The sequence below is a fragment of the Chloroflexota bacterium genome (assembly GCA_026389585.1).
In the GTDB taxonomy this organism is placed as follows: domain Bacteria; phylum Chloroflexota; class Dehalococcoidia; order UBA2247; family RBG-13-53-26; genus JAPLHP01.
The window spans coordinates 1-46,031 of sequence record JAPLHP010000074.1 but is presented as its reverse complement, the minus strand read 5'-3'; the positions used below and the strand labels follow the sequence as shown (position 1 = coordinate 46,031).

45 protein-coding genes, 1 tRNA gene and 1 other RNA gene are annotated in these 46,031 nt (G+C 53.4%); 31 read left to right on the top strand and 16 right to left on the bottom strand.

From position 1 onward, the window contains the following. Positions 1-117 precede the first annotated feature (117 nt). The 6 genes from ffs to NTZ04_06240 all read left to right on the top strand — a co-directional run bounded on the left by ffs (position 118) and on the right by NTZ04_06240 (position 5,638). An RNA gene (gene ffs / locus NTZ04_06265) (signal recognition particle sRNA large type) lies at positions 118-382 on the top strand. Positions 383-415: 33 nt separating this feature from the next. Continuing rightward, positions 416-1,279, top strand: a complete 864-nt coding sequence (gene rsmA, locus NTZ04_06260) for a 16S rRNA (adenine(1518)-N(6)/adenine(1519)-N(6))-dimethyltransferase RsmA (GenBank protein MCX5991915.1) — start codon at positions 416-418, stop codon at positions 1,277-1,279. Next, positions 1,269-2,132 (top strand): 4-(cytidine 5'-diphospho)-2-C-methyl-D-erythritol kinase, encoded by an 864-nt coding sequence (gene ispE, locus NTZ04_06255; GenBank protein ID MCX5991914.1) that lies wholly within the window; start codon positions 1,269-1,271, stop codon positions 2,130-2,132. The genes rsmA and ispE overlap by 11 nt, the downstream gene beginning before the upstream one ends. 2 nt (positions 2,133-2,134) lie before the next feature. After that, the gene (locus tag NTZ04_06250) at positions 2,135-2,785 is read left to right on the top strand and encodes a VTT domain-containing protein (GenBank protein ID MCX5991913.1); all 651 of its coding nucleotides are present in this window, start codon (positions 2,135-2,137) and stop codon (positions 2,783-2,785) included. Positions 2,786-2,826: 41 nt separating this feature from the next. Next, the gene (locus tag NTZ04_06245; GenBank protein MCX5991912.1) at positions 2,827-3,804 is read left to right on the top strand and encodes an exonuclease domain-containing protein; all 978 of its coding nucleotides are present in this window, start codon (positions 2,827-2,829) and stop codon (positions 3,802-3,804) included. Beyond that, on the top strand, positions 3,797-5,638 hold the full coding sequence (locus tag NTZ04_06240) for a hypothetical protein (protein ID MCX5991911.1): 1,842 nt from the start codon (positions 3,797-3,799) through the stop codon (positions 5,636-5,638). Before NTZ04_06245 ends, NTZ04_06240 begins: the two co-directional genes overlap by 8 nt. On the opposite strand, the gene NTZ04_06235 is transcribed toward NTZ04_06240, so the two are convergent. From NTZ04_06235 to NTZ04_06220, 4 genes are read right to left on the bottom strand one after another with little or no spacing between them, the layout of a single operon-like run. Beyond that, positions 5,608-5,844, bottom strand: a complete 237-nt coding sequence (locus NTZ04_06235) for a hypothetical protein (protein MCX5991910.1) — start codon at positions 5,842-5,844, stop codon at positions 5,608-5,610. The genes NTZ04_06240 and NTZ04_06235 overlap by 31 nt on opposite strands. 1 nt (position 5,845) lies before the next feature. Next, a complete protein-coding gene (locus NTZ04_06230; protein MCX5991909.1) occupies positions 5,846-7,114 on the bottom strand; it encodes a CCA tRNA nucleotidyltransferase in 1,269 nt (422 codons plus the stop codon). A gap of 25 nt (positions 7,115-7,139) precedes the next feature. Continuing rightward, positions 7,140-7,613 carry a Mut7-C RNAse domain-containing protein gene (locus tag NTZ04_06225; GenBank protein ID MCX5991908.1) on the bottom strand — a complete coding sequence of 158 codons (474 nt, stop codon included), beginning with the start codon at positions 7,611-7,613 and terminating at the stop codon, positions 7,140-7,142. Between the two features lie 8 nt (positions 7,614-7,621). After that, a complete protein-coding gene (locus tag NTZ04_06220; GenBank protein ID MCX5991907.1) occupies positions 7,622-8,389 on the bottom strand; it encodes an MBL fold metallo-hydrolase in 768 nt (255 codons plus the stop codon). 118 nt (positions 8,390-8,507) lie between these two features. Here NTZ04_06220 and NTZ04_06215 point away from each other — a divergent pair, with 118 nt between their 5' ends. The 15 genes from NTZ04_06215 (at position 8,508) to NTZ04_06145 (ending at position 23,264) form a co-directional block, all read left to right on the top strand. Next, positions 8,508-8,882 carry an NADH-quinone oxidoreductase subunit A gene (locus tag NTZ04_06215; protein ID MCX5991906.1) on the top strand — a complete coding sequence of 125 codons (375 nt, stop codon included), beginning with the start codon at positions 8,508-8,510 and terminating at the stop codon, positions 8,880-8,882. Between the two features lie 89 nt (positions 8,883-8,971). Then, a complete protein-coding gene (locus NTZ04_06210; protein MCX5991905.1) occupies positions 8,972-9,508 on the top strand; it encodes an NADH-quinone oxidoreductase subunit B in 537 nt (178 codons plus the stop codon). Between the two features lie 7 nt (positions 9,509-9,515). Beyond that, positions 9,516-9,953 carry an NADH-quinone oxidoreductase subunit C gene (locus NTZ04_06205; GenBank protein ID MCX5991904.1) on the top strand — a complete coding sequence of 146 codons (438 nt, stop codon included), beginning with the start codon at positions 9,516-9,518 and terminating at the stop codon, positions 9,951-9,953. Beyond that, positions 9,950-11,647: a TIGR04190 family B12-binding domain/radical SAM domain protein gene (locus NTZ04_06200; protein MCX5991903.1), complete on the top strand. Its 1,698-nt coding sequence runs from the start codon at positions 9,950-9,952 to the stop codon at positions 11,645-11,647. Before NTZ04_06205 ends, NTZ04_06200 begins: the two co-directional genes overlap by 4 nt. Continuing rightward, positions 11,644-12,750, top strand: coding sequence for an NADH-quinone oxidoreductase subunit D (locus tag NTZ04_06195; protein MCX5991902.1), 1,107 nt, complete (start codon positions 11,644-11,646; stop codon positions 12,748-12,750). The genes NTZ04_06200 and NTZ04_06195 overlap by 4 nt, the downstream gene beginning before the upstream one ends. Further along, complete coding sequence (gene nuoH / locus NTZ04_06190) at positions 12,750-13,841, top strand: NADH-quinone oxidoreductase subunit NuoH (protein MCX5991901.1); 1,092 nt, start codon at positions 12,750-12,752, stop codon at positions 13,839-13,841. The genes NTZ04_06195 and nuoH overlap by 1 nt, the downstream gene beginning before the upstream one ends. After that, a complete protein-coding gene (locus NTZ04_06185; GenBank protein ID MCX5991900.1) occupies positions 13,825-14,331 on the top strand; it encodes an NADH-quinone oxidoreductase subunit I in 507 nt (168 codons plus the stop codon). The genes nuoH and NTZ04_06185 overlap by 17 nt, the downstream gene beginning before the upstream one ends. Next, positions 14,328-14,816: an NADH-quinone oxidoreductase subunit J gene (locus NTZ04_06180; protein ID MCX5991899.1), complete on the top strand. Its 489-nt coding sequence runs from the start codon at positions 14,328-14,330 to the stop codon at positions 14,814-14,816. Before NTZ04_06185 ends, NTZ04_06180 begins: the two co-directional genes overlap by 4 nt. A 1-nt stretch (position 14,817) precedes the next feature. After that, positions 14,818-15,135: an NADH-quinone oxidoreductase subunit NuoK gene (gene nuoK / locus NTZ04_06175; GenBank protein ID MCX5991898.1), complete on the top strand. Its 318-nt coding sequence runs from the start codon at positions 14,818-14,820 to the stop codon at positions 15,133-15,135. 4 nt (positions 15,136-15,139) lie between these two features. Next, a complete protein-coding gene (locus NTZ04_06170) occupies positions 15,140-15,334 on the top strand; it encodes a hypothetical protein (protein ID MCX5991897.1) in 195 nt (64 codons plus the stop codon). Further along, entirely contained in the window at positions 15,334-17,298 is a 1,965-nt protein-coding gene (nuoL, locus tag NTZ04_06165) for an NADH-quinone oxidoreductase subunit L (protein MCX5991896.1), read from the top strand. The genes NTZ04_06170 and nuoL overlap by 1 nt, the downstream gene beginning before the upstream one ends. A 65-nt stretch (positions 17,299-17,363) precedes the next feature. Continuing rightward, the gene (locus tag NTZ04_06160; protein ID MCX5991895.1) at positions 17,364-18,848 is read left to right on the top strand and encodes an NADH-quinone oxidoreductase subunit M; all 1,485 of its coding nucleotides are present in this window, start codon (positions 17,364-17,366) and stop codon (positions 18,846-18,848) included. A gap of 30 nt (positions 18,849-18,878) precedes the next feature. Further along, the gene (locus tag NTZ04_06155; GenBank protein MCX5991894.1) at positions 18,879-20,345 is read left to right on the top strand and encodes an NADH-quinone oxidoreductase subunit N; all 1,467 of its coding nucleotides are present in this window, start codon (positions 18,879-18,881) and stop codon (positions 20,343-20,345) included. 184 nt (positions 20,346-20,529) lie between these two features. Further along, a complete protein-coding gene (locus NTZ04_06150; GenBank protein ID MCX5991893.1) occupies positions 20,530-21,636 on the top strand; it encodes a trypsin-like peptidase domain-containing protein in 1,107 nt (368 codons plus the stop codon). 182 nt (positions 21,637-21,818) lie between these two features. After that, on the top strand, positions 21,819-23,264 hold the full coding sequence (locus NTZ04_06145; GenBank protein ID MCX5991892.1) for a CoA-binding protein: 1,446 nt from the start codon (positions 21,819-21,821) through the stop codon (positions 23,262-23,264). 168 nt (positions 23,265-23,432) lie between these two features. On the opposite strand, the gene ileS is transcribed toward NTZ04_06145, so the two are convergent. The 3 genes from ileS to NTZ04_06130 all read right to left on the bottom strand — a co-directional run bounded on the left by ileS (position 23,433) and on the right by NTZ04_06130 (position 28,224). Further along, positions 23,433-26,516, bottom strand: coding sequence for an isoleucine--tRNA ligase (ileS, locus tag NTZ04_06140; protein ID MCX5991891.1), 3,084 nt, complete (start codon positions 26,514-26,516; stop codon positions 23,433-23,435). Positions 26,517-26,609: 93 nt separating this feature from the next. Further along, entirely contained in the window at positions 26,610-27,395 is a 786-nt protein-coding gene (locus NTZ04_06135) for an enoyl-CoA hydratase/isomerase family protein (GenBank protein MCX5991890.1), read from the bottom strand. 43 nt (positions 27,396-27,438) lie between these two features. After that, on the bottom strand, positions 27,439-28,224 hold the full coding sequence (locus tag NTZ04_06130; GenBank protein MCX5991889.1) for an enoyl-CoA hydratase/isomerase family protein: 786 nt from the start codon (positions 28,222-28,224) through the stop codon (positions 27,439-27,441). A 197-nt stretch (positions 28,225-28,421) separates the two neighbouring features. Here NTZ04_06130 and NTZ04_06125 point away from each other — a divergent pair. Continuing rightward, positions 28,422-28,496 (top strand) — tRNA-Lys (locus tag NTZ04_06125). Positions 28,497-29,159: 663 nt separating this feature from the next. Here the strand turns inward: NTZ04_06125 and NTZ04_06120 are convergent. Continuing rightward, positions 29,160-29,987 carry a site-specific DNA-methyltransferase gene (locus NTZ04_06120; protein MCX5991888.1) on the bottom strand — a complete coding sequence of 276 codons (828 nt, stop codon included), beginning with the start codon at positions 29,985-29,987 and terminating at the stop codon, positions 29,160-29,162. 314 nt (positions 29,988-30,301) lie between these two features. On the opposite strand from NTZ04_06120, the gene NTZ04_06115 reads away from it, so the two are divergent. From NTZ04_06115 to NTZ04_06100, 4 genes are read left to right on the top strand one after another with little or no spacing between them, the layout of a single operon-like run. After that, a complete protein-coding gene (locus tag NTZ04_06115; protein ID MCX5991887.1) occupies positions 30,302-31,711 on the top strand; it encodes a hypothetical protein in 1,410 nt (469 codons plus the stop codon). Positions 31,712-31,724: 13 nt separating this feature from the next. Next, the gene (locus tag NTZ04_06110) at positions 31,725-33,623 is read left to right on the top strand and encodes a DEAD/DEAH box helicase (protein MCX5991886.1); all 1,899 of its coding nucleotides are present in this window, start codon (positions 31,725-31,727) and stop codon (positions 33,621-33,623) included. Continuing rightward, a complete protein-coding gene (locus NTZ04_06105; protein ID MCX5991885.1) occupies positions 33,623-33,904 on the top strand; it encodes a hypothetical protein in 282 nt (93 codons plus the stop codon). Before NTZ04_06110 ends, NTZ04_06105 begins: the two co-directional genes overlap by 1 nt. 24 nt (positions 33,905-33,928) lie before the next feature. Beyond that, the gene (locus NTZ04_06100; protein ID MCX5991884.1) at positions 33,929-34,639 is read left to right on the top strand and encodes a DUF3883 domain-containing protein; all 711 of its coding nucleotides are present in this window, start codon (positions 33,929-33,931) and stop codon (positions 34,637-34,639) included. A 290-nt stretch (positions 34,640-34,929) separates the two neighbouring features. Here the strand turns inward: NTZ04_06100 and NTZ04_06095 are convergent, their stop codons facing one another. From NTZ04_06095 to NTZ04_06085, 3 genes are all read right to left on the bottom strand, one after another. Beyond that, complete coding sequence (locus tag NTZ04_06095) at positions 34,930-35,490, bottom strand: hypothetical protein (protein MCX5991883.1); 561 nt, start codon at positions 35,488-35,490, stop codon at positions 34,930-34,932. Further along, positions 35,487-36,089, bottom strand: a complete 603-nt coding sequence (locus NTZ04_06090; protein MCX5991882.1) for a ComF family protein — start codon at positions 36,087-36,089, stop codon at positions 35,487-35,489. The genes NTZ04_06095 and NTZ04_06090 overlap by 4 nt, the downstream gene beginning before the upstream one ends. A 241-nt stretch (positions 36,090-36,330) precedes the next feature. Further along, positions 36,331-36,804, bottom strand: a complete 474-nt coding sequence (locus NTZ04_06085; protein MCX5991881.1) for a hypothetical protein — start codon at positions 36,802-36,804, stop codon at positions 36,331-36,333. Between the two features lie 196 nt (positions 36,805-37,000). On the opposite strand from NTZ04_06085, the gene NTZ04_06080 reads away from it, so the two are divergent. Beyond that, positions 37,001-37,936 carry an NAD(P)-dependent oxidoreductase gene (locus NTZ04_06080; GenBank protein ID MCX5991880.1) on the top strand — a complete coding sequence of 312 codons (936 nt, stop codon included), beginning with the start codon at positions 37,001-37,003 and terminating at the stop codon, positions 37,934-37,936. Positions 37,937-37,962: 26 nt separating this feature from the next. On the opposite strand, the gene NTZ04_06075 is transcribed toward NTZ04_06080, so the two are convergent. Then, on the bottom strand, positions 37,963-38,589 hold the full coding sequence (locus NTZ04_06075; protein MCX5991879.1) for a YiiX/YebB-like N1pC/P60 family cysteine hydrolase: 627 nt from the start codon (positions 38,587-38,589) through the stop codon (positions 37,963-37,965). A 202-nt stretch (positions 38,590-38,791) separates the two neighbouring features. Here NTZ04_06075 and NTZ04_06070 point away from each other — a divergent pair, with 202 nt between their 5' ends. Next, the gene (locus NTZ04_06070; GenBank protein ID MCX5991878.1) at positions 38,792-40,096 is read left to right on the top strand and encodes a B12-binding domain-containing radical SAM protein; all 1,305 of its coding nucleotides are present in this window, start codon (positions 38,792-38,794) and stop codon (positions 40,094-40,096) included. Positions 40,097-40,210: 114 nt separating this feature from the next. Here the strand turns inward: NTZ04_06070 and NTZ04_06065 are convergent, their stop codons facing one another. From NTZ04_06065 to NTZ04_06055, 3 genes are read right to left on the bottom strand one after another with little or no spacing between them, the layout of a single operon-like run. Then, a complete protein-coding gene (locus NTZ04_06065) occupies positions 40,211-41,302 on the bottom strand; it encodes a 6-phosphofructokinase (protein MCX5991877.1) in 1,092 nt (363 codons plus the stop codon). A gap of 19 nt (positions 41,303-41,321) precedes the next feature. After that, entirely contained in the window at positions 41,322-42,062 is a 741-nt protein-coding gene (locus NTZ04_06060) for an ABC transporter permease (GenBank protein MCX5991876.1), read from the bottom strand. A gap of 15 nt (positions 42,063-42,077) precedes the next feature. Next, positions 42,078-42,986, bottom strand: a complete 909-nt coding sequence (locus NTZ04_06055; protein ID MCX5991875.1) for an ABC transporter ATP-binding protein — start codon at positions 42,984-42,986, stop codon at positions 42,078-42,080. Positions 42,987-43,122: 136 nt separating this feature from the next. Between NTZ04_06055 and NTZ04_06050 the strand changes: the two genes are divergently transcribed. Beyond that, positions 43,123-43,596, top strand: a complete 474-nt coding sequence (locus NTZ04_06050) for an N-acetyltransferase (GenBank protein ID MCX5991874.1) — start codon at positions 43,123-43,125, stop codon at positions 43,594-43,596. 69 nt (positions 43,597-43,665) lie between these two features. On the opposite strand, the gene NTZ04_06045 is transcribed toward NTZ04_06050, so the two are convergent. Next, positions 43,666-44,493: an enoyl-CoA hydratase-related protein gene (locus tag NTZ04_06045; protein ID MCX5991873.1), complete on the bottom strand. Its 828-nt coding sequence runs from the start codon at positions 44,491-44,493 to the stop codon at positions 43,666-43,668. Positions 44,494-44,776: 283 nt separating this feature from the next. Between NTZ04_06045 and NTZ04_06040 the strand changes: the two genes are divergently transcribed. Together NTZ04_06040 and NTZ04_06035 are read left to right on the top strand one after the other, a co-directional pair. Beyond that, positions 44,777-44,959 carry a hypothetical protein gene (locus NTZ04_06040; protein MCX5991872.1) on the top strand — a complete coding sequence of 61 codons (183 nt, stop codon included), beginning with the start codon at positions 44,777-44,779 and terminating at the stop codon, positions 44,957-44,959. 468 nt (positions 44,960-45,427) lie between these two features. Then, positions 45,428-45,883, top strand: a complete 456-nt coding sequence (locus NTZ04_06035; protein ID MCX5991871.1) for a transcriptional repressor — start codon at positions 45,428-45,430, stop codon at positions 45,881-45,883. Positions 45,884-46,031 lie beyond the last annotated feature (148 nt).

The window sequence follows — 46,031 nt, the reverse complement described above, 5'->3', positions numbered from 1 at the left end:
GACAAATTCGCTGAACAATTAGGGTGACATTTTCGCTGGACAACAACATGTGATGTTGTGCTTTTGTGATGTTGTGCTTTGACAAGAGCCGCGGGGGAGACTAACATTGGCTTTGGGTCGTGCTAGGTGGGGAGTTAGCGGTGCCCTGTACCCGAAATCCGCTATAGCGGGGCTGAATTCCTACTCCCGGCCTGTTGTCTTGTGGGACTGACTCAATTGAGCGGTATTGAAGACTGGGCCCTGTGCGGCAGGACACTACGAAGTCCGTCAGGTCCGGAAGGAAGCAGCGGTAAGTAGCCCGTTCTGGGTGCCACAGGTTCTCCTGGTTGGAGCCGTCCAAGTGATGGAAAGCCATAGGGCGAGGCCAAAAGTGGGTGCACGACCCTTTTTGATTTACAGGATATCGTGATCTGAGATGGCAAGGTCGCCGACTGCAGAGGTAAAGGGCTTACTGGGTCATTTCGGCCTCCGGGCGAGGAAGAGCCTGGGCCAGCATTTCCTTGTTGATAGACAGGTGCTGCACCGTATAGTCTCGGCGGCAGATCTGACTCCCGAGGATGTGGTGATCGAGGTTGGCCCGGGATTGGGTGTCTTGACCAAAGAGCTGGCTATGCATGCGGGCAGAGTCATTGCTGTTGAGGCAGATAATGCCATGGCATCTGCGCTGAGCGAAATTGTGGCCGGGATACCTAATATCACTATCGTCACCTCGGATGTGCTCCGGACTGATCCGGGGTTGCTTCTGGCCGGGGTTGGGGTGGAGGGTGACTCGCCCGGCTACAAGGTGGTGGCCGATATCCCTTATTACATTACCTCTCCCATCCTCAGGCATTTTCTGGAAGCGTCTCTCAAGCCTTCCATTATGGTGATCATGGTCCAGAAGGAGGTGGGGAAAGCGATTGTAGCGCAGCCCGGTGACATGAGCATACTCGCCGTGAGCGTCCAGTTCTACGGCAAGCCGACTATCGCCGGTCATGCGCCATCTAAAAGCTTCTACCCTCCGCCCAAGGTGGACTCTGTCATACTCCGCGTCGAGCTTTATAAACAGCCTCCGGTCGCGGTGTCCCGGACCAGCGACTTTTTTGATGTGGTTCGGGCCGGCTTCAGCGCACCGCGGAAGCAACTGCGGAATTCATTATCCCAGGGCCTGGGCATATTGCCCCGGGACGCTGCCGAGTTGCTGGAGAAGGCAAAGATAGACCCAAAACGCCGGGCAGAGACCCTCAATCTCCAGGAGTGGGCGGAGATACTCGAGGAGATGCACCATCATGAAGAGTAAGTCTGCAGTCAAGCCCCGTAAGGCTTACGCCAAGATCAACCTCACCTTCGAGGTTCTGGGCCAGCGTGAGGATGGTTATCATGAGATTGCCAGCGTCATGCAGGCCATTGACCTTGCCGATGTCCTTACCTTTGAACCGCATGAGCATATCTTTATAACCTGCAACGTTCCGGAGCTGGCTTCCCCGACCAACCTGGTCTTCAGGGCAGCCAGATTGGTGCAGGCTGTCGCCGGTCCGGACCACGGCGTGGCAATACATTTGGAGAAGTCTATTCCGCTGGCCGGTGGACTCGGCGGTGGCAGTAGCGATGCTGCGGCGACCCTGCAAAGCCTTAATGAAATCTGGGGTCTGAAGCTGGCCCCGGGGAAGCTGCAGGGGATAGCGGCAGGTTTGGGTTCTGACGTATCTTTCTTTGTTTCCGGCGGTACTACAGCCCTGGTACGGGGGAGAGGCGACAGGGTAGTGACGTTGCCTTCTCTGTCCAAGACCTGGGTTGTCTTAATCAGGCCCCCTGTCAATGTAAGCGGCAAGACACAGAAAATGTATGCCCGGCTGGACCCTTCCCGGTTCACCCGCGGACAACACACCCGGAGGATGGCCAGGTTGATAGAGGAAGGTGAAAGGGCTACCACCCGTGTCTGTTATAATGTATTCGACTATGTGGCCCCATCGTTCTTTCCGGGGCTTGATGGGTATTGGCAGCGCTTTCTGGCTGCCGGAGCGACCGAGGTACACGTGGCCGGCGCGGGGCCTGTCCTTTTCACGTTGGTGAATGACAGGGCTGAGGGTGAGGAAATCTGTAAACGCCTGAAGAAGGAGAGGGTGGAAGCCTATCTGGCCGGGACCCTTTGAAAATGAAAGCCGGCGAATTCATAGTTGAAATACAAGAGGCAGTTCCTCAGATCACCCCCAGGAGGGTGAAAGCCCTTCTGGCCTTGATCGGCATTTCCTTTGCCTTTCTTGCCCTTCTGGTGGTGTTGGTTCATTTCCTCCCGCCGATACAATTGACGGAGCTCAGGAGATATGGCTACCTCGGTGTCTTCCTGGCAAACCTGCTGCCCTCTCTGAGCGTTGTCGTGCCTGTCCATTTCTTTTTCCCGGGGCAGGCGCTGAATGTGGTTGTCGCTGCGGTTGGCAATCCGCTCCTGGTGGCGTTGGTAGCCGCTGTGGGCAGCACGCTGGGAGAAGTGACCAGCTATTACGTGGGCTACGGGGGGCGGCGTCTATTCCATTTGGAGCGTTTTCAGAGATACAGGGCGGCGGAGGGCTGGATGAAGCGTCATGGTTGGCTTAGTGTTGTCACCTTTGCCTTTCTGCCCCTTTTCGTTTTTGACTTCGTTGGGATTGCTGCCGGATCGCTGAAATTGTCGCTGACCAAGTTCCTTTTCTTCACCTTCGTGGGCCGGCTGCCCCGCGCCATTATCGAGATCTATTTCTACACCTGGATTTTTGAGAATCTCCTCTCGCATTTGCCTCGCTGGGTAGGCTCCCCATTTTCGGGCTAGGCCTATATCTAATTGAAGAATGATGAGATGTTCGGGGGCCTATGATTAGCCAGACATGTGTCTCGCTCGACCTGGAGACTACCGGGCTTGATCCGGAAAAGGACCGCATCATTGAGATAGGTGCGGTCAAGTTTAAGGGTGAGAAGGTGCTGGAGATCTTCCACACCATGGTCAATCCTCAGTGCCCGCTTCCCTACCGCATCCGTCTGCTCACGGGCATTACCGCGGAGGAACTGGAACCCGCCCCTTCCTTTCCAGCAGTATCGGATGGGCTGCTCTCTTTTATCGGAGACTGTCCCATTGTAGGGCAGAGTATCCAGTTTGACCTGAACTTCCTTCGTGCTCAAGGGCTGAGCTTCTCCAACACGACCTTTGATATTCTCGATGTGGCGAACATCCTTCTCCCCCAGCTCACGGACTACAGTCTGATCGCATTGGCCAAGCAACTGGAGAGGCCTTACCCTGTGCAGCACCGTGCCCTGGCCGATGCTGTGATGGGCAAAGAGGTGTTCCTGTCGCTGTTGGATAAGGCTTCTCAACTGGACCTCCCTCTGGTTGCGGAGATCAATCGCCTGACCATGGCTGCCAACTGGCCGTGGCGCTCCATATTCCTGGACCTGGAGAGGAGCAAAGTAGGTGAAGTTTCCCTGTGGGACAGAGAGTCCTGGGTAGCGGACTTCAACCCGCAGGCCCTGGATCTGCCGGAGAGGAAACCACTGGTACCTGACAGCGTCCTCAAACCGCTGGACCTGGACCGGCTGACCGCTTTTCTAAGCGAAGGGGGTCCGCTGGCAGAGGCTTTCCCGGGCTTTGAGTACCGTCCGGGTCAGGTCTCCATGATGCAGGAAGTGGCCAAAGCCTTGAACAACGGGCAGCACCTTGTCGTAGAAGCAGGCACTGGCATTGGTAAGTCCGTTGCCTATCTGCTGCCGGCGATCTTCTTTGCGCTGGACAACAATAGCCCTGTGGTCATTTTTCCCTACACGACGCTCTTATCTCCAGGAACAGCTAATGAATAAAGACATCCCCGATTTGCTCCAGGCTCTGGTCAAGGCCGTGGATGGGGAGGTGAACTCCAACCTTCAGGTAGCCCTGCTCAAGGGCCGCAGTAATTACCTCTGCCTCAGGCGATGGCACTCCTGGCGCAAGACCCCCGGATTAGCGTGGGAAGAGGCCAGATTTCTGCTTCGCCTTTTGCTCTGGATTTACTCAACACCCAGCGGTGATCGCGCCGAGATCAACCTCAATTTAAGTGAATCCGCCCTGTGGAGCAGGATTTGTGCCTCGGAAGAAAACTGTGTTGCTGAGCGTTGCCCGCACTATCCGGACGGTTGTTTCCTTTACCGGGGCAGGCAGAGGACGGAAGGGGCTCATCTGATAGTGGTTAATCATGCCCTCCTGCTGTCTGACCTGGTGAAGGGGGGAATATTACCCGAATACAGTTGTTTGATCATTGACGAAGCGCATCACCTGGAGGAAGAGGCCACTGAGCAACTGGGGTTCCAGATTTCTGATCAAGACCTCTATGAGTGCCTGGACCGGTTTGGCGACAGGGGAGGGTTTCTGTTTCAACTCCGCACTTATCTGCGTACCACCTCGGTAGCTTCATCGAGGCGAAAGGAAGTAGGGAACAAGGTTGAAGGCCTGCAGGGCAAAGGCAAGATGGCCCGTACCCGGGTGGCTGAGCTTTTTGATGTTTTGACTCATTTCCTGAATTTTCACCATCCTGAAGAAGCCGGGGACTATGAGCGGCGCCTGAAGATTACTGGAGAACTCCGCCGTCAGCCGGCGTGGGCGGAAGTAGAGCTATCCTGGGAGAATCTTGATTTTGATCTTGGGAGTATCGAGACCGGCTTAAGTGAACTCTACGCCATGATGGAGGACTTGCCCGATAGGAGAAATCCGGACTTGAACAGTTCGCTGGCAGAGATATCCTTCACGCGGCAGCAGGTCCGCGGGTTACGGCTTCAGGCAGACTCCATCATAGCCAAACCGGAGCCGCATGATATTTATTGGGCTTCCCTCAAGGTGTCGGGAGGTCTATGTCTGAATGCTGCCCCATTGCATGTGGGGCGGGTATTGGAGGAATCCTTGTTCTCCAAGAAGGACTGTGTTGTACTGACCAGCGCTACCCTGAGCATCGATGGCAGCTTTGAGTATATCAAAGGCTCTCTGGGGTTGGGAGAGGCTGGTGAGCTGGCAATAGATCCCCCCTTTGATTATGTGAAGTCCACTATGATCTATCTCCCTCAGGATATCCCGGAGCCGGAGAAGCCTGGCTACCAGCGGGGGGTGGCGGAATCGCTGGTGGAACTCTGCCGGGCGACACGGGGTCGCACCCTGGTTCTGTTTACCTCTCATGCTGCCCTTCGTAATTGTTACAGTGCTATCCAGCCTACTCTTGATGAAGAAGGCATTCTGGTTCTGGGGCAGGGGATTGACGGCAGTCCCAAGAAGCTTCTGGGTAGGTTCAAGGATAATCCGCAGTCCTTGCTGATGGGCACGGCTGCCTTCTGGGAGGGGGTTGATGTGGTGGGGAAAGCGCTGAGTGTTCTGGTGATAGCCCGCTTGCCCTTCGGCGTTCCCAATGATCCCATCTTTTCTGCCCGTGCCGAGCTGTTTGATAATCCCTTCAATCAATATATGGTTCCCCAGGCGATACTCAAGTTCAAACAGGGTTTTGGCCGTCTTATCCGTAGCTGGAGCGACCGCGGGGTAGTGGTTGTCCTGGATCGGCGTTTGCAGACAAAGCCTTATGGCAGGGTCTTTCTGAACTCCTTACCCAGGTGCACTATGAAAAGCGGATTGCTGCGGCACATGCCTCATGAAGTAGTCAAGTGGTTGGGTGATTGATTCTCCCTGGCAGGCTGGAGTCCTTCCTCACAACGGCTGCAGATAAAGGCGAGCCCGCATTGCTGCTTATTGACCCGGTAGTGTCCGCATTCCTTCACGCTGACCCTGGTTGACCAGGCCATGTGGAAGTCCCCACCGCAGAGGTTACACCGGGAGACATTGTCACTGTCCAGCGGTTCGCTGCAGACACAGCATCTCTGTTCCATTCTAGATCTCCTGTGCTAACCAGAGTTGCACCATCTCTATCTCCTGCTCTCTTGTGTTCACCCTGCCGTCCAGCTTTGCCTCATGTAATAGCCTCAGCATCTGGCCCAACTGGGGGCCTTGTGGTATTCCCATGTGCTGTAGAGCTACTCCGTCCAATGATGTCTTCACGTGACGCCAGTTGTTCAGGTACAGGTGAAGCCGTTGCTGAACCAAAGCTGAATCCGAGGCAATGGTGCAGGCCAGGATCGATGTCGGGGAGTATTCTTGAAGGAGACGATACACGGCACTGGGTGATAGCCCGGGGCCAGCCAGGGAGGGCAGCTTTGACTTCAGGTGAAGGGTATCTCTTATTGCCCTTGCTGTTAATCCGGGCATCTTCAGGCGGACAACAAAATCCTCGGCCTTCCCCTGGCTGAGGGGATATGTCAGAAGGGCGAAATAGAGTGCCGGCGGGGTAGGATGAGCGATGGAACGGGCTTGCTGAAATTTATCCTTCAACCAGCCATTGCCTTTGAGGGAGGGGTGCACTTTATCAAGCAGGCCCAGCTCTCCGGCTCGCCCCAGAGGCTTCTCGGGCAACTCCTCCTTCAATATCAGTTCCAACTCGTGGCGTATCCTGTCGCCGGATATGGTGTCCAGCATGGATAGGTGCTGTCGGAGCAGTAGTTCCGTGGATTTCTCAATGTGGAAGCCGAACCTCTGCTCATAACGTATGGCCCGCAGCATACGTGTGGCGTCATCAATGAAGCTTTTGCCATGAAGGATACGAATGAGTTTGCTTTTAAGGTCCTTCTTTCCCTCGAAGGGATCAACCAGCTTGCCGAAGCTGTCTGGATTGAGATGGATGGCCATAGCATTGATGGTGAAATCACGCCGCTTCAGGTCATCCTTGATTGAGCCCGGGCGCACTGTGGGCAAAGCACCGGGGCGGGCATAGCTTTCTGACCTCGCAGTGGCAAGGTCGATAGTCTGGCCCCCGCTGCGCAGCTTGGCAGTACCGAAGCGGCGGTGGATCAGTACCTTCCCCCTGGTTTTCTGTGCCACCAGGATGGCCAGTTTTGGGGCATCCCCTTCCACCACTAGGTCAAGGTCGAAGTTGGCCCTTCCCAGGAGAAGGTCTCGCACTGCCCCGCCTACCAGATACAAGCCCACCTTTTCTTCTGCTGCGAGCTCGCCGATCATGCTGATCAGGTTCAGCGATTCGGAGGGCAGGTGATTCTCCAGTTGAATGACCGGATTCTCGCTTGAGTGCTTCTTTATGTCCGACATGTGTTGTCTCTTCTGGGAGAAGTCCTTAATCTGCTGAAATTTCTTCGAGGGCCTTCTTCATCCTTTGCCAGTGGGTACCCTGCCAGTAGATTCTGAGGCAGGAAGGGCACTGCATATACTGGGTCTGGGTGCGGAAAACGTGGGGAGGCACGAGGTCCTTTACCTCCTCCTTGCTTTTAGAAACCAGGAGATGGTTGCACTCGAGGCAGCGGGTGAACTGTCTGAGGCGGCAGTCCAGATTCAATTCCTTCATCACCTGGCGCAATTGTTCCTTCGGGTCATCGTCTTGCGCCAGGATAACCTTCAGTTGGCCTTTGGTGGCAACACGCCTTCTCATGATCTGGGTATCTCTGGTCAGCACTACCCTTCCCTCTTTCAGGGCAATATCCACCAGATGACTGTCTTCAATATCGTTGAAGGAGAGGGTATCATAGCCCATCATCCTCAGCCACCTGGCCAGCTTGCCGGCATTGGCATCAACGATGAAGCTGATCTCCATGGCAGCCCTTACAGGGTGATTTTCATTCCTTCTCGTCCCAGAGTGATGCTGGCTCCGAGTTCCCGGGTTATCTCGGCCACCTCCGCTGCAATATCGTTTTCAAGCAGGGGGTTCAGGTGAATCAGGATCACAGGAGGGATATGGCCTTTCATTTTGCGGAACTCCGATAGTTCTGCTTTCAGTATTTGTGGAGTGAGGTGCCCGCTTCTTATAGCCCATTCCTCCATTTTCTGTGGCATGGTGAGCTCGGTGATGAGCAGGTCCGGAGAAACATACTTCCAGCAGGCCGATAGGCCTTCGCCCGTGTCTGCGGTGTAGAACAGCCGCTTTCCCCCAGGAGAGGTGATCTGGAAGCCTACAGTGGGCACACTGTGGCATACTGGAACAGCCAGGACACTGTAGCCGTCTATATTCATGGGCTGATGTGGCTCCAGGGTAATGAATTTTATGGCCGGCTGCTGTTGTGGCCATTCCCGGAAGTCGGGGTACATTTTGCCATCGAGTAGGTGGGTGGAAAGGATTTCGAGTGTGGTGGCGGTGGAGTAGATGTTGAGGCTTCCCTGGTAGGCGATATTCATGGCTATGAGAGGGATATCTCTCACGTGGTCATAGTGGTAGTGGCTGAGTAGGATAGCTCGCAGCTTCTTCTGGGCAGAGTGGGTTAAGCTGGAGCAGAGGCTGCCGGCATCGAGGGCCAGGACTTCATCAATAACCAGCGCTGTAGATTTCGCGCTGGCTATTTCCGTCGCATGCGCCCCCAGAATTTGAATCTTCATGGGCTTCAAAATATCATAGGAGCAAGCTGGAAGCAAGTTGAGCTGGCGTTTTCCCGAGAGGTTTGCTCAGAGATATTTGGTATAATAGGCTAATCGTCGAGCGGGAGGGAGGGGGTATTTGTTAGCTGATTATGGGCTTCTGGCTTTATTCCTTGTTATAGCTGTTCTCTTCACTGTTGCTCTGCCTCTGGTACCCGTTGCCCTCCGTTTCCTGGGTGTTGCCGCCCGCAGGAAACCTAATCCGGATAAGGATGCTACGTACGAGTGCGGGGTGCAGACCACAGGAAAGACCCGGGTTCAATTCAACTTCCGCTATTATTTCTATGCCGTAGTGTTCGTTGCCTTCGACATCTTGACCATCTTTCTCTATCCCTGGGCCACTGATATCAAGAATCTGGCCCAGTTCGGTCTGGTGGCGGTGGCTATTTTTGTTGGTATCATCCTGACTGCTTACCTTTATGTCTGGAAGAAGGGGCTTCTGGAGTGGAAGTAGATAGGATCGAGCCCGGCTACTCTCTGGCGGACATTGATAGGAATGAGGGCCGGCAGATTGAAGCGCTCATCGTTCGCTCTCAGCAGCCTATTGCAGACCCGGATGAATGGCTGGACAGAGAGCTGCGCCGCAACGTGCTGATAACCTCGGTTGATAAGGCAGTCAACTGGGGACGGCGCTACTCATTGTGGCCGCTGGCCAGTGGGCTTGCCTGCTGCGCCATGGAGATGGTGGCCACGGCTGCCTCCCGTTTTGATATCTCTCGGTTTGGCATGGAGATCTTTCGGGCTTCGCCACGCCAGGCTGACTTGATGATCGTAGCGGGTACATTGACCTGGAAAATGGCACCGGCGGTGAGAAGGCTCTATGACCAGATGGCTGAGCCGAAATGGGTGATAGCCATGGGCGCCTGCGCTATCAGCGGGGGCACCTTCGCGCATTCCTACAGCGTGGTGCCGGGTGTCAACCGTATTATTCCGGTGGATGTCTATGTCCCCGGCTGCCCTCCCCGCCCCGAGGCTTTGCTCTATGGCATCATGATGCTGCATAAGAAGATCGACAGGATGAGTCTCAAGCAAGATCAGAGCCCGGATAAGCTGACGTCTGTGAAGGCCGAGTCGAAGTAAATTAAGTATGACGAAATTGCTTCTGGGTCAGGATGTTGCCAGACAGATAATCGAGCATTGGCCGCAGTCTATTGTTGAGTCCAATCCGGAGTGGATCGTTATCAGCCCCGAATCGCTTTTCCAGGTAGCCCAGTTTCTTAAGACCGCCCCCGGGCTTGAATTTGATTACCTTACCTGCATCACCGGTGTGGACTACCTGGATTACCTTGAGGTGGTTTATCATCTGACCTCGATAATGCATAACCATAGTGCAGTCCTCAAGGTGAAGTGCAGTCGTGATAATCCTCAGGTGCCCTCTGTCGTCAGCCTGTGGCGCGGCGCTGACTACCAGGAAAGAGAGATCTACGATCTACTGGGCATCATCTTCGTGGGGCATCCTAACCTGAAGCGCATCTTCCTCTGGGAAGGATTTCAGGGGCATCCTCTGAGGCGGGATTACCTATGAGCAAGCCTGAACTGATACTGTTGCATGCCCCGAGCAACTATGATTTCAGGGAACGTTCCGTAGTATACGGCCCCATAAGCGATGTCATCCCCTCGACCCCCATCTTTGAGATGTACCCCATAGGCTTCATCAGCATCGCCGCCTATCTGGAGAAGGCAGGGATATCTACCAGGGTGGTGAACATCGCCAACCGTATGCTGACAGAACCGCGCTTCAATGTGGAGCATTTCCTGAGCAAGCTTCATCCGCTGGCGTTTGGCATTGACCTTCATTGGTTACCCCATGCGCAGGGCAGCCTGGAATTGGCCCGGCTGGTTAAGAAGCTCCATCCCTCGATCCCGGTTATCTTCGGTGGTTTATCGTCCACTTACTTTTATGAGGAACTGATCGCGTATCCTCAGGTTGATTTTGTGGTGCGTGGCGATTCCACCGAAGAGCCTGTGCTTCGGCTCATGCGGCGCATAAAGTCCGGGGCTCCGGTCGATGATGTGCCTAATTTGAGCTGGAAGGATAGGGAGGGCAAAGCGCATCATAATGCGCTCTCCTGGGTCCCGACTAATCTGGATGATCTCCCTCTAGACTATGCCTACCCGGTTAAATCGGTGATCAAGTATCGCTCCCTGGCGGGCATGCTCCCCTTCGTTAACTGGCTGGACTACCCGATTACCGCGGTATTCACCTGTAGGGGCTGCACCTTGAACTGCCGCTCCTGTGGTGGGTCGCACTTCGCCTTCAAGGGCATGTGCCATAGAGAAGGGGTGGCTTACCGCAGTCCTCTCCTGGTGACCGAGGATATCTGCAGCATCCAGCGCTACCTGCGTGGGCCGGTGTTTATCATCGGAGATATCCGCCAGGCCGGGGATGACTATGCTGATGAACTTCTCAACACTATGAGCCGGAAGGGGGTAAAAGGGCCGATAGTATTGGAGCTCTTCGGACCGGCGGGGAAGGATTTTTTTCAAAAGGTCAGCAAAGCCATTCCTAATTTCAATATACAGATGTCTCCCGAGTCGCATGATGAAGGAGTACGGCATGCCTTTGGGAAGGGCTGGCGGAATGCTGACATTGAGGAGACGATGAGGGCGGCGGTGGAGAACAACTGCCGGAGGTTTGACCTTTTCTATATGATCGGGTTGCCGAAACAGGACTGCGCCTCGGTGATGGCTACGGTAGATTACCTTGGGGGACTGCTCAAGGAGTTCGGTGGCAAAGGAGTGGTGCATCCGCACATATCGCCGCTGGCCCCATTCATCGACCCGGGGAGTCAGGTGTTCGATCGGCCGGAGGAGTATGGCTATCGGTTGTTCTACCGGACCCTGGAAGAGCATCGCCAGGCGCTTCTTTCTCCTACCTGGAGCTACATGCTGAGCTATGAGACGGAGTGGCTCAGCCGTCAGGAAATAGTTGATGTCACCTATGAAGCGGCGCTAGGATTCAACCGCATAAAAAGGGATTACGGGGTTATAACTGCCACAGTAGCTGAGCAGGTGGAGACCAGGATTAAGAGGGACATGCAATTGATTCATGCTATCGATCGTCGGGTTCCAGGGCATGGCACGATGCTGGGAGAGCAGGGGGAAAAGGAACTGGCTCTGGCAGCGACTTGCCTAAAACGCGAGCTTCAGTGGCCCGCGCGGTCCTTCCTTCGCAGCATGCCCAGGATACTCTGGGGCCTTTGCAGGCTAGGCCTATGAGAACAATCACTGAACCGATCATCGTCAATATAGGGCCGCAGCACCCCTCCACCCATGGTATCTTCCGGATGAGGGTTGTCCTTGATGGAGAGGTAGTTGTCGATCTGGAGCCGATTTTCGGTTACCTGCATCGGGGAATAGAGAAACTGGCCGAAACGAGGACCTACACCCAGGTTATCCCTCTCACCGACAGGTTACTCTACTTGAGCGCCATGGCCTGTAATCATGCGTATGTTCTTGCAGTGGAGAAGCTGGCCGGTATTCGTGTTCCTGAGAGAGCTGAATATATCAGGGTTATTATGGATGAGTTGATGCGCATCTCCAGCCATCTTATGGCGGTGGGCTTCTTCTTCAATGATATGGGCTGTTCCGTGTATACACCGCTCCTGTATATGTACCGGGAGAGGGAGAAAATCCTGGACTTATTCGAGATGGTCTGCGGGCAGCGCCTGACCTACAACTATATGCGCATCGGTGGGGTGAGCCAGGATGTGCCGGAGGAGTTCATACCTGCTTTGAAGAGGTTTGTGGCTGAGATGCCTGGTTTTATTAACGAGTATGAACAGCTTCTGACTGAAAACGAGATCGTTCTATTTCGCAGCAAGGGGGTGGGTATTCTGCCGAAAGAGCTGGCTATCAACTCATCAGCCAGTGGCCCGGTATTGCGTGCCAGCGGCGTGAAGTGGGACATCCGGCGAGCGGATCCATATTCTGTGTACGATCACTTTGAATTTGAAATCCCCACCGGTGAAGCAGGTGACAACTACGATCGCTATCGGGTGAGAATTCTGGAGATGCGGCAGAGCGTGCGTATCCTGGAGCAAGCCATAAAACAATTGCCTGGCGGAGAGGTGTGCTCCAAAGTGCCGCACCTGTTGCACCCACCTGTGGGGGAAACCTATGGACACATCGAAACCCCTCAGGGTGAGATGGGTTTCTATATAGTTTCGGACAATTCCATTGCTCCGTATCGCCTTCATATCCGGCCGGCTACGCTGATCAATCTTACGGCGCTTAAGGACATGGTTGTGGGCTGGAAATTAGCTGATGCCATTATCACGTTCGGCAGTATAGATGTCTGTATGGCTGAGGTGGATCGCTGATGACGCTTTGGCCTGCCGGCAACTACTGGGCTCATTTTGGCGTATTTGCCGCCATTATTATTGCCTTTGTGCTGCTTACGGTGATGGCTTTTATCTGGTTCGAGCGCCGGGCATTCGGGACATTCCAGCTGCGGTGGGGCCCAAACCGCGCCGGTCCTTTTGGTTTTTTTCAGCCGGTAGCTGATGCCATCAAGGTACTACTGAAAGAGGATATTGTACCTGCCGCAGCAGATAAACTGATCCATTGGCTGGCTCCGGTCATTGTCTTCCTCCCGGTATTGCTGATATTTGCGGTGATACCTCTCTACAAGGGCCACGGGCTTGTCCCTGATTTGAACACCGGTATTCTCTATGTAGTGGCTATCAGCACCATGAGTGTGGTGGGGGTATTCATGGCCGGATGGGCCTCAAACAATAAGTACTCACTTCTTGGTGGCATGCGTGCCATAGCCCAGATGGTAAGCTATGAGATACCGCTGGTAATCTCGATTATCAGCATTGTATTGCTGTCGGGCTCTCTGTCCATGTATGCCATTGTGGGATCGCAGGATATCCCCTTTTTTCTGGTGACGCCTCTGGGGTTCCTGATTTTCTTGCTCAGTGCCATGGCTGAGATCAATAGAGGCCCCTTTGATCTTCTGGAGGCAGACTCGGAGATTGTGGCCGGTTTTCATACGGAATACTCCGGAATGAAGTTTGCCATGTTTTATCTTGCCGAGTACGGCCATGCCCTGGCTATGTCGGCGATTGCAGCCACCCTGTTTCTCGGTGGCTGGCGGGGTCCGGGGGATGGCTATGCTGCTATTGGCGTTATGTGGTTACTGGCGAAGGTCTTCTTCATCTTCTTTCTGCTCATCTGGATGAGGGTTACCTTCCCCCGACTGCGGGTAGATCAGTTGATGGGTTTTGGCTGGAAATTCCTGTTTCCCCTGGCGTTGATCAACCTGTTCATTGTTGCCGCCGAGGTGGTCTATTGGGGAGATATCACCTGGTGGATGATCCTCGTGAATTTTGGGGCTGCCGGCGTTTTGATACTGGTATGGTCCAGGCTCTTCAAATTAGGAGGAGGCAGGGTTGAAATTGAAGCTTGACAGGTATGGCCTGGGGTTGGTCAAGGGAATGGGGGTGACTCTCAGGCATTTCTTCCGCCGGCCCATCACCACCAGGTATCCGGAGAGAAGGCTCACGCTCTCGAAGCGGTTTCGCGGCTATACTCTGGTCTGGGACAGGGAAAGGTGCACGGGTTGTGCTACCTGTGCCAAGAGTTGCCTGCAGGGTAATATCGAGATTGTGACTTCCAAGGGGACGGAGAATAACTACGTAGTGGAGAAGTTCGAACTGGATAGCGGCCGCTGTATCTTCTGTGGTTTATGTGTTGAGTCATGCCCCTTCGAGGCGCTCTTTCTGGGGATGGAATACGAGCGATCTGCTTATCGCAGAGAGGAACTGGTGCTGTCCAAGGAACAACTGAAGCTGGTGCCGGGCATGCAGCGCAGCGGTTATGCCTACCCGAAAATTGCAGCCAGCTTGCCGCAGCAGGACCTCCTTCTGGAAGGCAAGACAGGAGCGAAGAAGCGATGACGTTGGACGTTGCTTTCTGGGTTCTGGCAGTGGTGTGTGTGGGGGCAGCGCTGGCTGTGGTCTTTGTTAGAGATGTGTTCCGTGCTGCCCTTTTTCTCATCCTGTGCTTTTTCACTGTGGCCGGAATATACATTACTCTCAATGCCGATTTTCTGGCTGCAGTGCAGGTCCTGATCTATGTCGGTGCAGTGTCGGTGCTGCTTATCTTCGCTATCATGCTGACCAGGGACGCAAAGCAGGGCAGCCCGTCAGGCAGGTTGAGGGTACCTGCCCTTATTATTGGCCTGGTGCTCCTGGGAGTAATGATCGGCTCTATCCTCAGCTTTGACTGGCAGCCATCTGGGGAGATGAGTGGCATGGTCAGGACGCAGGATATTGCCGGGCTGCTCTTTTCGGAAAGTGGCTTTGTTCTGGCCTTCGAGATTGCCGGATTGATGCTTCTGGCAGCAATAATAGGGGCTATTGTATTGCTGAGGGAGAAATAGGATGTCCGTAGGTTTGGAACACTATCTGGTTCTTTCCTCAATCCTCTTCTGTATTGGCATGTATGGTGCTCTGGTCAAGCGCAACGCCGTGGTAATCCTGATGTGTATTGAGATCATGCTCAATGCGGTGAATATTGCCCTGGTGGCCTTTTCCAGATTCGTTGACCCTGAAGGGCCGGTGCTTTCCGGGCAGATATTTGTCATTTTTATTATGGTGGTAGCAGCGGCAGAGGCAGCAGTGGGCCTGGCTATTATCGTGGCTATCTACCGCAGCCGTCGGACTGTTGATGCCAGCAAGAGCGATCTGATGAAGGGATAATGTCATGTGGGTTGAAGTAAAGACTGCCTCCTGTCTCATAATAGCCGAGATGTGGAAGGAATTCTTTGAAGCGGAAGGGATTCCCACGAGACTTCTGGTTCACCCTGATAGCAAGACTGTTGGGGAATCGGCTGCGTATCGCGTCCTTATCCCGGAGGAAAAGGATCATGTGGTACGGGAGATTCTGAGGAAGACCTGATGTCTGCTATTCCGGAATTTGCTGTCTGGTCGATCTTTCTGATCCCCATTTTCGCCTTCGCTGTCATTTCATTCATAATCCGTCCTTTCTTAAACAAGAAGGCACAGCTTGCCGGGTATGTTGCTATTGCCGGTATTGGTGCATCGCTTCTGCTGGCTTTATGGACTCTGGCCAGCGTACTGCAGGCGGATGGGCATGAACTGGAATTCCATGCTCATGAATGGGCGGTTATTGGCAGCACACAGATCAACCTGGGGCTCATGGTGGACTCGCTGACGGCGGTGATGCTGGTAGTAATCACCGTGTGCAGTTTCCTGATCCAGATCTACTCCCAGGGCTATATGCGCGGCGATGCCGGCTATTGCCGCTACTTTGCCTTCATGTCGCTGTTCACCGGCTCCATGCTGGGCCTGGTCCTGGCGGATAACCTGATTCAACTCTATGTCTTCTGGGAGCTGGTGGGTTTATGTTCCTATCTTCTTATCGGCTTCTGGTTCCACCGTCCGTCGGCGGTCGCAGCGGCCAAGAAGGCCTTCCTGGTCACCCGCTTGGGTGATTTAGGCTTGCTGGCGGCTATCCTTTTCCTCTACTTCAAGACTGGCACCTTTGATATCGGCCAGTTGCAGACTATAGCGGGGACTCTGGCAGGGGGCACTTTGACTCTGGCAGCTATAGGCATCTTTGCCGGAGCGGTAGGGAAGTCAGCCCAGTTCCCGCTTCACGTGTGGTTGCCAGATGCTATGGAAGGCCCTACGCCGGTCAGTGCCCTGATCCATTCCTCCACCATGGTGACGGCCGGTGTCTTCCTGGTGGCTCGTTGTTTTCCCATATTCGCTGGCTCTGAAGCAGCCCTGACCGTAGTGGCTACCATTGGTGCTTTTACCGCCATCTTCGCTGCTTCCATGGCTCTGGTGGCGACCGACATCAAGCGGGTACTGGCATACTGTACCATCAGCCAACTGGGCTACATGATGCTCGGGTTAGGGGCTGCCGGCATGGCCATCGCCAAGGGGGGCAATGTGACGCTGGAGGCAGCTAAGCTGGCTGCTGCCATAGGCATATTCCACCTTTTCAACCATGCCTTTGCCAAGGCCCTGCTCTTTCTCGGGGCGGGCAGCGTCAACCATGCTACGGGAACCTTCGACATGCGGCAGATGGGGGGGCTGCGCAAGCGTATGCCCTGGACGTATGTCACCTTTCTCATCGGTTCTATCAGCATAGTGGGTATCTGGCCACTCTCATGTTTCTGGAGCAAGGATGCGATTCTGGTTGAAGCCTACCGCCTGGGCGACGTGCGAATTAGCCTCTTCTTCTTAGGTATGATCACTGCTTTTATGACGGCTATCTACATGTTCAGGGCGGTCTTTCTCACTTTCCACGGTGAGTATCGGGGTGGGGCTCACGGTGACGGTGGTCATGCACAGCCTCACGAATCGCCGAAGGTGATGCTCATCCCCATGTTTATCTTCGCCATACTGGCTATCACCTCCGGGTGGGTCAATGTGAATGGCTGGTTTGATCGGTTCTTTGGCGGAAGCGAGGTTTATGGATGGACGCATGCCTTCACCATATTCATCGACAATAGCTACATAGCGCTCATATCGCTTATTATCGCTCTTTTAGGGGTTGATCTTGCCAATGCAATGTATGGCGCCAAATGGATATCGGCAGAGGAGATGGGCAGAATGTTCCGGACCTTATACAGGATATGCTACAGGAAATACTGGATGGACGAGCTTTATGAGCGGGTCATAGTGGTCAGGCTGTTGATGAACGGTATCTTCAGGGTTCTTCAGCTATTTGATACCTACATAGTTGATGGTGTGGTGAACGGAGTAGCCGGGGGGGCTATAGTTGCTGGCAGGGTTATCCGAAATGCTGAAACAGGGCGACTGCAGACTTATGGCTTGATCATGTTCCTGGGGATTCTGGTGATCGTGGGGCTGGTCTACTGGGTCAGGTAGATGGACTGAAATGCGCATAGCGGGTGGTGTATTGGAGAAACTGAAGCGGTATGAGGGTTTGAAGTTTGGAGTTTGCTGATCTTCATCCGCTGTCGCTGCTGATCTTTCTCCCTGTAGTGGGAGCGCTGCTCGTTGCCTTCATCCCCGGCCTTGGTGCAGGTACTATCAAACGGCTGGCCGTCTGTTTCACGTTTGCCTCCTTTGCTCTGTCGTTGGCTTTGTTCGCCCTGTTTGATCGGGGGGATAGTGGCTTTCAGTTTGTGGAGAAGGTCTCCTGGATCCCTCAAATCAATGTTCAGTATCATCTCGGCGTTGATGGACTGAACCTGCCCATGGTGGTGTTAACCACCCTGCTGGGTTTCCTGGCGGTCCTGATATCGTGGAAGGTTGAACTGAGACCGAGGGAGTACTTTGCCTGGCTGCTCATTCTGGAGTCGAGCATCCTGGGGGTTTTCTGCTCCCTGGATCTCCTGCTGTTTTTCCTCTTCTGGGAAATTGAAGTTGTCCCTATGTACTTCCTTATCTCCATCTGGGGTGGGGGCAGGAGGGCCTATTCGGCCATGAAGTACGTCATATATACCATCATGGGCAGCGCTATGATGCTGGCCGGAATCCTCACTCTTTATGCCACGGCTGGCAGCCTGGATATGACCGTGTTGGCAGGAACCGACCTGGGTCAATTTGTGGCGGTAATCCCGCTAGCCGCCACCTTCTGGCTCTTCCTGCTGGGCTTTGCGGTGAAGCTGCCGGTCTTCCCGTTGCATACGTGGCTGCCCGATGCCCACACTGATGCTCCCACAGCAGTCAGCGTAATGCTGGCCGGGTCTCTGCTGAAGATGGGGGGCTATGGCATGATCCGGATATGTGTCAGTGTCTTTCCCGATATCGCCAGAGAATATGCCCCTATTATTGTGGTGTTTGCTGTGATCGGTGTGCTGTATGGAGCAGTATTGACGCTGCGGCAGACCGATTTGAAGAGGCTGATCGCCTATAGCAGCATCAGCCACATGGGCTATGTGCTCCTGGGCATCTTCGCACTGTCGAATCTCAGTGTTGCCGGGGCTGCCTTACAGATGTTCAGCCATGGCATGGTTACCGGACTACTTTTTGTCATGGTGGGTTTGGTTTATGACAAGACCCGCGTGAGGGATATCCCTGCGCTGGGTGGGCTGGCCCGACAGATGCCTATTATCGCGGTGGTCTTCAGCATTGCCGGACTGGCCGCGCTGGGACTGCCTGGCACCAGTGGCTTTGCGGCTGAATTCCTGGTTTTTCTGGGCAGTTTTTCCAGTCTCACCGTTGCGGGCATCCGGGTCTATACCCTTCTGGGGGTGGTGGGGATTGTCGTTACTGCGGGCTACATATTGTGGATGCTGGAGCGGGTTTTCTACCGCGAAGCAAAGCCCCGATATGATGGTGTAAAGGATGCTGATACCCTTGAGCTGGCCTACATCTCCGTCTTTGTGGTTGTGATAATGCTCGTTGGTATCTATCCCAGGATTCTGACTGACGTTATCAGTGCGGGAGTAAAGGCACTGCCATTGACATGAGGAGGAAGGCACTCTGGTAGGAGCAAATAGTTGAACTACTATCTGTTAACTCCTGAGCTGTGTCTTGTCGGCGTTGCCATAGCAGTGATTCTGCTTGACCTGGTGATCACCAGGAAGGGCCGGCTGACCATTATCAGCATTGCCGGTCTGGCAGCTTCTATAGTGGTCAGCGTAGCTCTGTGGGGCAGGCAGGACAACAGCCTCTTCAATGGCATGCTCAAGGCGGACGAATTCGCCATATTCTTCAAGGTACTTTTGGCCGGAGTGGCTATCCTGGTTCTCCTTGCTTCGAGGGATTACATCTCCAGGCTTTCCCGTTTTCAGGGGGAGTACCATGCACTGATCCTCCTGTCGGTCATAGGCATGATGCTTATGGCGGCCTCCAGGGATTTGATTACCATCTATGTTTCTCTGGAGCTGACCAGCCTGTCACTCTATGCATTGGTAGGCTTCCTGAAGGATGCCAAATCCAGCGAAGCAGGGCTGAAATATCTTCTCTTAGGGGCGATTGCCTCAGCCGTCCTGCTCTATGGCATGGCCCTGATCTTCGGGATCACCGGAGAGACCAAACTGGCTGATATTGCTGCCGCACTCCCTTCGGGCAGGGTGTGGGAGAATCCCCTGCTTCTTCTGGGCCTGGTTTTCTTGATAGCCGGCTTTGGTTTCAAGATGGCCACCGTTCCCTTCCAGATGTGGGTCCCTGATGTCTATGAAGGAGCGCCGACCACAGTCACTGCTTACCTTTCGGTGGCCAGCAAAGCAGCCGGGTTTGCAGTGGTGCTGCGGGTGTTCCTGGAAGCCTTTGGCGGGGACGTGCTTCCGGACTGGGCGATGATATTTGCTGTACTTGGGGCTATTACCATGACAGTGGGCAATATAATGGCCATATCTCAGACCAATATAAAGCGGATGCTGGGATACAGCAGCATTGCGCAGGCGGGTTATCTCATGGTGGGTCTGGCGGCGGTGAGCCATGCTGGTGAAGTCAGCGATCCTGTTGTGTATGGTCCCACAGGACTGCTCTTCTTCATCGGATGCTATGCTGTGGCCAATATCGGCGCTTTTATTGCTGTCATTGCTGTTACCAATAAGACGGGCAGTGATGACATTGAAAGCTTTGCGGGCATGGGGAGCCGGGCTCCTCTTATATCGCTGGCGCTGACCCTGTGCCTGATTTCTCTCATTGGCCTTCCCCCTACAGCCGGATTCCTGGCCAAGTTCTACCTTTTCAATGCGGCTGTACATCATGATCTGGTGTGGTTAGTGATCATAGCGGTAGTCAACACCGCTATCTCTGCCTACTACTATTTGAGGGTGGTGAAGGTGATCTGGGTTGGGTCTCCGGCATCAAACGAGGGCGTGCCCTCGGGTTGGGCGCTTCGCGCTGCCCTGGGCATTGCCTGTCTGGGCGTTCTGGTTCTTTTCTTCTATCCGTCGCCGCTGCTGGATCTGGCTCGGGATGCAGCCCGAACGGTAGCGGGCATACTCTTGCCCTGAGCTATATCATCCTTTTCCGAAACACTTTTTGGGCACCTCCGGCCTTCTTGTCTTGACACAAAAGGCCATGAGAGAGGCTATTAACCTGAAGTATTAATTCACTCTGAGCGGTGCATTGTTTGGGTCTGATGAGATTGTTTTGCCTTCCGTTGAAAAGTGCTAGAATAGAATCAGAGAGGGGCAGATGGGCAAGTACAAATATCTCTTCATCGTCGTTTTGCTGGTGGGCCTGCTGGCGACAAGCCCGGGCTGTGCTTTGTTCAACAGGGAAAGCAATTCGACTGATGCCTCGGGCAAACCAATTAATAACCCGGGATGGCAGCCTGCCTACGTAGACGATGCTGTGCATGATCCCATAGGCATAAGTGAACTGGTGGATGAGGTTGCCCCGACAGTGGTTTCTATTGTCATGGAGAAATTGACTTATGACAGGTTCCTACGGCCAGTCCCTGAGTCAGGGGCTGGAAGTGGGGTGATTATAGACCCAAAGGGCTATATAGTAACCAACAACCATGTGGTCAAGGATGCCCGGAGCCTGAGTGTGGTCCTCAGCGATGGACGCAGCTTTGATGCAGTGGCCTGGGTTGGAGATGCGGCAACTGATCTGGCAGTAGTACAGATCGAAGCAGGCGGAGACCTTCCCTTTGCCCATTTTCTGAGCAATTCCTTGAGTAAGCTGGAGAAACTGGAGGACGTTGTGGCGGTGGGCAACGCTCTGGCTTTGCCTGGGGGGCCTACCTGGACCAAGGGTGTGGTCAGTTACCTGGGGCGGTCCATCCAAGAATCGACTGGCGCGGTGCTGGATGACCTCATTCAGACCGATGCTGCCATTAACCCGGGGAACAGTGGAGGGCCGCTGGTGAATATGGGGGGCCAGGTCGTGGGGATCAACACGGCCATCGCATCCGGAGCGGAGAATATCGGTTTTGCCATAAGCACGGACACCGCTGTTCCGGTGATAGAGGCTCTGGTGACAAAAGGGCTGGTGGTCTCTGCCTGGCTTGGAGTGAGGATGCTTACCGTAACCGAGTCCATCAAGTCGCAGTATAGCCTCTCGGTGGACTCTGGGGCACTCGTTGTCGAAGTGGTCTCGGGAAGCCCGGCAGACGATGCGGGTTTGGAAGCCAATGACGTTATTGCCAAGTTTGGTGATACGGACATAAAGGACGTCAATCAGCTCAGGGCTGCCATACAAAGCCATAGTCCGGGCGATAAAGTGACGATTACTTATGTTCGCGGGCAGGACACGGCCACCACGGAAGCCACTCTAGTGCAGCGACCGTCTTCATGATGGGTGTGCTTTCGTTCAACCTCTCTTTCCTTGCATATCCTGCAACATTCTGTGCCTCATATTCCGGCAACCCCTGGGAGAGGCAAACTTCAACCCGGCTGTTTTCCAGAGCTGAAGTAGGTTGGTTATTTGCCCGTCATGTTAGGGATTGTTGACAGTTCTTGGGTATTCGGGGGCAAGAAATGGAAAGCGGCCTGAACAAGGGAAAGCTCAAGGAACTGGAGCTCATCTTCTATCCGCGCTCAATTGCGGTGGTTGGGGTATCCAGCGATGAGAACAGAATTGCCTCGCTGTGGCTGAAGAGCCTGATCTCCAGCGGCTTCAGAGGAGAACTCTATGGTGTCAACCCGAAAGGCGGGGAGATCTTCGGCCGCAGGATATGGCCCAGCCTGAGTTCCATCCCGGGGCCGGTTGACCTGGTGATTGTCTGTACCCCCCGTTCGTCTGTGCTCGATATTCTCTGGGAGTGTGCTCACAAAAGGATTCAGGTTATCTATTTCTATACTGCCGGATTTTCGGAGGCAGGCGAGCCGGAATGGGCAGCCGTGGAAAAGGAGATGGTGCAGATAGCAAGGGAGGGTGGGTTCCGGATCATCGGCCCCAACTGCTTCGGTGTGTACAATCCGGGGCATGGCATGTCGTACGGGCCGTTCAACGTCATGGCTCCCCCGGGCTCTATAGGCCTCATCTTCCAGAGCGGCGGGAACATGGGCAAGATCCTGGAGTACGGCATGACGCACAGCCTGGGGTTTGGCAAGGGCATCAGCCTGGGCAACGGCTCCGATCTTGGTGCCGCTGATTTTATGGAGTATCTGGCTCTTGATCCTGAGATCAAGACTATCGGGCTTTATCTGGAGGGACCAAAGGACAGCCTCCGCCTGTTTGAAGTGATGCGCGCTGCGGCGAAGGAGAAACCCATAGTGGTGTGGAAAGGAGGCAGCAGTCCGGCAGGCATCAGGGCGGCAGCCTCCCACACCGGCGCGCTGGCAGCTTCTGCTAACGTGTGGTCGGGTGCCTTGCGGCAGGCCGGAGCCATTGAAGTGCAGGGCCTTGACGAGATGGCCGATACCCTCTTGCTGCTGGACAGGTTCGGGCGGTTGCGGAGGAACAACCTTGGCGTGATTTGCGGCCTTACGGATGGAGGGGGTGGGGAGGCGGTCTTAATATCCGATGTGTGTGCTGCTGCCGGGATCGAAGTGCCCCCCTTGAGGAGTCAGACCGGCAGGGAACTTGTGGACCTGATCGGGCAGGTGGGCAGCGTGCTGGGCAATCCGGTGGACATGAGCCAGTGCCAGAGCGTTCCGCCAGCGGTGCAGCGGGCTATGGAACTGGTGGCCGGCGAGCCCCAGATCGATCTGATCCTGGTCTATGAGAATGCCGGAGTCATTCTGGACTACTATCCCAGGCAAGTAACGGATGCCGTCAACGGCGTCATCCTTGATTTCAACCGGAAACGGAATAAGCCGATGGTGCTGGTGCTGCCTCCAGGGCCGGCGGAAGTGCGCCGTCGGGAGATCGAGCAGGGGTTTATCAGCGCTGGCGTCCCTGTTTTCCCCAGCATTGAACGGGCTGCCAGGGCTATCTGCAACGTGAGCCAATACTTGCGTCCTCATTGGCAACACTTTTGAGGACAGTTTGAAGTTCTTCAGGCCACATCGGACTCATTGTTATCTGAGGTGGCCTCGATGATGAACAGATACAGCATCGAGCCGAACCCAGTGGAATAGACAGAAATGCAAGAATTGCTACGAAGAACTCCATCCCTTATCACCTTCTGCAAATCGAAAGTTGTTTGCTCAGTTTGGCCTGGGCGGCGTTCCGACTACCCTTTTCACGCCCAGCGTGATGGTGTGGCTATCGATGCGGTGGCTTTCGGTGTGAGAGCCTTCTGCCGGCGCAGCGCAGATCAGTTGGTTGGAGAGCGTCTCCTGTTTGATATACGAGGAGAGGTTCTCAATGGCTTTCTGAAGAGGCGGCTCTGCCTGGTAGTAGGTGATGATGTAGTCGGCAATTTCGAAGCCAGCAGTGCGGCGCATGGTCTGCAGCCGATGCACTATCTCCCGGGCTATCCCCTCATCGATGAGCTCAGGGGGAATATCGGTGGTCACCCCGACTGTATAGCCTCCTTCTTCGACCAGGCAGTAGCCCGGCTGGCCGGTGAGGTCGCTTTCCTGCTCTACGAATTCCAGTCCCTTGACATTGAGCTCTTCCAGCACCTGGGAAGCAAGGCCTTCCAGGCTTTGTCTTTCGCCCTTTGATCTGGTCTTGATGACCACCATGGCTATGGGCTGACGTACCTTGATGCCAGCTTTACTCCGGGCAGCCCGTCCCAGGCTGCAGATCTTCATGGCCAGGCGGGTATCAGTGGAAAGCTTGCCATCGACCCTGGACAGGTCGGCTGCGGGGAAGTCACACAGGTGCACGCTCTCCGGCGCTCCGGGGTCAACCGATCTCACCAGATTCTGGTAGAGCTCCTCGGCAATGAAGGGTGTGAGCGGTGCCAGAAGCTTGGACAGGGTGACCAGGCATTGATAGAGGGCGAAATAAGCCGCCAGCTTTTCAGCGTCGTTCTCGCTCTTCCAGAAACGCCGCCGGCTTCTCCTGACATACCAGTTGGAGAGGTAGTCGACGAACTCCTCGATTCTTCTCCCCGCTTCGGTGGGATCATAGTTATCGAATGCTTTATCCACCTGGTCGACGAGCTGGTTGAGCTCGGAGACGATCCATCTGTCCAGGTCGGAACCGGATGAGGGTGGGGCGGCTGCAGTTGGGTCGAAGCTGTCGATATTGGCATAGATGACAAAGAAGGAGTAGGTGTTCCATAGAGTAGAGAGGAATTTCCGCATGGCTTCGGTAACCAGCTCGGCGGAAAACCGCTTCACATTGCCCGGCGGGGTGCAGGTGAACATGTACCAGCGCAGGGCATCTGCCCCCTGGTTATTGATGATCTTCCACGGGTCAACCACGTTTCCCTTGGTCTTGCTCATCTTCTCGCCTTTGGCGTCAAGGATATGCCCCAGGCAGATGGCATTCTTGAAGCAAGGTTTGTCTTTCAGCAGGATGGATAAAGCGTGGAGGGTATAGAACCAGCCCCTCGTCTGGTCGATGGCCTCGCAGATGTAGTCGGCAGGAAAGTGGCTCTCGAACTCCTCTACGTTCTCGAAGGGATAGTGGAACTGGGCATACGGCATGGCTCCCGAGTCAAACCAGGCATCGAGGACTTCGGGCAGCCGCCTCATGGTGCCCCCGCACTGGCGGCAGCGGAAGGTGATCCCGTCCACGTGGGGACGGTGCAGGTCGAGGGGCTCGGCCAGCCCTTCCAGGCCTGGCTGGTTTTTCAAGGCCTCGATGCTGCCGATACATTCGAGGTGATCTGCGTGCTGCTCGCAGCGCCAGATAGGCAGCGGGGTTCCCCAGTATCTTTCGCGGGAGAAGGCCCAGTCGACATTGTTCTCCAGCCAGTCGCCAAAGCGGCCTTCCTTGATATATTCGGGGTACCAGTTGATGTCGCGGTTGCCCTGGATGAGCTTGTCCTTCAGGGCCGTCGTTTTGATATACCATGATGGCTTGGTGTAGTAGAGGAGTGGGGTATCGCAGCGCCAGCAGAAGGGATAGGTGTGCACCACGGTGGTCCGGTGATGCAGGAGGCCGCGCTGTTCCAGGTCCTCCATGATCATGGGGTCGGCTTTCTTGACGAATTTGCCATCCCAGGCCTTGTTGTTGGGAATCATTTTGCCGTCCAGATCGACGCTCTGCACCATAGGCAATCTACGGGACTTGCCCAGGTCGAAGTCCTCTTCTCCGAAGGCAGGGGCAATGTGCACAATGCCAGTGCCATCGGTGACGGAGACGAAGTCAGCGGCGACGACGCGGCTGTGTGCCGGCAGTTTCTCACCGGGGGCCACAAACTCGGCCTTGGGCTCATAGAGGCGGTCGTAGAAAAGCCCGTCCAGGTCCCTGCCGGCGAACTCCTCCAGTATCTCCCAGCTCCCGGTGCCCAAAGCCGGGTCAAGGAGAGCCCTGGCAAGGACAAGCCTTTCTGTGGTTCCCTGCTGGTTTCGAGCCTTGACCAGAACATAGGTCTCATCCGGGGCTGCCGCCAGGGCGACGTTGCCTGTCAGTGTCCAGGGTGTGGTGGTCCAGGCCAGTACGCAGGGTGCTTCCCCGGCCCACTTGCCTTTCTGAAAGTCCCACCCCAGTTTTTGCAGGGCATTCATGGCATCGTTGTTTTGTGCGTCACTGCTCAGCCGAAAGCGGATAAAGATTGATGGGTCTTCAGCATCCTTGTAGCCCAGGGCTACCTCGTGGGAACTGAGGGAGGTGCCGCAGCGGGGGCAGTGGGGCGTTACCCGGTAGCCCTGGTAGACCAGGCCCTTGTCCCAGAGCGTCTTTATGATCCACCAGAGGGACTCAACGTAGGTGTTGTCAAAGGTGATGTAGGGATGTTTCACGTCCAGCCAGAAGCCTATTCGCTCGGTGAGTTCCTCCCAGCGCTTGAGGTAGCGCAGGACGCTTTCACGGCAGCGAACGTTGAACTTATCGATCCCGAACTGCTCGATCTGGGCCTTATTGTTGAAGCGCAGTTCCTTCTCTATCTCCAGCTCGACAGGCAGGCCGTGGGTATCCCAGCCTGCCTTGCGGAAGGTGCGGAATCCCTTCATTGTCTTGTAGCGGGGGATGACGTCCTTGTAGATGCGGGAGAGGACATGATGAATGCCCGGGTTGCCGTTGACAGTAGGAGGCCCATCGTAGAGGGTAAACTGCGGGCCGTCCTTATGGAGCTCGGCGCTCTTTTCAAAGATGCCGTTTTGCTTCCAGAAATCCAGGATGTGCTCCTCCACCTTGGGGAAGCTCACCTTACTGCCAACCGGTTTGAACATATATTCCTCTCTCAGCCGATATCATAAGTCCCCTTCCCTGGTTGGGGAAAGGGACTTAATGAACTCAATCAGCCGGAATTGTAGCTGTCAATGTCATTTTCCAGGGAAGTTAGGTTTTCTCTTCTCCATGAAGGCGGAGATACCTTCCTTGGAGTCCTGCGTCTGGAAGTGGGCCATGGAAGCGGCCTTCTCCAGTTCCACGCCGGTATACAGATCAACCTGCATACCGCGGTTGACGGAGTATTTGATGAATTTCGAGGCCATCGGGCTTCTTTCCTTCAGCTTGTTGGCCACCTCCATGACGGTGGCTTCAAGCTTATCGGCGGGGACGGCCTTGTTTACCAGCCCCCATTTCTCAGCTTCCTTGGCGCTGAGCCAGTCGCCGGTGAACAGAAGCTCCTTGGCTTTTCTCAATGGAATCAGCCGGGGCAACCGCTGTGATCCGCCGCCGGTGGGGATGAGGCCGAAGTTGGCGTGCTGGTCGCCGATTCTGGCGTCCTCGGAGGCGTAGGCCAGGTCGCAGGCCTCCATCACTTCGATGCCGCCGGCCAGACAAAGGCCGTTGACCATGGCGATGACCACCTTGGCCATGTGTTCAATGAGGTAGGTAGTCGCATCGAACATGCGGCCGTAGGCCACTATTTCCGCCGGTTTATCGGCGACGCTGGCGATGTGTTTCAGGTCTGCGCCTGAAGAGAAGGCTCTGCCGGTGCCGGTCAGGATGATCACCCTCACTTCGGGGTCAGTGTCCAGCGCCCGCAACGCGTGCTGCATCTGCGTATGGGTGTCCGGATGCAGGGAATTCAGCGCGTCCGGACGGTTTATGATGATCTTGCCTATGCCGTCCTTTTTCTCAACGATGATATGCGTATACTCCATTAATTGCCCTCCTCGTCTGTTCTTGTCGCTCTCTTGCCAAGCCTTATTTCCCCGGGAAGTTGGGCTTTCGCTTCTCCATGAAGGCAGAGATGCCTTCCCTGGAGTCCTGCGTCTGGAAGTGGGCCATCGAAGCCGCTTTTTCGATTTCCAGGCCGGTATACAGATCGACCTGCATGCCCCGGTTCACGGAGTATTTGATCCATTTCGAGGCCATGGGGCTTCGCGCCAGCATCTTGTTCACCACCTCATTGACCGTCTCCAGCAGTTTATCAGCCGGCACTGCCTTATTTATCAGTCCCAAATCCTCTGCCGTTTTGGCTGTGAGCCATTCACCGGTAAACAGAAGCTCCTTGGCCTTCCTCAACGGGATGAGGCGGGGCAGCCTCTGTGATCCGCCGCCGCTGGGTATGAGACCGTAGGTAGCGTGCTGGTCTCCCAGCGAGATGTCTTCAGCAGCGTAAGCCAGGTCACAGGCTTCCATCAGTTCAATGCCGCCGGCGTAACACAGACCGTTCACCATGGCAATCACTACTTTGGTCATGTGCTCAATAATATAGAACGTATCATGAAACTGCTGGCCATAGGCCGCTATGGTAATGGGATCGCCCTTATGAGAGCTTATCCACTTCAGGTCTCCGCCGGCACAGAAGGCCCTGCCGGCACCGGTGATGACTACCACACGTGCCTCGGGGTCCTTGTCAATTTCGAGTAAGGCGTGCTGCAATTGCCTGTGGGTATCAGGTGCCAGGGCATTCAGCGCCTTCGGCCGGTTCAAGGTGATCCAGACTGCCCCATTCTTCTTTTCGACGATGAGGTCGGTATACTCCATGAACTATCCTCCTTCAGTATCCCTGCTTGACTGTGATCCGGAGATGATGCGGGTTTCACTCAGACTAAATGAGAATTTTACGTGCTACACGCTGCCACTGTCAAACTTCGTGAGCGAGACTGTCCCCCATCTTTAGTTGCCCCCAAGACTGGGGGGGCAGACAATTCCCTGAGGAATACGGTAGAATAGATAGCTGTGGGCCGCTAGCTCAGGGGTAGAGCACCTGACTTTTAATCAGGGCGTCGGGGGTCCGAATCCCCCGCGGCTCACCATCTACTATCCCATTTGACCTCGAGTGTAGTGTCATCGAAATACCTATACAATATGTCATTCCGTGCTTGACATGGAATCCATTGTATATTCCTTCTGGATTCTATTGTTAAGTCTTTTCTGAAAAACTACACTAGCTCCGAGGACAATGGCATTTCGTGTTATTCTGAGGTACTGGGCGGGACGAAGGGTCTGTATCTTTTAATCAGGGCGTCGGGGGTTCGAGTCTTGTATGGTGGGCTTCACCGTACAATACGCAGAACCTTTGAACTGGCTTTCAGCTTATCAGCCTAGCACTGGTTCGAATCACCTATGATGGAGGTGAGGTCACGATAGGAAGAACCCACAGCTTTGCCTTTAGTCTGGTGTAGTCACAACCCTGATTAAGGCTTGCACTGACACTGGGTCAGTTTCCCAGGGGGCACGTCAAACGTCCATTAGGACAACGCAAGGTTATATGGGATGATATCCCTCTTCCCCTCTAGCCAATTGGAGAATGTTGCTGGGAGAGAAGTAAATCGGATAGGCGGCTCAATAAAACGACTAGTGAGTCGTGACGGCATCATGAAGACATACCCACTACCTCGCAGAAGAAACCCAGGGTCACCAGTACTTGGAATGAGCTTGCGGGGGGTCAATGAGTGCTGGATGCAAAGGCGTTCTCACTACCGTTGGCCCCCGTTCTTTGCCTTTTCGGTTGCCTTGACCGCTAGGGCATAGTAGCTTTGCATATATTCGATTCCAACGTAGTGTCTTCGCAGGTTGATGCAGGCCATTGCAGTCGTCCCTGATCCGATGAATGGATCAAGAACTAACTCTCCTTCGCGAGTGAAAAGCTTGATAAACCAAGTCGGCAGAGTCGCGGGAAACGACGCACTATGTCCTCTGTTGGAGCACTCAGTGGCAAGATGGAGCACATTTGTTGGGTATACGTTATCCCTGCCCAGCCAATTGGACACATTCTTGCCAAAACCGCTGCCAACACGTGATTCGTCTCTGATACGATCTACATTGGTTAACCGCGGCAATCGCTTCTCAGCCCAGCTCCCTATAGGTACCATCACAGCTTCTTGGTGCATTTTGAAACGCTTCTGCTTGGTGAAATGCAGACAACGCTCCCAGGCATCCCTGAATCTATTGGGCCATCGACCAGGATAGCAGTTCTTCTTGTGCCAGATATACTCTTCAGTCCAAAGCCAATCTTGGCCTTTCATGGCCAGGATTAACTCCAGCACGTATGTTTGACGTTCCCCATTGACTGCGCGCTCTTTGATGTTCAAGACGAATGAGCCATCAGGCTTGAGAACGCGCTTAAGCTCCAACGATATTGGAACAAACCATTCGACATAGCGAGTCATGGCAACTCCTTGGTAAGTTGACCTTCGATTGTGAGCGTAAGGCGGGGATGTGAAGATCAGGTCAAAGGAAGCATCAGGAAGCGTCCTAAGTATTTCGAGGCAGTCACCTTGATAGATCTTGTCAAGTTCGAGCATAGCGGCCCCTGCTTATCTCTGCCCATAGTCTATCATTTTCGGCCAATGAGGCAAAGGATTCTCTATTGAGTAGCCTGGCGCTGGACAGACGATACTGCTCAGCTACCGGACATTGACTCATTGGTATCGCCCATGCTATGTTCTTGAGAGAACATCAACCCTTGGCTTGGGTGTAACGAGTGTTCAATTGGTGTGGCCAAAGATAATCCTGAATTGCACTACGCAGCTGAAGACACCGGCCGTCAATCACTGCAGGATGGACCGAGTCGGTTCTACGAACCCATTAGCCACCACGAAGAATACGGGAGGAATCCATGAACAAGCTAACCATGCCCATTCCCAGAGAAATAATCACTGATTTCGCGGCAGAAATTCAGGCAAAGAAAAGGCAAGGTCCGAAGCCCGCAAAGGATGTGATTGACTTCAGAACGGACCGTAGAGACGGAAAGGAGCGAGATATCTACTACGTGCCGATTGACCTACTTCGCTACAGGAAGGACAACGGGCGAATCTCGTCGGATGTTTTGAATTATCAAAAGGCACACGGATTGCTCGTCGAAACGAGTGCCACAGCTCAGCATTTGATTGAGGGTTTTCTCAAGGAGAAAGACAAAGAAAAGACGGAGGAATTGCTCAGCTCGATGGAATACGAGGGCCAGAGAGAAGCGGCTATCATAACCTCCGATGGGTTTCTTATAAATGGCAATCGGAGATTGATGGCTCTCAAGATCCTTCGCAAGAAGCATCCAGCAGATCCGAGATTCCAGGACATGAGAGTGGTCATACTTCCTGGTAAGGATGCAGAGGGTGAAGGTGGACCACCTACCCTGTTGGAGATCGAGCAGATCGAGAACCGCTACCAGCTCCAGAGCGAAGCGAAGGCCGAGTACTATGCATTCGACAGAGCCCTTTCAATGCGTCGGAAGATTGCCTTCGGGATGTCACTAGAGCAACAACTGAGGGATGACCCGATCTATGCAGGTTTGAACGACAAGAAGTTCAGGGAGGAAGTCCAGAAAGTTGAAAAGGAGTACCTCAAACCACTGGAGTGTGTTGACCGATACTTGGAGCAACTTGGCAGAAATGGACTATACAGCACCGTATCTACAGGCCTGGGTGATCCGGAAGGCCGTTGGCAGGCATTCTTAGACTACTACACTTTTGTCTATCAGAAACTCGAGGATGACAAGAAACGTGTGAAGCTAGGTGTTGCCGAAGACGAGGTTGGCAAGGTTGAAGTCGCTGCCTTCAAGATCATACGCAGAAGGGAATTGCCGGACCTGCCTAAGCTCCACAAGATCATGAGAGATCTGCCAAAGATGCTGGCAAATGAGGATGCAAAGAGGGAGATCCTCAAGCTAGCAGATGTTGAGTTGGATTTGACAAAAGAGGAGAGGTTCGACGAGAACGGCAAAGAATACGATGAACGCAGAATAGACAAGATATGGGGAGCCAAACATGTTGCTAGGATAACAAAACACGTCAAGAAAGCGCAGAAGTGCTACCAACACACGAAAGGCCAGGAGACTCCACTGACTCTCCTTCAAGCAGCTCTTGGCAAGCTCAATCACGAGGACATGGATCCAGAAGCTCTAGCAACAAATGACCTGGACAGGGCTCGAAAACTTGTTGTGGAAATCCGACAGCGCGCCATTGATCTCGAAAAAGAATTGTACCAGTGCCAGAAGGTGGTCAAGCAACTGGATCACAAACCAAAGAGCTAGGTTGTGTTGACAGATGATAGTGGTAGATCTCAAAGACGGCGTCCTGAGTCTACATGCAGTTCAGGCAAAGCTCAAGCCCAACCAGATCAGCCAGATACGCTTCTGGGGATTCACAAACGTCTCCATAACCGACACCTATACACTATCTTCTGATCAGATCGACACGGTGCTGCTGAAAGTCCTAAGATACTTTGACAAAGAAGGAGTCTCCCAGTCTCTGACTCCGTCCTGCGCGGATTACCTGTCAAAGGTAACCTCGGCCATTGATACTTGGCAAGCAATAAGAGCCTCAGGAAGACGCTACAAAGAGGGCACTTTTGACCAAGCGTTGTTCGATGAGTTTGCATCGTTTGTCAACAACTTCATCTGCAGAAAACTGAAGAGTCATCAGCTGAAAGCAGCATTCCACCTCTATCTTGTCCGCAACGGGGCCAACTTCTCTGTACCAGGGAGTGGCAAGACCTCGGTGGTTCTGACTGTATACGAGAGACTCAGAATGCAGTCCGAAGTCAACATGCTGTATGTGGTGGGCCCTCCCGCATGCTTTGGGCCTTGGAGAAGCGAGTTCTCTCTCACACTCGGCCGCAAGCCGGATACCAGGATCCTTGCGGGAGGTGAACAACGGCAGAGGCTGGGCGAATATTACCGCCCTGCTTCCCAAAAGGGGGAACTGTATCTCACAACTTATCAGACTCTACTCAATGATCACAACGAAGTTGCAGCGTTTCTGGACCAGAACGGAGTCAATGCATTCTTGGTGGTAGACGAGGCTCACTATATGAAGCAGCTGGGTGGCGAGTGGGCAGATGCAGTACTGAGTATATCCAAACATGCAAAGTTCAGGTGTGTTCTCACGGGCACGCCGATTCCCAGAAGCTACATGGATGTCTTTAACATGTTTGACTTTCTGTGGCCAGACCACACACCTCTGGACCAAGAGGCAAAGCAACGAATACAGATCTACGAGCGAAACGATGATATGCAATCTGCAAGGCAGTTGTTGACTAGTAACATCGGTCCATTCTCGTATCGCGTAAGGAAGTCTGACCTGGGTCTCATGCCCCCGAAATTTCACGAGCCTCTTCTGTTATCTATGAACATACTTGAGCGGAAGGTCTATGACGCCATAGAAACCAAGATAAGGCGCTACTCAAAGGCGGACTATCTCAAGAACATAGACGTGATTGACAGACTGCGGCGGGGAAGGGTCACCCGACTGAGGCAATGTGTGTCATATCCAAAGCTCCTCTCGTTTGCTTTGGAGGAGTACTCAGAGAGTCTCATTGACGATGAGCCAGATTTAAGTACGATCATTCGCGACTATGATGCTTTGGAAACGCCTGCCAAGCTTTCCTGTCTAACTCAGTTGGTGCGGGAATTGCAGAGTCAGAAGCAGAAAGTGGTAATCTGGGCTCACTTCATAGGCACGCTCAAGCTGTTGGTCACGCATCTCACCGAAGCTGGCTTCTACTGCAAACTAATCTATGGTGCGACACCGACGGAACAGACATCGATTCATGAAGAACAGACAAGGGAGACAATTCGTGCTGAATTCTTGGATACCGACAGTGGGCTGGACATTCTGGTTGCGAATCCGGCCGCTTGTGCCGAGTCAATTTCGCTGCACACAACATGTTTCCATGCCGTGTATTATGATCTCAGCTACAACTGTGCTCAGTATCTACAGTCCTTGGACAGAATACACCGTGTCGGTGGCTCCGAGCACAGACAAGCCAATTATCACTTCCTGCGGTATAGCAACACAATTGAGCAAGACATAGCAGACAACTTGGAGAGAAAGGCCAAGAGGATGTATTCTCTGATCGATGATGACTATGCCATATACTCTATGGATATGTTTGCCGGGGATGATGAACTACAGGCATACAAACGGCTATTTGGCGGGCAGTGATGTTTAGATTCGACAAGGTTGCCACGAAGCAGATACTGGACCTATGTGAGGCCATTATGGACTCGTCGTTCATGGAGATGGAGTTCATAAGGGCGAAGTACATCAGGCAGTCGCCGAACTTCTCAGAGACACTCGAGTTCCTGCGCGAGTTGAACCTGATTGCGCTGAAGCACAACGAGATAGTACCAATAGGAGACTATGAAGCGCTCCTGGCTCACTTGAGGCAGTCGCAGAGGCGCGAAGAAGTTGTAAGGACTTTCATGCGGACACATCTTCTTTGACGGGAGTCTGGCCTTCACGACTATGTGCGCGAGTTTCTGGCCCATTTCCAGCTTAGAGATGGCCGATACGAATTCACCCCGACCAGTTCTCAGAATCTTGAATACAGTGGTTTGAGGAACCTGCTCATTGATCTTGACTTCCTCTACGCAGACCCCGTTGAAGTGAGATATGCGGTGGACTATGATGCTTTTCAGGAGTACCTCGAGGCTCACTCTACCCGCGGACTGTCGTTGGCTCAGTTCCAGTCCGTACAGAACCGCAGGGAGGAAATCGGGAGAGCAGCAGAACTGCAAGTTATTGAGTATGAAAAACAAAGACTATCTCAATTCCCAGACCTAGCGTCTCGAATTGAGCATATCGCCCTGAAGGATGTGAGCGCTGGCTATGACATAATGAGCTTCAACTGGAAGTGCGCTGATTCTGCTACTGCTACGCCAAGGCTGATTGAGGTAAAAGCAGTTTCGCCTTCTAGGTACAGCTTCATGTGGACCCGAAATGAAATGAGGAAATCCATGCTTGATGGGGAGAAGTACTATCTGTATCTCTTGCCAGTCAAAGGCAAGAATACATTCGATCAGGAAGGTCTCAGGATAATCCAGGATCCATATACCAATCTGTACATGAATGACAAGGAATGGAGTCGCACCATAGAGCTGCTCTCTTTTGTGCCGGCCGGTGGTGCTGACACTTGTACTTGGTGCCATGACAAGCACCATTCGGCAAAGGAGAATTGACAAAACGCTGAATTCAGTTTCACTGGAGAATTCTAAGGTATTCAAACGTGTGGAGGACTTGACTATCAGACCTGTCACCGTCTTGTGCGGGGCAAACAGCTGCGGCTGCGAATCTTATGACGAAGTCAGGGAGAATGTCAAGCTAATGATGTGCGGGATATCGTCCTCTTTTGGTTGAAAAGAGTTAAAGCGAGAGATCAAATTGATGGAATTGTCAACAAAAACCAAATGGGACCGACTAGCTTGCCAATCCATGAGACCGTTGGGGTTGATCAAAGGGCTAGAAGCTGTCAACGGGTCAGATTTAATTGATGCTGAGTCGTTCTCTTCTTCGGCGTTTGCGACATGCCTGTCCTGTTCCCAAACAAGTCAAGCTGCTCTTCATCACATTTGGCCAAAAGACCTTCGACATCAGCAGGGGTGGTCAAAGTCAAGAACGTCCGCTTAGGCGAAACATATACCAACGTTTTCTTGTCCCTTTCCAACAGGCGAACGATGTTCAGAAGAGTCCCTCGGCTCTTGCCGTCCCATAGCATGAATCCGTAGTCCGCCTCTTTTACCATTTCGAGATCCTTGGCGGAGTAGAAGTCAATGCCTTTGATACTAGCGGAGACTTCAACGCGCCTTGTCTCCCATTGGCCAAGATTGTTCCTACACCCATTGGCCATGCAGAACACCATGACGTTATTGTAGTGCTTGTCAGTGAGGTACCTCTGGACGGATTTGTCGGCTCCGTTTGCATCTCCCACAAGGATCATGTACCGCTTGTGAATAATACTGTTCAGCTTTGTCCTGACACGAGGGCTCAAAGTCGATAGTCTTCTCGATCCGCCTATAAACACCTTTGTCATCTAATGCTCCTCGTCTTTGTTAGAGCGAGAACATATACCATCTTGGCATTCCCCGTCTCTCGAAGGACTCGAGAAGCCTCATTCATGGTGGCTCCAGATCTGTAGAGATCGTCTAAGAGCAACAGGGATTTTCCTTGCACTAGTGACCTTTCAGCTCTAAAAGCATCCTTGAGCAGTTCTGTCCTTTCATGGTAGTCATAGACATTCTTGAGCTGGGGAGTCTCTTTGATTTTCACTAGTGCATCTTGCGAGATGGGGACCCCTGTCCGAGAACTGACTCCTCTTGCCAACTTCATCACAGGCTGGCTGAGCCTGGAGATGTTGGAGGGAGGCATCGGAATAATCAAATCCAATGACGCGACGATCTGCCAGCTTTTCGTCAGGTATTCTACAACAGTTTGCAATATGTCATCCAGAGCTGACTCGTCAGCCCTGGATTTCAGTCTAAAGAGCAATTCCCCTAGTTCACTCCGCTTTGTGTCGAATCTCTCGTGCCCAAACTCGTCATAGCCAAGAAAAGTGCTGCTGAGAGTGTGGACATCCAGGACGAAGCCTTCAGTCCAATTGCCACTGATCCTCTGAGGGTTTATCTTCGCCATTGACTATACCCTCGAATTCCATTTAGTGATCGAGTTGAGTTGCTCAAAGGTGATGAACACAGAACCTTGGTGGAACCTCCTCCAGTTCGTTGAATAGCATAGCACATGTTGCGTCTTTCTTCACTACCGCCAGTGTCCTCAGTTGCTTCCCGAAACGCATCCAGTGCTACACGCGTGATATGACTATTGTGTCTGAAACGCCGAAGTGCTCATAACTGCCTCAAATGACGTGGCTCTGAGGCTAGTCAGAAACATCGGCCTTAATGCTGGTCTGAAATCCGAATTTCAATGGCCGTGCATGTCGAGTGTAGCGAACGACAAGTTCGGCCTGCATGGCAGTATCCGTTGGCGGCCTGTCGTCCTCGGGTTCAAACATCGCAGATTCGAAGAGAAGATGGTCGCAATTATCCAATTGTTTGCCCGCGTCTATCTCCCTGCCTTTCAGTGAAAATGGCATGTTGCTGGTTCTAATGTCTATCATCTTCACGTCATCCAGCCTCACGTGCTTACTATCGCCGGTTCCGATCTTCCATTCGAGGGTAGTCCAGGCATCGGTAATCACAGTCAAGGCGGTTCCCTCGTTGTATATTTCCGGCGTGAACTGCATTTTCACAAGCCACTTGCCGTCCTTGAACTTGATCAGTTGACATGCGTCCACCCTGATGTTCTTTCCCATCAACCTTGACCTGGAGTGCAGCTTAGATAGAATGTCCATTACTTTGACCTGCCTACAATAGTTATACCACTTCTTAGGTTATGGTTGCCCAAAATGGAGCTGCGAATTCGCTCCCTGGCGGTTGGCCTGCCCCTCGCCGGAGAGTATATAATGTACACCCATGAAAGGAATGTTGCCTGGATATGGGAGGGGCGCTTGCATCCGAGAGTCGAGTAGATAATGGAGGAATGAAGAGATGAAGGCGCTTCGAAATGAGAAGATCTTGTTCGCTGGGCTAACAGGGCAGATCGGCTTTCCCCTGGCTTCATATCTGGCGAAGAATAATCAGGTTTGGGGGCTCGCACGCTTCAGGGACGAGACCAAGCGGCAACAGTTGGAGGCAATGGGAGTCACCACGCGTGCCTTGGACCTGGCAGCCCCGGATTTTCACGGACTGCCGGATGACTTTACCTACGTGATTCACTTTGCCGTTTATCAGGAAAGCGCCCCGGACTTCGATCAGGCCCTGCGCGTTAATGCCGAGGGAACCGGCCTTCTGATGAGCCATTGCCGCAGGGCACGCGGCGTCCTCGTAATGTCGAGTTGCGCAGTCTATGAGCTGCCGAAAGATCCTCACCACCCGGTCAAAGAGACCGACCCTCTCGGCGGGGATAAATCGATGCATTGTCCCACGTATGCCATATCGAAGACGGCGCAGGAAGCGGTAGCGAGATCGACGGCGCGTCAACTGGGTCTCCCCACCACCATCGCGCGGATGAACGTGTACTACGGGGTATACGGAGGGCTGCCCCCCTGGCAATTCGAGTGGATGCTCGCCGGTATGCCGGTGCCGGTCCAGCCGAATCGTGCTTCGATCTGCAGTCCTATTCACCAGGATGACATCAATAACCAGGTTGGCGGATTGCTTGCCGCAGCGAGCGTGCCCGCCACCATCGTTAATTGGGGAGGGGACGATGCCGTGGATGTGCAGACCTATTGCACTTACATGGCAGAGATCGCAGGACTGAAACCCGAGTTTCAGCCCGCCGCCGATGACCCGCTGGCTGCCAAAGTAATAGTGAGCGACAATACCCGCCGCAGGGAGCTGGCCGGGGATTGCCAGGTGAAATGGCGGGAGGGGATGCGTAAGATGATTGCAGCACGCCATCCCGAAATTAAACTCAAGGCCTAGTCGGTCGATAGCTGAGGCCTTTGCGCTTAGATTGGCCCGAGCTTCGGGCTGTAGTAGATATCGTCAGGAAACAGGAATAGCCCGTCATTGCTGTCGAGATCTATCCCTGCCGCCAGGTAGGCCCTCCATATCACCTCTGCACAGTGTAGATTCTCCTCGTTGACCTTAAGCGGTACGGTAGCAGTGGCTGTGAAGTCAAACGGCTTGCCTACCTGGGCCATTGCATAGTCGATAGCCTTCTGGATTATCTCCTCACGACCAGGGATATCCTTGAGCCTTCTGACAGTGATATCCACGGGCTGGTCTCGCTCAAGGAATACCGGCAGGGGCGTGTAGTAAACCCCAAGATTATAGGTGGCTTCTATCACTCCCGCGTAGGGTTGCTCCCCTACATAGAGCGCCAGGTGGTCCCAGTATCCGGGCTGACTCCACCCCTTGTAGATATCAACGAAGAGGATGTCACCTGGCTGAAGCATCTCTTCCTGCACTGCCACTGCAGGGAGAGAGGTATTTCTCACAACGACGATGGATACGACCGCTGTCAGAAGTAAGATGACTATGACAGCTCTTGGGACAAAGTGGACAAAGTGGACAAAGTGGACAAATTTACCGGATGGACTCAAGATGCCTCGCAGAACTCTAAGATAGGACATGTATGATGGCTTGCTGTCGGACAGCACCCTTGATGATTTTCATGCGAATTCCCCCCCGAAATACTGCTCCCTGGCATGCTTCTTGTCAAGATGGCGCTCATGCCCCCCCTCAAATGGCCCACCTCGTTGTTCAGTGGGACATGATAAAATTCAACTGTAATGCCCTCCCAAAGTATGGGGAGCAAGGAAAGGTAGCCGAACAGTGGCAGTACCTCGAATGTTACTCATCAATCCGTGGATATATGATTTTGCGGCCTTCGATTTTTGGGCCAAACCGCTGGGACTTCTGTATATCGCCGGAAGTCTAAGGGAGAAAGGGGTAGAGGTAACTCTCATTGACTGCCTGGACATAAGCAAGGGAAAGAAGTATGGAACAGGTCACTTTGCAAAGCAGGAGATCCCGAAGCCGGAGGCTCTTAAGGGTATACCGAGAAGGTACAGCCGTTATGGAATCTCTGAGCAGGCTTTTCTGCAAGATCTAGGATCTTCTCCCAAACCGGATGTGGTTCTTGTTACTGCGATTATGACCTATTGGTACCCTGGGGCATTCCGCGTCATCGAAATTGTGCGTGAGCACCTTCCGGATACGCCGATTATTCTCGGGGGAATCTATGCTACCTTATGCCACGATCATGCAAGGAGGTTTTCTGGTGCTGATCATGTTTATCGGGGGAAGGTCGGGAGGGATTTCTTTCAACTGGTAGCTCGCTACGTACCCATAGTTGTCCAGGAAAGCGAAGATCCTGTAATGGATTGCCACCCTGCTATTGATCTGGCAGCCAATCCCGGATATGGCATCCTCGCAACATCTGAAGGCTGCCCTTTTGATTGTAGCTACTGCGCTTCCAGTGTACTTAGCCCTTGTTTCAGACAGAAGAGCTATGGAGGTTGCTTTGAGGAACTCCTTTGGATGCACAGGACCATGGGCCTGAAAGATATAGCTTTCTATGATGATGCACTGCTTGTCTGTACCCAGTCTCATTTTATCCCTCTTATGGAAAAGATTGGCCAGAGTGGCCTGGATATTCAATTCCATGTTCCCAATGGGCTCCATACAAGGGGGATTACTTCAGAGGTAGCTAAGGTGCTTAAGAATTCCGGGTTCAAGACAATAAGGTTAGGGCTGGAAACTGTCGAATCAGTTAGCGAGCGGGTGATAGACCGTAAGACATCTTATGAAGAACTTTTACAGGCCATTTCAGCTCTGGGGAATGCCGGTTTTCGGAGTTCTGAAATAGGTGTCTATTTGCTTTCAGGGCTTCCTGGACAGACCAGGGAAGAAGTTGAAGAGTCCATGAGAAAGGTTAAGGAAGCTGGAGCCAGGCCTTACCTGTCTGAGTTCTCACCCGTCCCTGGAACGAGAATATGGGAGACGGCCCGAAAAGCCTCGCCCTATCCTATAGAAGGAGAGCCTCTGTTTCAAAATCCCACCTTATCTCCTTGTGCTCCGGAAGGGTTCACAGTCGAGAGATTTCATTGGAGAAGGTCGATATTGCGAAACAAATGAGGCTCGGCCACTTGCCTCCATTGCCCCTGGTTTCAGACCTCGGACAGACCTGAAGGTCTGTCCCTACTGGCTGCTTAAACTACATATTTTTCAGGCGCAACAATGGGAAGATCATCAGTTGCCAAAGCAGGTACCCACGGCACGGGCAGCCTGTATGAGCGGGTCATCCAATGGAACTGTTCTTGGCCCCGTGGCTACGTCCTCCAGGGGAACTTTGACGAGAGAGTTACCTTTGACTCCGACCATATACCCGAATTGCTTATTCTTTATCATGTCGACTGCTTTGGTGCCCAGCCTTGTTGCCAATACTCTATCGAAGGGTGTTGGAGAGCCTCCCCTCAGGAGATGCCCCATCACCACGGTGCGAGTCTCAATCCCTGTTCTCCCCTCAATCTGGGCCCCGAGAACGAAACCTATGCCACCGAGGCGGATCGGGTCTGAGCTTTCTTTCACTATTCTCTGTATGACTATATCTCCGCCTTTCGGTTTGGCTCCTTCGGCAACTACCGCTATGCTGAATCGCTTCCCTCTCTTGCTTCTTTCCTTTACCTTCTCGGCTACGACGTCAATATCATAGGGAATTTCTGGAAGCAGTATGATATCTCCTCCTCCCGCTATGCCTGAATGGAGGGCGATCCATCCGGCATTGCGCCCCATGACTTCGACGATCATAACCCGGTGGTGCGATTGTGCAGTGGTATGGACTCTGTCAATGCCCTCTGTGGCAATGTACACGGCGGAATCAAAGCCGAAGGCAATGTCGGTGCCTCTTAGATCGTTATCAATTGTCTTGGGTATCCCGACGATAGGGATTCCGTCTCTCGAGAGTCTATGCGCTATGTCTAATGTGCCGTCCCCTCCGATGCATACGAGGCAATCGATATTGAGCTTCTCCACGTTCTTGAGGGTGGTTTCCGACATATTCTCGAAGGTCAATTGATTGCCCTTTATTACAGGATATCTATAGGGATTGGCTGTATTCGAGGTACCAAGTATTGTTCCACCTGACGTAAGTATTCCTGAGACATCGTCATAGTCCAGTTTTCTATATTGATTGTTTATTATCCCTTCGTAGCCGTCTTTGATGCCAATGACCTCTATACCATATTCGAGGATGGCTTTCTTGGTAGTGGCCCGGATGACGGCATTTATGCCCGGGCAGTCCCCTCCTCCTGTAAGAATAGCAATCCTTTTTACCTTTCCCATAAGCGGGCCTCCATTCTTCTTACTCCCAGCGGAAGAAGCGGACTGAGAGCAATGACGCCACTACCATAATACCAGTAACAATCAGGAAGTAAGGCATATTCCAGCCGAAGCCAAGCCAGGGATCTTGTAGGAGCCCGACGACATAGCGTAGTGGTGTGGCATCTCCGACCCACTGCATGGCTTTGGTCATCATCTCTGGAGGCGGCCCGCACCCTGAAAGAAGCATCATCACAATGAACAGAATCAGGCCCAGCCCTTGTGCTGCCCGTGTGGTTGGCAGTATAGCCCCCAGCAGGATACCCAGAGCGGAAAACATCAGGATACTGGGGACGAAAGCCGCGATAACAAGAGCAGGTGACTCTGGAAGTCTGACATCATAAACGAGCAATGCCACAATGGTGAGAAGGACACCGCCAAGTATGGCGATCATAAAGCTGACGATCATCTGGGAGCCGAAGATGCTCCAGAGGGGGATGGGGGAAGCGCGGAGCCGGCGCAGCACTCCCCGCTCACGGTAGCCGGTGAGATGCACCGGCAGTCCAATAACACCGATGGAGGCGATGACCAGACCAATGTAGGCCGGCGTGTAGAAGTCCATGGGTCTGACGCCTCGCCATGCGGTACCCTCTAAATCCGGAGTGTTTGTGAAAATTCCGCCCAAAACGAAGAGAAAGACGAGTGGGAGGATGAAGGTGAAGACCATAGTGATGGGTTCACGCACGAAAAGCTTGATCTCCACCCAGGTTAGTCTCAACAGCATGCGCACAGGTTTGCCTCAGCTTTTGATGGCTTGCCCCGTAATATTCAGGAATACATCCTCCAGCGTGGGCTGTTCGATCCGGAGGTCGGTTGGTACGATGCCATGTTCAACGAGCGAAGTGGCCACCAGGGCCAGTACCGGGCCACTGCCTTCGACTTCAACCCGTGGTCCATGTCGGGTCACTTTACGTACCTGGGGTATCTGCTCCAGCCAGGATAGATCGGCATGGTCGGTACTGAATATGACTCGTACCTGGCTGGCGTAGGTGGCGATAAGTCCCTGGGGTGTATCGAGGGCAGCGATCCGCCCGTGATCTACAACCGCCAATCGGTCGCAGAGCCGTTCTGCCTCATCCATGAAGTGGGTGACCAGGACAACAGTGGTACCCCGATCACGGATGGCGCGAATAAGGTCCCAGGCTACCCGGCGGGCGGCTGGGTCCAGTCCGGCAGTCATCTCGTCGAGGAACACAACCTCGGGATTATTCACCAGGGCAAGGGCAATAAAAAGTCGCTGGCGCTGACCTCCAGACAGGCTGGAGAATGAGGCGTTGCGTTTATCCGCCAGTCCCCATTGTTCCATGAGAGTGGGCCATGTTGATCTGCCAGGGGTGAAGGAGGCAAAAAGGTCAAGCGCCTCCCAGACTTTTATACGGTCAGGGAGTGCTGACTCCTGGAGTTGAGAGCCGATCCGCTGCCGCAGGGCTTGTGCTTCTGACTGTGAATCAAGCCCGAGCACCCGGAGGTGGCCTGCGTCGGCCCGCCGCATACCCTGGAGGCATTCCACAGTTGTGGTCTTCCCTGCGCCGTTTGGGCCGAGGAGACCGAAGATTTCCCCTTCAATCACATTGAATGAGATATCATCTACCGCAATAATTGGCCCGTAGGTCTTCCTGAGGTGTTCAACCTCAATGACTGCTTTCATCAGGCGCTTCCCATTTCCAATACTTGATCAGATCATCTTCAACCGATGCCGTCACCAGGATCGCCCGGAAAGCAACTATCCCCCAAGAAGGCTCTTGTATGATATGATATTGACAAAGTTAATTGGAGAGTGACAAATGGAGCCGATTCAGGGATTAAGGATTCGCGAGATGACAGATATAGATATGGCGGCTATGATCGAGATAGACAAGAAGATCACCGGTAAGGACAGGATGTCTAGCTGGCCACAAAAAGTCAGCAGTCACTTTAAGACCTACTATCCTCCTCTGTCCTTTGTGGCTGAGGTAGAGGGCCGGGTGGTCGGCTTCATATTAGGTGTTGTCATGGGAGCTGAATATTCGCTGCCCCTGAGCGGGTGGATTAATATCATCGGCGTCGATCCGGGTTATCAGGGGAAGGGTATAGGCAAGATGCTGGCGAAGTCCTTCACCGAAGCGTGCCACAAAAGGGGAATCAAAGCGCGGCTCATGGTTCGACAGAGTGACGAGCGCCTCAAGAAGATGCTTCTGTCACTTGGATTTGAGCAGGGAGAACTGGTGGATTTTGTTAAAGGCTTTCCGGTGCACAAAGCAGGTTCTAAAGAAGAATAACGGCGGACTCTGCCCATGTTGAGACTGACGCCAGTTTTCCCTTGACTCTCCTAGAGATGCGCTCAGGCGCTAGGCGTCACGGTAGATGGGCGGGCGCTTTTCAAAAAAGACGGCCTTTGTTGCCTCCTGAGCATCCTCGGTAAAACCGCAGAGCAGATTGCTGCGACCTTCCAACTCTGTGGCTGCGGCCAGGCTTGAAGCATCGATATTGATGTTAAGTAATTCCTTTGTCAGTCTTAGAGCGAAGGGAGTGGCATTGAGCATCTCCCTGGCCAGTTCCTCGGCGGTCTGGTCCAGTTGTTCGTCGGCCACCACTCGGGATACGAAGCCTATTCGCTCGGCAGTGGCAGCATCCATCATGCGGCCGGTATAGAGATATTCGGCCGCTCGCGACAGGCCAATGAGGCGAGGCAGGAAATATGTGGAGCCCAGGTCACCACCGGAGTATCCAATGCGGATGTTATTGGCGTTGAAGCGGGCTGATTGGCCGGCTAAGCGGATGTCGCAGGCCATGGTGAGGCTGAAGCCGCCTCCAGCGGCTGGGCCGCGGATTGCGCCTATGAGCGGCTGGGGCGCACGGCGCATCTGAATGACTATTTCACTGACGGATCTTTGCAGAATGTGGCCATGGGTGGCCAGGCCAGGAGGCCCTTTCCCATCCTGGGCCCCTTTGCCCGTGCTCTCGGCCAGTTCCTTGACGTCGAACCCGGCGCAAAAGGCCCGTCCTGCACCCCGCACCACAACCACACGGGCCTCCAGGTGCTCATCCAGACTGCCAAAGAAGTGCCTCAGTTCCTGGACCATTTCGATTGACAGTGCATTGAGACGCTGGGGTCGATTGAGAGTGAGCCAACCGATATGATCGCGACACTCGAATTGCAGGGTTTTATATTCCATGACATCCTCCTTCAACAAGGTAAAGGCAATGCTAGCATCTGCTTAGTGCACAGGTCAATTGGCATAGTCCTGAGGCTGAAGCGAGCAGTTTTTTGCTTTTGGGGGAGTGGCGGAGTTGTTCGTTGGTCACGACTGAGCGCACGGGGTAGAACTCTGTTCTAGAACGCAAACACTTCCTAAGCAGTCACAGCGGTCATATCATAGAACTGGAAGAATGGCAGAAAAGGGGAATACGGGAAATAAACAAGAGCGTGTAGTACGCTAATGAAGCTTGATAAGGAGAATGATGCCGATCTACTGCTGTAATCATTGTGGTATTAGTTCCGAGACTACTCTTGAGGTATTTCTTCACATCTTCACCGATCATCTGCATAAAGACATAGGTGTGGGAAAACAGGAAGTCCAGGGCTTACTCAAGAAAACGTATCTGTACCAGGTGACTTCCTATGCCTTCTCGCTTAACTAGTGCCTGGTGGCACAAGTCAGCGTAACAATCGAGATTCTTCGCTGCGCTCAGAATGACACCTAAGAGCGGTGGCTGTCGTCCTTCCGCAGAAGGATGACCTGACACAGTGGGAGACATGTCACCATGACATTTATGCGGTTTGTCACCCTGAGCGAAGGCGAACGGTCTCCCCTCACAAAGCGAATGACGCCTATTTTCGCAACTGGGCACTAGCCGTCAGGTCGGGGACCTGACAGTCACCATTTTTCTGCAACTAAGCACTAGTTTCGGACAGCGGACAGAGTCTCTACAGGCTACGGGCTCGCCAAGTTCCGTGAGTGCCAGGTCCCCGGAAGCTGTCTCCTAAGTCCACAATGTTGTCAGTACCTGCAGCCCTATTCAAGTATATATGCTAACTACGTGCTAATGTGACTTAGATCATAGACCCCGGCCTGCCTGCGGGTTAACATTCAGTGAGAACTTTGAGGCTTGACAAGATTTTGGGATAAGTATATCCTGATAACAGTTACTATTATTAAAGAGATACTTGGCGGGTTATATTTAATGAACCGAAAATCCAAACAGAGGGAAGCGATAATGCGGGTGCTGAAAGGGACAAAGTCTCACCCCACTGCTGATTGGGTTTATGCCCAGGTGAAGAAGGATATCCCTAATATAAGCCTGGGGACAGTATATCGTAACCTTAAGCTTATGAAAGATGAGGGACAGATACTGGAACTGGATTTTGCAGGTGCGTTAGCAAGGTTCGATGGCAATGCTGAAAATCATTATCATTTCAGGTGTGATCAATGTGGTCGCGTTTTTGATGTTGAGGAACCGATTGATAAGGCTATTGACGAGAGGGTGGCCCGTAAGACGGGGTTCAATGTGGTATATCATCGGCTGGAGTTTTGCGGCCTTTGTAGTGATTGCCAGGGGAGATAGTGCTATATAGGAGGTTGAACCAAATGGACGCTGCGATCAAAGAATTAAAGAAGAATGTAGTTATCAAGGCGGTGAAGGGACTCTACCGGGGGCAGGAGAGGATAGACATGGACGCGGGGTACCGGGCGGAGGTCAAGGTCTGCCTGGA

Coding starts and splice junctions, on each gene's coding strand:
- nuoH (MCX5991901.1), top strand. CDS start 12,750: ATGACGCTTTGGCCTGCCGGCAACTACTGGGCTCATTTTGGCGTATTT.
- rsmA (MCX5991915.1), top strand. CDS start 416: ATGGCAAGGTCGCCGACTGCAGAGGTAAAGGGCTTACTGGGTCATTTC.
- NTZ04_06240 (MCX5991911.1), top strand. CDS start 3,797: ATGAATAAAGACATCCCCGATTTGCTCCAGGCTCTGGTCAAGGCCGTG.
- NTZ04_06195 (MCX5991902.1), top strand. CDS start 11,644: ATGAGAACAATCACTGAACCGATCATCGTCAATATAGGGCCGCAGCAC.
- NTZ04_06065 (MCX5991877.1), bottom strand. CDS start 41,302: ATGGGAAAGGTAAAAAGGATTGCTATTCTTACAGGAGGAGGGGACTGC.
- NTZ04_06250 (MCX5991913.1), top strand. CDS start 2,135: ATGAAAGCCGGCGAATTCATAGTTGAAATACAAGAGGCAGTTCCTCAG.
- NTZ04_06055 (MCX5991875.1), bottom strand. CDS start 42,986: ATGAAAGCAGTCATTGAGGTTGAACACCTCAGGAAGACCTACGGGCCA.
- NTZ04_06135 (MCX5991890.1), bottom strand. CDS start 27,395: ATGGAGTATACGCATATCATCGTTGAGAAAAAGGACGGCATAGGCAAG.
- NTZ04_06225 (MCX5991908.1), bottom strand. CDS start 7,613: ATGGAGATCAGCTTCATCGTTGATGCCAATGCCGGCAAGCTGGCCAGG.
- NTZ04_06205 (MCX5991904.1), top strand. CDS start 9,516: ATGACGAAATTGCTTCTGGGTCAGGATGTTGCCAGACAGATAATCGAG.
- NTZ04_06235 (MCX5991910.1), bottom strand. CDS start 5,844: ATGGAACAGAGATGCTGTGTCTGCAGCGAACCGCTGGACAGTGACAAT.
- NTZ04_06120 (MCX5991888.1), bottom strand. CDS start 29,987: ATGCTCGAACTTGACAAGATCTATCAAGGTGACTGCCTCGAAATACTT.
- nuoL (MCX5991896.1), top strand. CDS start 15,334: ATGTCTGCTATTCCGGAATTTGCTGTCTGGTCGATCTTTCTGATCCCC.
- nuoK (MCX5991898.1), top strand. CDS start 14,818: ATGTCCGTAGGTTTGGAACACTATCTGGTTCTTTCCTCAATCCTCTTC.
- NTZ04_06105 (MCX5991885.1), top strand. CDS start 33,623: ATGTTTAGATTCGACAAGGTTGCCACGAAGCAGATACTGGACCTATGT.
- NTZ04_06130 (MCX5991889.1), bottom strand. CDS start 28,224: ATGGAGTATACCGACCTCATCGTCGAAAAGAAGAATGGGGCAGTCTGG.
- NTZ04_06145 (MCX5991892.1), top strand. CDS start 21,819: ATGGAAAGCGGCCTGAACAAGGGAAAGCTCAAGGAACTGGAGCTCATC.
- NTZ04_06170 (MCX5991897.1), top strand. CDS start 15,140: ATGTGGGTTGAAGTAAAGACTGCCTCCTGTCTCATAATAGCCGAGATG.
- NTZ04_06200 (MCX5991903.1), top strand. CDS start 9,950: ATGAGCAAGCCTGAACTGATACTGTTGCATGCCCCGAGCAACTATGAT.
- NTZ04_06075 (MCX5991879.1), bottom strand. CDS start 38,589: ATGTCCTATCTTAGAGTTCTGCGAGGCATCTTGAGTCCATCCGGTAAA.
- NTZ04_06115 (MCX5991887.1), top strand. CDS start 30,302: ATGAACAAGCTAACCATGCCCATTCCCAGAGAAATAATCACTGATTTC.
- NTZ04_06230 (MCX5991909.1), bottom strand. CDS start 7,114: ATGTCGGACATAAAGAAGCACTCAAGCGAGAATCCGGTCATTCAACTG.
- NTZ04_06085 (MCX5991881.1), bottom strand. CDS start 36,804: ATGGACATTCTATCTAAGCTGCACTCCAGGTCAAGGTTGATGGGAAAG.
- NTZ04_06150 (MCX5991893.1), top strand. CDS start 20,530: ATGGGCAAGTACAAATATCTCTTCATCGTCGTTTTGCTGGTGGGCCTG.
- NTZ04_06220 (MCX5991907.1), bottom strand. CDS start 8,389: ATGAAGATTCAAATTCTGGGGGCGCATGCGACGGAAATAGCCAGCGCG.
- ispE (MCX5991914.1), top strand. CDS start 1,269: ATGAAGAGTAAGTCTGCAGTCAAGCCCCGTAAGGCTTACGCCAAGATC.
- NTZ04_06080 (MCX5991880.1), top strand. CDS start 37,001: ATGAAGGCGCTTCGAAATGAGAAGATCTTGTTCGCTGGGCTAACAGGG.
- NTZ04_06045 (MCX5991873.1), bottom strand. CDS start 44,493: ATGGAATATAAAACCCTGCAATTCGAGTGTCGCGATCATATCGGTTGG.
- NTZ04_06110 (MCX5991886.1), top strand. CDS start 31,725: ATGATAGTGGTAGATCTCAAAGACGGCGTCCTGAGTCTACATGCAGTT.
- NTZ04_06245 (MCX5991912.1), top strand. CDS start 2,827: ATGATTAGCCAGACATGTGTCTCGCTCGACCTGGAGACTACCGGGCTT.
- ileS (MCX5991891.1), bottom strand. CDS start 26,516: ATGTTCAAACCGGTTGGCAGTAAGGTGAGCTTCCCCAAGGTGGAGGAG.
- NTZ04_06180 (MCX5991899.1), top strand. CDS start 14,328: ATGACGTTGGACGTTGCTTTCTGGGTTCTGGCAGTGGTGTGTGTGGGG.
- NTZ04_06050 (MCX5991874.1), top strand. CDS start 43,123: ATGGAGCCGATTCAGGGATTAAGGATTCGCGAGATGACAGATATAGAT.
- NTZ04_06095 (MCX5991883.1), bottom strand. CDS start 35,490: ATGACAAAGGTGTTTATAGGCGGATCGAGAAGACTATCGACTTTGAGC.
- NTZ04_06040 (MCX5991872.1), top strand. CDS start 44,777: ATGATGCCGATCTACTGCTGTAATCATTGTGGTATTAGTTCCGAGACT.
- NTZ04_06060 (MCX5991876.1), bottom strand. CDS start 42,062: ATGCTGTTGAGACTAACCTGGGTGGAGATCAAGCTTTTCGTGCGTGAA.
- NTZ04_06090 (MCX5991882.1), bottom strand. CDS start 36,089: ATGGCGAAGATAAACCCTCAGAGGATCAGTGGCAATTGGACTGAAGGC.